Here is a 49,586-nt window from a genome sequence, read left to right on the forward strand (position 1 = left end):
GGTCTCGGCCAACCTTACCGTCGCGACATTGGTCGCGCGGCGCACGGGCGCGCTCGATACGGCGGTGTTCCGCGGGGCGACATCGGGCTAGGATGGCGCGCTTATGAACCTGCGCCATATCGAAATCTTCCACGCCGTCTACGTCAACGGCTCGGTCAGCGCGGCGGCCCGCGCGCTCAACGTCTCGCAGCCCTCGGTGTCGAAGACGCTGCGCCACGCCGAATCGCTGCTCGGCTTCGAACTGTTCCAGCGCAACGCCGGCCGGATGGTGCCGACCGAGGACGCGCACGCAATGTTCGGCGACGTCGCCGAGATCCAGGAGCGCGTCCGCGCGCTGCGCGAAGCGGGCCGCAACCTGCGCACGGGCGGCGGCGCGACGCTGCGCATCTCCGCTCTGCCGAGCCTCGCGCTGAGCGCGCTGCCGACCGCCGTCGCGCGCTTCCTCAAGACGCACCCCGACGTGCGCTTCGACCTGCAGACGACGCATCACGACGACGTGCTGCGCAAGCTGTACGAGCGCGAGACCGAGATCGCGATCGGTTATCAGGCGCCGCGTGGCGCGCCGCTCGGGCAGATCTGGCTTGGCGAGGGCGAACTCGTCATGCTCTACCGCGAAGCCGAGATGCCAGACGCGCCCGCGCGGCTCGAACTGAGCCAGCTCGCCGGACAGCCCTTCATCTCGCTCGCCGCGAGCGGGCCGATCGGCAATCTGTTCACGACCGAGATCGAACGGCTCGGGCTCGAGCTGAGCGAGATCGTTTCGGCGCGGACCTTCTACATCGCCGCGGCGCTCGTGCGCGCGGGGGTCGGGCAGACGGTGGTCGACAATCTCACCGCCGAGGCGTGTCTCGCGCCTGGCCTGTCGATGCGCCCGCTCAAACCCTCGCTGACCTTCGACATCCATGCGATGCATCTGCTCGATCGGCCGCCGAGCGCGCTGGCGAGCGATTTCCTGGCGGTGCTCGGCACCGTGATCGAGGCGCCATGACCATAATGCTGCTCGGACTGCTGCTCGCCGCCCCCGCGTCCGCGGAGTCCCCGCCCGACCCGGTCGCCGCTGCGCTCGCGCAAGCGGGACCGGGGACGCGGATCGGCCTGGTGGTGGTCGACGAGCAAGGGCATGAGATCGTCGCGATCCGCCCCGATGAGCGTTTCATGCCCGCCTCCAACACCAAGATCTTCACCACCGCCGCCGCCTTCGCGACGCTCGACATGACCGCGGCGGACGGCGGCGGTGGGGCGGAGGTGCGGCTCGAAGGGCGCGACGTCGTGCTCGTCGGGCATGGCGATGCACGGCTGTCGAGCGCTCCGGATTGTCGCGTCGATTGCCTTGCCGCGCTCGCCGACGCGGTCGCCGCGCGGACCCACGTCGTCCACGACGTGATTGGCGACGACAGCGCCTTTCCCGACGAACGCTGGCCGCAGGGAATGAGCTGGAACAACCAGGCGGGCCGCTACGGCACCGCCGTCTCGGCGCTGACGATCGACGACAATGTCGCGGAACTGGCGGTTACCTCCGGCGCGATCGGCACACCGCCGGGAATCGGCAGCGATGGCTATTACCGGATCGAGAACCGCGCGATCACCGTCCCCGGCGCGCGTTCGTCGCTAGAGGTCACGCGGCTGCCGGGCAGCGACATCCTGCAGATCACCGGCAGCCTCGGCAGCAGCGCGACGCCACGGCCGTTGTTCGTCGGGATCGACGATCCGGCGCACCGCGCCGCCTGGCGTCTCATCCGCCTGCTGCGCGCAGATGGCGTGCGCGTGACGGGGACGGTGACGGTCCGCCACCGGCCGCTATCCCCATCGGACGATCCCGCGCAGCGCAGCGGCGCGCCCGCGCCCCGTCCCCCCGCCCCGCCTGCCGCGCTCGCCCGGCTTGCGCCGCCACCGCTAGCCGAGGACGCCCGCCTGACCAACAAGGTCAGCCAGAACCTCCACGCCGAGCTGTTCCTGCGCCGGGTGGCCGCTGCGACTGGCAGCGGATCGGTCGCCGATGGCCGCGCGGTGGTCAGCCACATGCTCGGCGACATCGGCATTGCGCGCTGGCAATATGACTTTGCCGATGGCTCGGGCATGTCGAGCTACAATCGGGTGACGCCGCGTGCCACCGTCGCCTTGCTGCGCTGGATCACCGCGCAGCCGTGGGGCGCGGCGTGGCGGACGACCTTGCCGGTCGGCGGAGTAGACGGCACGCTCGCCGCGCGCTTCCACGGCACGCCGCTCGACGGACGGCTCTTCGCCAAGACCGGCTCGCTCAATGCGACCAGCGCGGTCTCGGGCTATCTCACCGGCGCGAGCGGGCATGTGCTGACCTTCGCCGCCTTCGCCAACGATGTTCCGGGCGATGCGTCCGCGATCGGGGCGATCGACCAGGCGCTGCTCGCCGTGGCGGCAAGCCACTGAGTCGCACGCGCGGCCTCGGTCCTTCCGCACCACACCCCCGGCCAAACCCGTCACCCCAGCGAAAGCTGGGGTCTCCAGGGGGCGGGCGCTTTGCTTCACAACGAGGAGACCCCAGCTTTCGCTGGGGTGACGGGGAATGTCGATCTCGCGTGCGCGCCGATCGCGATTATGGAGGGCGACGTGCCTAAATATCGGCCAGCGGCGTCACGATCTCGTAGCGATCGCCGCGATACACCGAGCGGGTGAATTCGACGAACCGACCATCGGGGATGCGCGTCAACCGTTCGATTCGCAACACTTCCGAATTCTGCCGCACGCTGAGGATACCCGCCTCGGTCGGCGTCGCGAGCGAAGCGCGGACGCGCTGCGTCCCCGAGGTCGGGCGGAAACCGTGCGCGTCGAGCGCCTGATAGAGCGAATCGCCAAGGCTCTCGAGATCGGGCAGGAAATCGGCGGGGATGATCGCATGTTCGATCGCCAGCGGCTCGCCGCCCGCGAGCCGCACCCGGCCGAGCCGGGCGACGCGCGCGGTCGGACTGATCTGCAGCGCAGCCGCCTCCTCCTCGGTCGGCTGGGCATAGGTCTTGTTGATCCACACTACGCCCGGCGCCTCGCCGCGCGCGCGGGTCTCGTCGCTGAAGCTGCTGAGCTTGGCGCCCGCGGTCTCGATCCGCGGCGCGACGAACGTGCCCGATCCCTGCTTGCGCAACAGCACGCCCTCGGCGACGAGCTGCTCGATCGCTTTGCGCACGGTGACCCGCGACAGGCCCGCCATGTCGCTGAGGTCGCGTTCGGAGGGAAGCGCGCTGCCGGGACCGATCCCGCCGCTGCTGATATGCTCGCGCAGGCTGCGCGCGAGCTGCAGATAGAGCGGTGTCCCCTCTTCGGTCGACGTCCAGGCAATGTCCCGCATCGTCAGTCCCGCGCTTTCATGCCCGCGAGCGCCCGGCGCAAATCGCCGCCGCTCGTATCGAGCCGCACCCTAGCATCGGCGAGAGACCTGCCAAGCGCGACGAGCACCCCCAACCGGATGTCGTTCTGCGCGACATCGAGCGCGCGCGCCGCCGTCTCGGCATCGACCCCGGAGATCTCCGCGACCATCGTCCGGCCGCGCTGCAGCAGCTTCGCGTTCGAGATGCGCATTGCCACCATGCGGCCGTCATAGACCAGCCCGCGCCGCAGCATGATCGCGGTCGACAGCATGTTGAGGATCGCCTTCTGCGCGGTGCCGGCCTTCATCCGGGTAGAGCCCGCGAGCACTTCGCTGCCGGTGACGGCGCAGATCGGGTGTTCGGCCGCATCGAGCAGCGCCGAACCGGCATTGTTGGCGATCGCGATCGTCAGCGCGCCCGCGGCGCGCGCGCCCTCGAGCGCGGCGAGCGTATACGGGGTGCGGCCACTCGCCGCGACGCCGATCACCACGTCGCTCGGCCCGACCCGCGCGGCGCCGATCTCATCGCGCGCCGCGGCGGCATCGTCCTCGGCGCCTTCATAGGCTTCGGTCAGCGCGCCGCTGCCGCCGGCCATCAGGAACACCAGCCGATCCATCGGCCAGCCGAAGGTCGGATGCAGCTCGGCGCCGTCCTGCACCGCGAGCCGGCCCGAGGTCCCCGCGCCAACGAACACCAAGCGCCCCGCGTCGTCGAGCCGCGCCGCCGCCGCCTCGGCGGCGTGCGCGATCGCGCGCGTTTGCGACTGGATCGCTGCGATCGCGGCCATCTGACCTTCGAGCATCGCTTCGACCGCGAGCTCGGTCGGCCAGCGGTCGAGGTCACGATAACGGGGGTCGAGCGCTTCGGTCTTCATGCGATTTCCTGGACTGGTGAGAGGGGGCCGCCGATCCTTCGTCCCGAACCGGCAGGCGCGGCGCAAACGATGAAGGCGACCAGCGTGGCGATGCACAACTGGAACGGAAACGACAGCGTGCGCAGCACGCCTGGCAGGCCGATCGCGCTGGCGATGCCCGGCTGAAGCAACAGCACCGTGACAAAGCCGATCAGCAAAGCGGCGATCACCGACCCCGTCGTCCCGCGCCCGGTGAACAGAGCGGTGAAATATACGCCGAGGAGCCCGGCATAGGTGAACACCATCACCTGCAGTGCGAATTCGAGCAGCCCCATGCTGCTGTAGCGCTGCCAATAATAGGACACGACCGCCATCGCGAACATCGCCACTCCGATCACGCCCATCCCGACACGCCCCGCCTGGACATAATGCTGCTCGGCGGCGTCGCCGCGCCGTTCGCGCCACGGCCGGTAGAAATCCTGCACCAGCACCGAGGACATCGCGTTGAGCGCCGAGTTGGTCGTCGCCACCGCCGCCGCACAGATGCCCACGGTGACGAGCCCGCGCAAGCCGCCGGGAAGCTGGGTGAGGATGTAGTGCATAAAGATGCTGATCTTCTCGCCGCCGAAGCGGTTGTCCGCCGCCGCGGTCGTGCCGCCCATCAGATCGGGGCGGTCATAGAAGACATAGAGCAGCAGTCCGATCACGATGAACATCCCGACCACCGGGACCGTCGCCAGCACCGACAGATAGAGGCTGCGCGCGCCGGTCTTGGCGTCCTTGCACGATAGCAGCCGCTGCGTCGTATCCTGGTCCATCCCGGCATTGGCGATGTAGAGCAAGGCGAGCCCGGTGACGACCGCGAGCAGCGAGAAGGGCTTCGACAGATCGAGCGACAGATCGAACACGCGGAGCTTGTCGATCCCCTCAGGCGTATGCCGCAGCCCCGCGATGATATCGGCGGTCGAGGCGGGGATCGACAGCCGCAGGAACACCAGCACCGCGATCGCCGAGCCGAGATACACGACGAACTGGATGAGGTCGTTCCACAACACCGATTTCAACCCGCCGACGAAAGTGAACAGCACGCTCGCCACCACCAGCACCGCCGCCGCGATCATGATGCCCTGCGCATCGACACTGCCGGTGATGACCATCGCCAGCGCGATCGCCGCGAGATAGACGCGCGCGCCGCCGGCGAACACGCGCCCGACGAGGAACATGCCCCCCGCCCAACGCGTCGCCGTTGCACTGAAGCGCAGCGTGAGCAGTTCGTACGCCGTGGTCGCCTTGATCGCATAGAAGCGCGGGATCATCACGTGCGCGACGAAGATCGCGCCGATCAGGCCGCCGATATTGCCGCTGAGATAGGTCAGGTCGCCGTGATAGCCATAATCCGGCCCACCGAGGAAGGTCGCGGCGGATTGCGTCGCCGACAGGACCGAGATCGCCGCGAGCCATGACGGCACATTGCCGCCCGCCAGAAAGTAATCCCGCGCCGAGCTGGTCTTGCGCGGCGTGAAGATCCAGCCGCCTGCCACGAGCAGCAGCAGATAGGCCGCGATCACCAGCCAGTCCGCGGTCGAGAAGGGCAGCATCATCGAAACCGGTCTCCGGGTCGGCACCAAGGCGGTCCGGACCTCGCGAACATGAAACGCGCCCGGCCGCCGCTTCCGGCGACCGGGTAGGCAGGCCTTAGATCTTCGCGCTCAGCGTGAAGCCGATCGTGCGGCCCAGGATATCATACGTATCGGGGAAGGTGTTGAACACGCCGCCGGTCGAAACCCGCGGCGGATCCCGGTCGAGCAGATTGTAGATCCCCGCGCTCATCGTCACCATATCGGTGAACTGATACGAGGCCGACAGATCGAAGGTGTTCTGCGCGGCGATCGTCTCGGTCGATCCGACCGTGCTCGAGCGGACCTTGCCGATCCGCTGCCAGTCGAACTGGATCACGCCCTTGTCGAACAGCATGCCGATGCCGGCGGTGTGGCGGTAATCGGGCTGGACCAGCGTGGTGCCGTCGCTCGAACAGGTCGCGCCGAACGTGCCCTTGCACTGGATCGCCGAGACGGTCGAGTTGGCCTGGATCTCGTACGAGGTGACGATATTGCCCTGATAGCTCAGCCGGATCCCGGCGCCCGGCAGCCAGTCGCGGCGCAGCGTATAGCTCGCCGAGATATCGAAGCCGCGCTGCAGCAGGCGGCCGAGATTCTGGTTGTTGACGAAGGCGTCGGCGAACGTCCCATTGGCGTTGCGCGTGACGAGCCCGCACAGCGGGTTGCCCGCGGTCGGATTGGTGACGTAGCAGCTGGTGATCGCCGCGATCGGCTGGATCACGCCGACCGCGCCCTTCAGATCGAGCTGATACCAGTCGACCGTCAGGTTGAAGCCCGGCAGGAAGGTCGGCGTGAACACCGCGCCCGCAGTGGTGGTGAAGCCGGTCTCGGGCTGGATGTCGGGGTTGCCGCCGTAATAGTAATTCCCGGTGAGATAGCCCGGCGCGGTCGAGTTGGTCGACCCCACCGCCGGCGCGCCGAAGCGCGCGCATTGCGCGGCGTTGCCGGTGCCGATCACGCACGGATCACCGCCGTAGCGTGGCTTGAGGCGATCGACCGTGACGAGATTGCTGAACGGCAGCGAGGAAACGCCGCCGGCGAACTCGCCGAAATTGGGAGTGCGCAGCACGCGCTGATAGGTGCCGCGCAGCCGCAGATTGCGATCGATCGCCCAATTGCCCTCGACCTTCCACGTGCCGTGCGTGCCGAACAGATTGTAGTCGGACAGGCGATACGCGCCGCCGATGTCGAGCTTGCGGATCAGCGGCAGATTCTTGAGCAGCGGGATCAGGACCTCGCCGTACAGCTCCTTCACGTCGAACTGGCCGCTATACGCCGCCTGAACGCCCTCGCGGTACGTATTGCCGCTGAGCAGCGCGGCGTCCTGACCGATGTCGGCGGTCTCGCGGCGATATTCGGCGCCGACCGCGAAGCCGATCGGCCCGGCCGGCAGCGAGAACAGCTCTTCCAGCGATCCGCTCAGCGTGGCGGCGGTGACGAACTGGTCACGCTTGCGGTTGAAGCCGTTGATGTCGCTGCCCAGCGCCGACGCCAAACCGGCCTGGTTCGGCCCGAAGATGTTCACCGTATTGACGATCGACGCGAAAGTGTTCGCGCCGCTGGCATTGGCGACGAGGCCGTCGCCGGTGATCAGCGTATGCTCGGTCGAGCGGCCGTATTGCGCGTAGACGTTCCACTTGATCTTGTCGGTCAGCGGACCGCGCAAGCCCGTCTGGACCTGCAGCGTGTTGCGCTCGGTCGCATAGGTGATCAGCCCGAGCTCGGCGAGCGAGCGCGACACGTTGACCTGCGCCGCGCCATTGACGAAGGTCAGCTGGTTGCGGATGTCATTGGTCAGGAACGGGTTGTTCTGCGCGATCGACACCGTTCCGCTGACCGAGGCGGGCGTCGCGCCGGGCGTGCCGGTTTCCTCGGTGCGCGTGTTGGTAAACATCGCGCGGCCATAGATCTCGACCTGCGGGGTGATCTCGTATTTGTAGAGCGCGGCGACGTTGATCCGCTTGAGCGGCGAGATCAAAGGATAGCTGTCCGAGATGTTCGACGTTGCCGATGGGGTGGTAGTGAACGCGCCCGCATCGGTGAAACCGAACTTGCGGCCGCTCGCCACGTCGGTGAAGACGCCGCCGACGCTCGGGATCGTCTGGTTCGGGGTCGCCGCCCATCGGCGCTGGCCCGCCTGGATGGCGTCACGCTGCGTATAGTCCGCCGCAACGACAAGGTTGCCGCGGTCGCCGAGCCCGGTGCCGAACATGATCGACCCGCCATATTGCGCACCGCCATTGACCGACAGGCGCGCGCTGGTGCTGCCGCGCAGTCCCTTGAAGTCGTCGTTGAGGATGAAGTTGACCACGCCCGCGACCGCGTCCGCCCCGTAGACCGCGGCGGCGCCGCCGGTCAGCACGTCGACGCGCTTGATCAGCGACGCCGGGATGGCGTTGACGTCGACCGAGTTGCGGAAGCTGAACGGCGCGCCGCGTGTGCCGTCGATCAGCACGAGCGAACGGCTCTGGCCGAAGTTGCGCAGTTCGAGCACTTGCGCGCCGAACGCGTCGCTCCCCTGCGACCCCTGCCGCACGCCGCCGGAAAGCTGCGGGATCTTGGTCGAGAAATCCTCGATCGTCAGCGCGGACTGGAGCCGGATCTGTTGCTCGTTGGTGGAGGCGACCGGGCTGCTCGACGTGAGGCCCGGCAGCGCGATGCGCGTGCCGGTGACGACGATATCGCTGCCTTCAGCGGGCGCGTTGGGGGTTTGCGTTGCAGGCTGGCCAGCCGATGGATCGGCGGTCTGGGCGAATGCGGGAGCATGGAGCAGTGCCGCGGTGAGGCCGGCGAGCGCCACGCCGCTCTTGTGAAACTTGCCCATCGTTTTCCCTTCGTTTTCCATGTCCCTCGGCCGTATCGGCGCCCGTCCTTGGTGCGGAGCGTGTCGATATCGGCGTCATGCGTGGCGTCAGATGACCACATAGTCTCGAAATTGTAAAGTACCGGTATTTGATTGGTCCCCATCTTCGGCACTTGAAATCCTCGGTCGCCAAAGCGTGCCGCCGCTCAGCGGCGCGGCAACGCCGGTCGTGCCGGGATAGGTCAGCGGGAGGCCACGCTGGCTGCGCACGGCCAGGAACGCCATTGCCTCGGCCTCGATGAAATCGCTCCGCAAACCTAGCGCGTCGGCGGTCTCACACACGCCGAGGCGATCGCGCAGCGCCTGCAACAGCACCGGATTGTGACAGCCCCACAGCTTCGGCACGGCCGGCAAGCTGCTAGCGGCGAGCGCAACCGAATCGGCAGTGAACGCGGTCAGCGTCGCCGCCGCATCCTCGAGCGAACAGGCCATGGTCCAATCGAGCGGGAAGTCGTAGCGGTCGAGCGACTTCGCGCCTTGCGCACGAAAATAGTCGTGCGAGATCAGCTCGGCGAGCACCGTTACCTCGACACGCCCGGCGGCGGCGAAGCGCCCACCATCATCATAGCGCCCGGCGCCATGCGCCTGCACGACCTGATCGATCAAACCGTTGGCCGGCCCGGTGTCGAAGGCGACCAAGCCGCCATCGGCGCCGATAAAGGTAAGGTTGGCGACACCGCCGAGGTTGAGAAACGCCACCGGTCCCGCAAGCCCCAACCGGTCCGCCAACGCCGCATGATAGGCCGGAACCAAGGGCGCGCCCTGCCCGCCCGCGGCCAGGTCGTCCTGCCGCATCTGACCGACGACGGGCGTGTGCAGCGCATCGGCCAGCGCCTGCACATCGCCGAGCTGCACCGACAGCTGCCGCTCAGGTCGATGCAACACGGTCTGCCCATGAAACCCGATCAGATCCGGTCTCCGCTCCGCCGCCGCGATGACGCGCTCGGCCGCGCGCAGATGCGCGTCCAGCACCGCGGCCGCCACGCCTTCGAAAGACGGGGGCGCATCGCCGAACCCGTTCCAGGCGAGCGCATCCGCGGTGCCGCGCTCGATCGTCGCACGCTCGGCATCGGTGAAGGGGGCAAGATATGCCGGCCCGAACGCATGGATACGCTCGCCATCGGTCTCGACCATCGCGGCGTCGACGCCATCAAGCGAGGTGCCGCTCATGAACCCCAGAACCAGCATGGACCGCTCCCCTTCCCACCGTGGACGACGTCTGTAATCTCTGGCACCGCGCTATCATCGCTACCGCGCGCCATGCAACCACATACAGTCCACTTGCGCCTTAACCGCCAGATTGGTATTGTCGCATCATGTCGCTATCGAAACCCGTCACCACCAAAATGGCCGAGGAAGCGCGCGAGGCGCCGGCCAGGGCCGCCGAGCAACTTCGGCGCAATGCCGCGCTCGTCCGCGAGGCGGGGCAGCGTCTGCGCGCTCTCGCACCGCCCTTCGCCGCCACGCTCGCCCGCGGCAGTTCGGACCAGGCGGCGGCGTTCGCCAAGTTCGTGTTCGAAACGCATGTCGCGATGCCGACGCTCAGCCAGGCCCCATCGATCGGCTCGCTCTATCACGCGACCTCGCCGCGGTTCGACGGCGTGCCGCTGATCGCGATCTCGCAGTCGGGCCGCAGTCCCGACCTGCTCGCCGCCGCCGAGGACGCACGCCGCCAAGGCGCGATCGTGATCGCGGTGGTGAACGATACCGCGTCGCCGCTCGCCGACCTCGCCGAGATCGTCATCCCGGTCCATGCCGGCCCCGAGACCAGCGTCGCCGCGACCAAGAGCTTCGTCTGCACGCTCGTCGCGCTCGCGCATCTCGCGGCGGAATGGAGCGGCGACGCGGGCCTGCTCGCCGCGCTCGAAACCACCGGCGCGGTGCTCGAAGAGGCGGCGAACGCCGATTGGACGTCGGCCGTCCCACTGCTGCGCGCGGCGCAGACGATGCTCGTGCTCGGGCGCGGGCCGACGCTGCCGATCGCGGGCGAGGCGGCGCTCAAACTGAAGGAAACTTCGGGGCTGCACGCCGAGGCGTTCAGCAGCGCCGAAGTCGCGCATGGCCCGATGCGGCTCGTCGGCGCAGGCGATCCGGTGCTCGTGCTCGCGCCGCTCGACGTCGCACGCGAAGGGCTGGTCGAACGCCTCGCCGATTTCGCCGAGCGCGGCGCGAAGCTGATCGTCGCCGGCATGTCCGACGGGACCGCGCCGGGCGCGATCGTCCTGCCGTTCCGCGAAGATCTGCATCCCGTGCTCGGCGCGATCGCGCAAATCCAGAGCTTCTACGGCCTGGCCGAAGCGCTCGCGCTCGCGCGCGGGCTCGATCCGGATCGACCGCCGCACCTCAACAAGGTAACGCGTACGCTATGACCCGGATCGCTCTCACCGGCGCGCGCATCGTGCTGGCCGATCGCATCGTCGAGCGACAGGCGCTCATTCTCGACGACGCGCGGATCGTGGGGCTTTCCGCGGACGTTCCCGACGAGTGCGAGCAGCACGACCTTGGCGGCGGCTGGCTGCTCCCCGGCTTCATCGACACGCAAGTCAATGGCGGCGGCGACGTGCTGTTCAACGATGCGCCGACGCTCGCCGGGATTCGCACGATCGCCGAAGCGCATCGGCGCTATGGCACCACCGGTCTGTTGCCGACGCTGATCAGCGACCGCGCCCCGGTCGTCGAGGCCGCGATCGCGGCGGGCGAGGACGCGCTCGCGGCGGGCGTGCCCGGCGTTCTCGGCGTCCATATCGAAGGGCCGCACCTCAATCCCGGCAAGAAGGGCATCCACGATGCCGCGCGCTTCAGCACGATCGACCCGGACGCGCTCGCACGGCTGACCGCGCCGTCGCGCGGGCGCCGGATCGTCACGCTCGCGCCCGAACTGGCGCCGGCCGGCGCGGTGCGCGCATTGGCCGAGGCGGGCATCCTGGTCTGCGCCGGCCATTCGCTGGCCGATTACGGCCAGACGCGCGCGGCGCTGGCGGAAGGCCTGGCGGGCTTCACGCATCTGTTCAACGCGATGACGCAATTCCTCAGCCGCGATCCCGGCATGGTCGGCGCGGCGCTCGAGGATCGCGCCAGCCATTTCGGTCTGATCGTCGACGGGTTGCACGTCCATCCCGCGGCGCTGCGAGTCGCCATGCTCGCGCGTGGTGTCGAGGGGATCATGCTGGTCACCGACGCGATGCCGCCGGTGGGGGGCGAACGCGATCATTTCACGCTGATGGGGCAGGACATCGCCGTCGTCGGCGGCACGTGCCGCGGTCCCGACGGGACGCTGGCAGGCTCGGCGCTGACGATGGCACAGGCGTTTCGCAATGCGATCGACATGATGGGGTGCGATATCGTCACCGCCTCGCGAATGGCGAGCGGAAACCCCGCCGCCTTCCTGCGGCTCGACCGGGAAACCGGCGCGATCGCCCCCGGGCTGCGCGCCGATCTCGTCCATCTCGACGACACGCGCCGGGTGACCGCGACCTGGATCGCCGGCGCCCGCGCGTCCCACGCCGAATGACGCCCGAGCTCGGCCTGATCGAAGGCCGCTTCGGCCGCATCTGGGACGCGGCAGAGCGCAGCCACGTCGTACGGACGCTCGCCACCGCGGGCTACGGCTTCTACCATTACGGTCCCAAGGCCGACCGGTCGCTGCGACGCGACTGGCGGCGATCGCACGATCGCGTTGCCACCGCCACGCTGGGGCGGCTTTCGGCCGAGGTGCGCGGCGCGGGCATGCGCTTCGGCATCGCGCTGACCCCGGTCGGATCAACCCACCCGTTCGATGCTGCCACGCGCGCGGATCTCACGCGCCGCGTCGCCGAACTCGATGCGATCGGGATTGACGACCTCGCGATCCTCTTCGACGATCTGCGCGGCGACATGCCCGATCTCGCCGCGCGCCAGGCCGAGGTGGTGGACTTCTGCGCCGGCCTGACTCGCGCCACGCGGGTCTATACCTGCCCGACCTATTATTCGGACGATCCCGTGCTCGACCTCGTGTTCGGCGCGCGCCCCGCGGACTATCTCCACACGCTTGGTCGCGCGCTCGATCCTGCGATCCAGGTCTATTGGACCGGCGAGGAGGTCTGCGCGCGGGCGATCGAACCGGCGCATCTCAGGCGCGTCACGGACGAACTCGGCCGCCCGGTGTGCCTGTGGGACAATTGGCCGGTCAACGACGGTTCGCGCATGTCGCGCTTTCTGCATCTGCGCGCCTTCACCGGGCGCAGCGCCGATGCCGCGCCCTATCTGAGCGGCCATGCGATCAACCCGGCGCTCCAGGCGCAACTCGGCTGCATCCCCGCGCTGACCTTGCCGATGGTGTACGCGCAAGGCCGGGACTATGCCTATCGCAAGGCTTTCGACGACGCGGCCCAGCAGCTGCTCGGCCGCGCCTTCGCGAGCGCGCTTCGCGAGGATCTGCCCGCGCTGCAGGATGTCGGGCTCGAGCGGCTCGGCGCACGCGCGGAGCGCTTGCGCGCGCGCTACCACGCGATCGATCACTCCGCCGCGCGCGAGATCGTCCGCTGGCTCGATGGCAACGATCTGATGACCGACGACGAGGTCCAGACCCAGTGATATGCGACGCGGCACACGGCCGAGCAGGCAAAGGAGACGTCGCATGACCTATTATCTCGGCATCGACGCCGGCGGCAGCAATTGCCGCGCCCGACTGATCGACCCGACCGGCGCGGTGATCGGCGAGGGGCGCGCCGGCGCCGCCAACGCGCGCGTCGGCATCGACACGCTCTACGCGACCCTCGCCGAGACCGCCGACCAGGCGATCGTCGCCGCCGGCCTGACTTCGCCACAACGCGCCAGGATCGAGGCGGGCATGGGAATCGCCGGGATCAGCCGCCCCGGCGTGCTCGACGCGCTCGCCGGGCTCGATTTCGGGTTCGCGCACGTCGCCTATGCCACCGACGCCCAGATCGCCAATCTCGGCGCGCACGACGGACAGGACGGCTCGATCCTGATCATTGGCACCGGCAGCGTGGCGCAGCTGCGCGTCGACGGGCGCGACTTCACGATCGGCGGCTATGGCTTTCCGATCTCTGACGAAGGCAGCGGCGCCGCGCTCGGCCTGTCGGCGATGCGCCACGCACTGCGCGCGCTCGACGGCCGCACGCGCAAGACGCCGCTCAGCGCCGCGGTGACCGAGCGCTTCGACCATGACACCGCCCGGGCGATCGCCTGGATGGATGAGGCAACGCCGCGCGACTATGGCCTGCTCGCGCCGTTGGTGATGGACTATGCCGAGGCCGACGACACGATCGCGCGCTCGATCGTCGAACACGCCGCGAGCCATATCGAGCGCTTCATCGAGACGATCTTCGAGCGCGGCGCGACGCGCTGCACGCTCGTCGGCGGACTCGCCCCGCGGATGCGCCCGTGGCTGCGCGCGCGGACCGTCGGACGGTTGAGCGAGGCGCTCGGCGATTCGCTCGACGGTGCGTTGCGGCTCGCCGGGTACCGACCCGATCCGGGCGGTGCCGCCCGGCACTGACACCGCCTTATCGCCAGCGCGCCCGCTTGGAGGTCTGCCCGACACCGGGGTTGAAGCTGTTCATCGGGTCGAGCGCGCGATAATGGTCGGTCAGCGCGGGCTTGGCCGTGTAGAGATGGCCGACATTGTGCTCGGCTGGATATTCCGCGCCGCGCGCATCGAGCAGCGCCCACATCGCATGCTCGATCGCGAGCGGGTCGTGCCCGGCGCGGATCACGTAATCCTGATGGAAGACGTGGCAGAAGAAATGGCCGTAATAGAATTTGTGCGCGATCGCCGCGTCGACCTCGGCGGGCAGCGTCTCGAACCAATCGTCATCGTTGCGGCGCAGCGCGATATCGAGCGCAACGATATCTGCGACCTCGCGCGCGTGCACCGTTCGATAGCGCACCGCCGCCCCCGCCGCCGCGAAGCGGTGCGTGAAGGCGGCATCGCCCTCTTCCTGCGTGCACCGGAAGAACGCACCGTCGCCCGGTTCGAGCACATCCGCGAGCAGAGCCTCGGTGGCACCCGCATCGCGCGCGGCGACGCGCAGCATCAGGTGATGCTCGAAACGATCGCGATACGCGGTCAGCCGCTTGGGGAGGTGACCCGGGCCCAGCCGCGTCGCCGCCTGCAAAGTGCGGTCGGCGACACCCTGCAGGCCGAACCGGCGGAACCAGCCATCGACTCGATCCTTCCACCTGAACAGCGCGGGCAAGCGTGCGGTCCCGAGGTGACGGATCGCGAGAAAGGTATCGCGGCCGTATCGCTCGGTCAGCGTGAACGCCTCGCGATGGAGATACTCGCCCGCGATCGGCAGCGGCAGATCGCCGCCGAGCATCGCGCGGCGCAGGCGCGTCAGGTCGGCCGTGTCGTTCGAGCCGACATAGAAGACGGTGGTCCCCGCTTCCTTGACGAACGTGTCGAGCCGCACCGCGAACACGACGACATGTCCGGCCGAACCCGACGCCTCGAACAGCCGTTGCGGATCGGCGTTGAAGCGCGCGGGCGTGTCGGCATCGACCGCGCGAACATGCGTCGCATAGGCGTGGTCCGACGCGCGCGCGCCGCCGTCGTGCACCGCGGTGGCGGGGAAACCGCCGCGCTCGACCCGGGCGAGCATCTGCTCGGGCGTATCGCCCAAGTCGATGCCGAGATGGTTGACGAGTTCCAGCCGCCCTGCGCCATCGACCCGCGCGTACAGCGCCAGTTCGGTGTAGGCCGGACCCCGACGCACCAGCGCGCCGCCCGAGTTGTTGCACACCCCCCCGAGCACCGACGCGCCGATGCAAGACGAACCGATCACTGAATGTGGCTCGCGGCCGAGCGGCGCCAGCGTCTTTTCGAGCCGATCGAGCGTGGCGCCCGGCAGGCACACGACCTGCTCACCGCCCCGCAGCAGATGGACTCCGGCAATGCGCAGCATCGACACGAGCACGACCGGGCGGTCGTAACCCTCGCCGTCGGGCGTCGAGCCGCCGGTCAGGCCGGTGTTGCTCGCCTGCGGAATGAGGATCGCGCCCGCTGCGACGACCGCCTGCGTCACATGCCACAGTTCGACCAGCGATGCCGGCCGCACCACGGCCGCCACCGGCCCGGTGCCGAAGCGATAGCCGGTGCGGAAACGGTGCGTCTCGGCCGCGCCGGTCAGAACATGACGCGCGCCGACTGCGGCGCGCAATGCGCCGAGCAAGGCCGCAGTCGGCTCGGCGTCGCGCGCCGCTACGGTCTCGCCGCGCGGGGCAGCGCCATCGCTCATCTGGGGCATCGCGCCGGGGTCGGTCGGCGGGATCGTCATGGTGATGCGTCCCTGCGGAATGAAGGGGAATGGTGGGCCCGGCAGGACTTGAACCCGCAACCTAGCCGTTATGAGCGGCCAGCTCTAACCAGTTGAGCTACAGGCCCCCGCCCGCTCGTTAGCGCCATGCCGGCGAAGCTGGCAAGCCCGCAGCGACAATCAGCTGGTCGAGCGAGGCCGCTGTGACCGCGCGCCGCGCGAGCCCGTCGAGCACGCCGTCCCACCAGCGGTGAAATTGCGCAAGATCGGCCGCGTCCCGGACATATGGCGTATGGCCGGGCGCCAGCGAGGGCGAATGGAAGGCGAAATTGAGCAGCCGCAACCCCTCGCCGACCGCCACGGCAATGGCTTCGAGCGCGTCGCGCAGCGGCATGTCCTCGGGCGTCAGCGCGACGCGCGACAGCAAGCCACTGCGCGCGAAGATCCCGCGGCCGCGCGGCAATACTCCGAGCGCGCGGTACAGCCGGGTTCCGCCGCGGCGGAGCCAGCCGGTATGGATCGTCGTCAGCGGCAGTTCGAGCAGCGCGCCGGCGGGCCCGGCGCGGAAGGCGGGGTTGCCGATCTCCACAAAATCGGGGCCGCCGTCGGCCGCATAGCTGTAGCGCGCGCGCATCGAACTATCGACGCGATAGCCACGCTCGGCGAGCAGCTGAAGCGTGTTCGGCCCGATCCCGTAGCGCCCCGCGCGATAGGCGATCGGCCGGACCCCGATCGCCCGGGTGATCGCGTCGGTCAGCGCGTCGAGCTTGGCCGCCTCGAGCGTTTTGGGGAGATTGCCGGCATAACTGTTCGCCGGCGTCAGCGCCTCGTCGAACGGCGGGCTGACCCAGGGATGCAATTGCGTCCCAACCGCCGAAACGCCGTCGGCCAGCAACGCCGCGAGCAGCGCGCTCGCGCGCGCGTCGGTCGCGATCGGATAATCGATCATATAGGTCAGCGGGACACCGCGATCGGCGAAGCGGCGATGCGCGGCGGGCAGCGCGGCCATCGCCGAGACGCCATGCGCGCTCCGCGTCAGCGGGGCGTTCCAGTCGAACTCTTCCTCGGTATCGACGAGCACGGTGAAACGCGTGCCGAAGTCAGCCGGCCACGCCACCAGCGCTTCGGGCGCGGGAGCACGCGGGCGATACCCGGGGGGTGGCACGTCGGCAGCCACGGTCAGGTGCGCGATGCCTGCTCCATCTCGGCAGAAAACGCCGCCGGCAGCCGCAAAGTCAAGCGCTTGTCGCCGAGCACCAGGCTGCCGTGCAGCTCGGCGGCGAGATTGCGCGCGAGCCGCAGCGCGAAGCCGGTGCCGAGCAGCGGCGCGCCCCCAGCGTCGTCGCCGCGCTCGGCCTCGGACTCGGCGTCGATCGTCAGCACGCTCTCCTCGCCATAAGCGGCAAGCGCCGCGGGCCGATCGAACACGATCGTCACCGCCGCGTCGCCGCGGGCCGCAGTGACGCCGAGCCGTTCGCCCGCGCCGCCCGCTGCGACCAAGGTCGCCAGCAAGCGTCCGATCAGCCGCTCGACCGCACGATCGTCACCGCGAATCGCGAGCGCGGGATCGGCGTCGGGAAGCGCGAGCGTGGTACCGCGCAGCTCCGCCAGCGGCGCAAGATCCTCGGCGACTCGCGCCAGCAACGGCGTGAGCGGAACGTCGCTTGCGCGCAGGTCGAGCGCATGTGTTTCGATCCGTGCGGCCATGTCGATATCGTCGATCGCGCTGAGCAGGCCGCTGGTCTGGCTGCGGATCACCCCGGCCTGCGCACGATACGGCGCCGGCACGGGGCCGAGCACCTGCGCCTCGATCATCTCGGCGAAGCCCGCGATCGCGTTGGTCGGTGTGCGCAGTTCGTGCGCGAGTTGACGCAGCGCGTCGGCGGCGGCGCTGTGCGCGGGGCGAGTCGGAGCGGCGCTCTCCTCGGCGCGCGGCCGCCGCGCCGTGCCGCGATAGCCGGTGAAGCGGCCGGTCGTGCGATCGAACAGCGGGATCGCGCTGATCCGCCAGTGCCCCGCCGCATCCGAGATACCATCGACGACGAGCCGCGCATCGGTGAATCCGGCGCGCCGCCGGAACGCGCCCGCGGCCACGCCATCGACCGGCGAGCCGGGCGCGCCATGATCGAGCGTCAGGCCGATCAGCGCGGCGCGCGAGGCGCCCTCGACCCAGCGCAGCACGCCGCCCGCGTCGGTTTCGAAGCGGAAGGTGTCGGCCGGCCGTGCCGGGCCATCGCGCCGATCGGGCACCGGCGTATGCGCTTCGCGGTGCGGTGGCGTGGGCGTCTCGGCGCGCTGGCGCTGATAGGCGTCGATCCGCGCGACGAGCTCGGCGATCGGAAAGGTGCCGGACGGACGCGTCGAACCGTCGCTCGGCGCTTCGGCCGCAGGCGGCGCCTGTTCGATACGGCGGCGCGCTTCGGCGACGAGGGGGAGCTTTGCCGCGACCGACGCGATCGACAGGAAGGGCGACGCCGCGGCGATCGTCTCGGGATAAGCGATCGCTGCGGGCGCGACGACGGGCTCGGGGACCGGCGCTTCGCGCGCCACCGTCGGCGTCGCGACCGGCGCGATTTCCGGCGGCGGCGTCTCGGCGACCGGCGCGGGCGCGCCAAGCACGAAATCGACGCTACCGAAGCTCTCCAGCGCGCGGTGCACGTCGCGCCCCAGATCGCGGCGATGCCGCAGGATCGAGCGCGCGGCGGGCGAGAGGGCGGGCAGGATCGCGCTCCACTCTTCGACCGACAGCTGCGCGCTCCGCAGCACCGGCGCGGCGATCGCGAGTTCGTCCTGGGCAAAGAATGCGACCAGCGCCGCCGGCGCCGGAGCGGCTGCGAGCGCGCGCGCGCTCGCAGCGCGGATCGGCGGCGGAACATCGCGCCGGATCGCGGCGAGCCGTTCGATCGTGGTGTCGGTGGCAATCACGCGACCCCGCCCGATGAGATCGACGAGTTGCCGCCACGTCGCCTGCGCACCGAACGGCGTCGACATGTCTGCCGAAAGAACCGTGCCCAAGCTGTCGTCGAAGCGCACGTCGCGTCGTCCTTCCGCGGTCGCCAAGCGCGCCGTCAAGTTTTTCTTAACCGGGGTACGGACTCGGCGGAAGCCCAAGATTTCGGCACGTCGCATTGTGGGACAATTGCGTTCCGTCGCAATTATCTTATGTTGCCCGTCTGACGTGCGATGCGAAAAGTCGTATTGCGGGGGAGTTTACGTAATGAGCTTTGATTCGATCGACCGGCGCATCCTGGAACTGCTCCAGGACGACGGGCGGATGACCAACGTCGAACTGGCCGAGCGCGTCGGGCTGACCGCACCGCCGTGCCTGCGCCGCGTCCGCGCGCTCGAGGAAGCCGGGGCGATCCGCGGCTACCATGCCGAGATCGACGCGGCAACGCTCGGCTTTCCGATCACGGTGTTCGCGATGGTGTCGCTGCGCAGCCAGGCCGAGCACGACCTCGCCGCCTTCGAGGAGCATGTCGCGACGATCCCCGAGGTGCGCGAATGCCATATGCTCAATGGCGAGATCGACTTCATCCTCAAGATCGTCGCGAGCGACCTGAAGAGCTTCCAGGAAATCCTGATGACGCATCTGACCCCCGCGCCGAACGTGGCGAGCGTCAAGACCTCGCTGACGATCCGCACCGCCAAGGCCTTGCCGGGGATCCCGATCCGCACCGCCTGAGCGGCTTTCCAAAACTTCCGGAACGCGCACCGCAAAGTGTTGGCATCCCGGCTTTTTGTGCGTAGCGTCAGGGCCTTGCAAACAAAGGCAGGTGTTCGTTATGGAAATGCCACCGCCGCCGGTCGAGCTCATCGGCGCGGCACCGCAGCACGTCGTCTCGGTCGCCAGCTTTCGTCCGGGTCCGGTCCTGTGCGGCGGCAGCCCGGTCGCAGCGGTTGCGCTCGCCCAGCCCTTTCCGATCACGCACGAACGCTGGAACGCCGCGCCGGCCCCGCCCCCCGGGGCGCTGGACTATCGCTTCAGCTTCACGCTCGATGCCGACGGGCGCCCGGGGACGATCCGGCGGATCAATCCCGCGTCGCCGCTGGGCTTCTATCTGGATAGCAACGATCTCGCGCCGGCGCTTGCTGCGTCGCGCTTCGCGCCCGGATCGCCCGGACGCCGGTGTACGATCGCCTTCACCTTGCAGCTGGACCCGGTCGAGACGGCACCGCTGGCGCGCCTGTACGAAATCGAGAGCTTGACGGTGCAACCGCTGCCGCCCGAGATCGCCGGGCGAACACACCCGGCGGGGTCGACCTGCCCGCGTGGGCCGGGCGGATATCGGCGGCTCAACAATCCCGCGTTCGAGACGATCGGGAACGCGTCGCGCAGCTTTGCCTGGAGCTATCTGTCGTACGATACCGATCCGCGCGGCACGGTACGCGGCGTCAGGCTGCTCGGGTCGTCGGGCAATGCCGCGCTCGACAAAGCGAGCATCCGCGCGGTTTCCGCCGATCGGTTCGCGCCCGGCCCGGGCTATCGCGGCTGCATCTACCATTTCTACAAGACCGGCGGCGACATTCTTCCGGCCCCGATGCCCGCCGATACGCCCGCCGAGACGGGCGACATGCCAGCGTGCCGGGTCGATGACGCCACGCTCAAACGCCTGCTCGGAAGCTCCGCCTATCCCGCGGCCTTCGCGCGGCGGCGGATCGAAGGATTCGCGGCGGTGCGCTACGACACCGCGCCATGGGGCGCGATCGGCAACGTCGCGGTGCTGGTGTCCGAACCCGACGAAGCGTTCGGCGCGGCGGCGCGCGCGGGTTTGTCGCAAGCGCACGTCGCGCCTTCCCCGGTCGGCCATAGCGGCTGCGTCCAGCGAATCCGCTTCAGGCTCCCGCCCAGCGGCTGAACGCAAAAAGGGCGGCCCGCGGGCCGCCCTTCTCGTTCACGTCCAGAGTGGCGCGATCAGGCTGCCGTCGGCGGGGCGTCGACGAACACCGTCCACAGCCGCGCGATCGCCTTGTTGGGCTCGGCCGCAACCTCGGCGAGCGCAGTCTTGGCGCCGGCGCGATCGCCCGACAGCGCGAGCGCCATGCCGAGGTGGAGATTGTTGCGATCGGCGTCGGGCGCGCCCTTGGTCTCGCACAGGCGATACATCTCGATCGCCTTGGCATAGTTACGCGTGCCGAAATAGGCGTCGCCAGCCTGCTGCGCGAGGTCACCCTTGGGTGCACCAAGCGCATTCTTCTCCTTGATCGCGAGCGACGAACTGCCCGCGATCCCGGTCTTGGCGCGCGTCAGCAGCTCGGTCGCGGTGATGTTGCCCTTGGGGATCGCGCTCGAGGCGAACCCTTCGTCGAGCACCGTCTTGGCTTCGTTGGGCAGGCCGATCGTCAGCGCGGCATCGGCATAGTCCATATATTCGCGCTGGCCGGCCTGGCTCTTGGTCGCCCACAGCAAGCGGAACAGATCGATCCGGTTCTTGCTGTACTTGACCGCCGCCGGCCCCTGGAAGCCGAAGGTGTAGATCGCGCCGCGCCAGTTCGGCGCGGTGCCATAGTCGCTCAGCCACGCCGCGGTCCAGGCATCGGCCTGCTCGGTCAGACCGGCCTTGGTCAGGCGCGTGAAGGCATATTTGTACCAGGCTTCGGGCGGCTTGCGTCCGGCGGCCTTCTCGGCCTTGACCGCTGCCTCGAGATCGTTGGCGCCGCCTGCCACGTCGCCCGCTTCGACCTTCGAGCGCGCGATGTTGAGCTGCAGATCGTCGTTGGTGAACCCGAGGTCGCGCGCCTTGGTGTAATCCTGCACCGCGAGCTTATAGTCCTTGGTCGCAAACGCGAAGCCGGCGCGCTCTTCGTAGCGGATGCCGAGCTCGGCCTTGGGCGTCGCGGGATTGGCGATGAGCGCGTCGAGCGGCGGGGTCAGCGCGGCGACGCGCTGCGTCTCGGGCTGGCCGGCGGTCTGCGCGTTGACGAGCGAGAGACGCAGGCCCGAGGCGAGGTACTTTTCGTAATCGCTCTTGGCGGCGGCATCGAGCGCGTCGACCGCGGCGGCGGCCTTGGTCAGATCCTTGGGCGTCGCGCCGAGTGCGGTCTGCGCATCGACCGCCGCGGCGCGCGCTTCCTTCGAGATCGTCGGCGTCGCGGGCCCATCGGCCTTTTCCTTCTTGGCGATCGCGGGGGCGACGAGCGCGGCCCCGTTCATGCCGACGACGAGCGCGGCGGCCAAAGCGATTTTCGAGACCATCTTCATTGTCGAACTCTCCTTTTGCCACGCAAGCGCCGCGCGGCGGAATCCTGTCGCCGCTCTAACGCCGTCGGTCATACGGTCAAGCGAGCGCAATCGAGTAACCTCTTCGCTCAACCCTGGTCCGACCCGTTATATCCCTGTCGCGAGACTCTTTGACGCGTTCGCGACGCGGGCCTAACGGCAGGGACGATGATCGCCTTGCTCTCCCCCGCCAAGACGCTCGATTACGAGAGTCCGCTCCCCGCCCTCACCCCGACCACGCCGCGCTTCGCCGCCGAGGCCGAATCGCTCGCCAAATCGGCGGCGAACCTGTCGCAGAAGCGGCTCGCCGAGCTGATGCACATCTCGCCCAAATTGGCGAAGCTCAACGCCGACCGCTTCGCGGGGTTCGCCGACGCGCCCGAGCGGCCCGCGCTCTTCGCCTTTGCCGGTGACGTCTATACCGGGTTCGAGGCGCAGACGCTCGACGAAAGCGCGATCGCCTTCGCGCAGGATCATGTGCGGATGCTGTCGGGGCTGTACGGCCTGCTCCGCCCGCTCGACGCGATGAAGCCGTATCGCCTCGAGATGGGCACGCGTTGGGCGCCGCGCCGCCACAGCCTCTACGAATGGTGGGGTGACCGGATTGCCGCCGCAGTACGCGAAGCGGTCGCAGACGAAGGATCGGGCGTCGTGCTCAACCTCGCGAGTCAGGAATATTTCGGCGCGGTGCTCGGCAAGCTCGACGGCGTGCGCGTGATCGATGTCGATTTCCGTGAGCCCGGGCCCGACGGGCCACGCTTCGTCAGCTTCCATGCCAAGAAGGCGCGCGGGCTCGTCGCGCGCTGGCTGTGCGAGCATCGCATTACCGAGATCGACGCCATGAAGGGCTTCGACACCGACGGCTATCGCTTCGCCAAGGCCGAGAGCGAACCCGATCGCTGGCGGTTCACGCGGTCATGAGCGGCGCGGCAGTGATCATCGGCGCGTCGGGCGGAATCGGCGCGGCGCTCGAGGCGGCGCTGATCGACGAGGCCGCGTTCGATGTCGTACACGGCTTCGCGCGGTCGCGTTCGGGTGCGCAGCATCTCGATCTCACCGACGAGTCGAGCATTGCCGCGGCGGCAGCGCACGTCGCCAAAGGCCCCGCCCCGACGCTGGTGATCGTCGCGACCGGAATCCTCCACGACGGCGAGCATGGGCCGGAAAAGGCGTTGCGCGAGCTCGATCCCGCCTGGCTGTCCCGCGTCCACGCCATCAACGCGATCGGCCCGGCGCTGATCGCCAAGCATTTTCTACCGCTCACGCCCAAGACCGGTCGCAACGTCTTCGCTGCGCTCTCGGCGCGCGTCGGCAGTATCTCCGACAACAAGATGGGCGGCTGGCACGGCTATCGCGCTTCGAAAGCCGCACTCAACATGCTGGTGCGCACGATCGCGATCGAGGAGAAGCGCCGCAACGATCGTGCGATCGTCGTGACGCTGCATCCGGGCACGGTCGACACCGCGCTGTCGAAACCGTTCCAGGGCAATGTCCAGCCCGGACGCCTGTTCGACACCGAACGCGCGGCGCTGCAACTGCTCGACGTGATCGAAGCGTTGAAGGCGCCCGACACCGGCAAGCTGTTCGATTTCGAAGGCAAGGAAGTGCCCTTCTGAGCGCGGCTCCATGACGAACTTGTCACCTCGGAGGGATTGATACGGTTGCAAAACGGTCCCATCCTTGGCCGTATCGAGCAGCAAGCTCGAAGCTACTTCGAGGGGACCGTCATGATCAGTCACGCATTCGCCGCCATCGTCCTGATGTCGGGCACCGCCGCACTCGCGCAGACCCCGGTCGCGACCAAGACGACCACCAAAACCGTCACCAAGCCCGCCGCTGCGCCGACAAGCAAGACGACGGTGACGACGACGAAGACCACCCCGCCCGCGACGACCGTCAAGGCCACCACGGTCGCGCATTCGCGCACGACGACGACGACCGGCGGCCGCATGGTCCAGGCCAAGCTCGCCAACGGCAAGACCGTCACCTACAATTGCTCGCTGCCGGGCAACAAGACCAAGACCGCCTGCAAGTAGCGCGCGTTCCCGCCCCTGCGCGCGCCATCGGGACATGCGCAGGGGTGGCATTTGCCGTCGCGCCGGGCTAGGGTTGTCACGACCCCGTAACACAGCCGAAGGCACCGCACATTGACCGACGAGACCGTCCTCGCCGACCCTTCCGATATTGCGCCGATCTCGATCGTCGACGAAATGAAGTCGAGCTATCTCGACTATGCGATGAGCGTGATCGTCGCGCGCGCGCTGCCCGATGTCCGTGACGGCCTGAAGCCCGTCCACCGCCGCATCCTGTGGTCGGCGAGCGAAAGCGGCTTCGTCTACAACCGCCCGTATCGCAAATGCGCGCGCATCGTCGGTGATGCGATGGGTAAATATCACCCGCACGGCGACAGCTCGATCTACGACGCCTTGGTCCGCATGGCGCAGGACTGGTCGATGCGCGTCACGCTGATCGACGGCCAGGGCAATTTCGGATCGATGGATCCGGATAAAGCCGCGGCGATGCGCTACACCGAGGCGCGTCTCGCCAAGGTGACGAATTCGCTGCTCGAGGACATCGACAAGGACACCGTCGATTTCACGCCGAACTATGACGGCTCGGAGCGCGAGCCTTCGGTCCTTCCGGCGCGCTTCCCCAATCTGCTCGTCAACGGTGCCGGCGGCATTGCGGTCGGCATGGCGACCAACATTCCGCCGCACAATCTCGGCGAAGTGATCGACGCGACGCTCGCGATGCTCGACGCCAAGACCGGCGCGCGCGAGGCGCTCACCACCGAGGAACTGCTCGAGATCGTCCCCGGTCCCGATTTCCCGACCGGCGCGATCATCCTCGGCCGCTCGGGCGCGCGCTCGGCCTATGAGACCGGCCGCGGCTCGGTCATCATCCGCTCGCGCTACGTCGTCGAGGAAGGCCGCGGCGATCGCCGCTCGATCGTGCTGACCGAGATCCCCTACCAGACCGGGAAGAACGGCCTGGTCGAGAAGATCGCCGAAGCCGCCAAGGACAAGCGCATCGAAGGCGTCAGCGACATTCGCGACGAATCGAGCCGCATGGGCGTGCGCATCGTGATCGACCTCAAGCGCGATGCGACCCCCGACGTCGTGCTCAACCAGCTGTGGCGCCACACCCCGGCGCAGTCGAGCTTCCCGGCGAACATGCTCGCGATCCGCGGCGGCCGCCCCGAACTGCTCAACCTGCGCGACATCCTCGAAGCGTTCGTCGGCTTCCGCGAGGAAGTGATCACGCGGCGCTCGAAGTTCGAGCTCGCCAAGGCGCGCGAGCGCGCGCATCTCTTGCTCGGCCTCGTCATCGCGGTCAGCAACCTCGACGAGGTCGTCAAGATCATCCGCGGCTCGTCGAGCCCGGCCGCGGCGCGCGAGGCGCTGCTCTCGCGCGACTGGCCGATCGCCGACATCGCGCCCTATATCCGCCTGGTCGAGGCGGTCGACACCGAGGTCACCGGCGCGACCTATCGCCTGTCCGAACTGCAGGTCCGCGCGATCCTCGATTTGCGCCTGCATCGCCTGACCGCGCTCGGGCGCGACGAGATCGGCAACGAGCTCCAGGGCCTCGCCGATTCGATCGCCGAGCTGCTCGAAATCCTCGCCAACCGCGCCAAGCTCTACGCCGTGATGCGTGAAGAACTGGTCGCCGTCCGCGCCGAGTTCGCGACGCCGCGCAAGACCGAGATCGCCGCTGCCGCCGACGGCATCGACGACGAGGATCTGATCGAGCGCGAGGACATGGTCGTCACCGTGACGATGCAGGGCTATATCAAGCGTACCACGCTCGACACCTTCCGTGCCCAGGCGCGTGGCGGCAAGGGCCGCGCGGGGATGGCGACCAAGGACGAGGACGCGATCACCAACCTGTTCGTGACGAGCACGCACACCCCGGTGCTGTTCTTCTCGACGCTCGGCAAGGTCTACCGGATGAAGGTCTGGAAGCTGCCCGAGGGCGGTGCTGCGACACGCGGCCGGCCGATGATCAACCTGCTCCCGCTGGCCGAGGGCGAGGTCATCTCGACCGTGCTCGCGCTGCCCGAGGACGAGGCCGAATGGGCCAAGCTCCACGTCATGTTCGCCACCGCGAACGGCAGCGTGCGCCGTAACTCGATGGACGCCTTCGCCAACATTCCGACCGCGGGCAAGATCGCGATGAAGTTCGAGGGGATCGACGAGGACGATCGCCTGATCGGCGTCGCTCTGCTGAGCGAAGAGGACGACGTCCTGCTCGCCACCCGCGCCGGGAAGGCGATCCGCTTTGCAGCGCATGAAGTCCGCGAATTCCAGAGCCGCAACTCGACCGGCGTGCGCGGCATGGCGCTCAAGGGCGACGACAAGGTGATCTCGCTGTCGATCCTCCACCGCGTCGGCGCGACGCCCGACGAGCGCGAGGATTACCTCCGCTTCGCCCCCTGGAAGGGCGAGAAGGACGGCGAGCCGACGATGGAGGCCGCGCGCTATCAGGAACTGATGGAGCGCGAGCAGTTCGTGCTGACCGTCTGCGAGAACGGCTATGGCAAGCTGTCCTCGGCCTATGACTATCGCCGCACCGGCCGCGGTGGCCAGGGCATCACCAATATCGACAACATCCCGCGCAACGGTCCCGTCGTCGCGAGCTTCGCCGCGACCAAGGGCCACCAGCTGATGCTCGTCACCGATCAGGCCAAGGTGATCCGCACCACATTGGGCTCGATGCGCGTGATCGGCCGCAACTCGGCGGGCGTGAAGCTGTTCGACGTCGGCAAGAACGAGCATGTCGTCTCGGCCGCGCGGATCGAAGAGTCCGAGGGCGATGCCGAGGCCGACGTCCGCGACCTGACGTCGGTCGAGCTCGCGCCCGACGACACCGCCGACATCAGTGACGATCTTGCTGCCGGCCCGGAGAATGGCGAATGAGCGACCTGCCGCTGACTGCGTACAAGGTTCTGACCGCCGAGCAGATGGCGACGCTGGAGAAGAACGAATCCTTCGCCGGCGCGCCAATCGACCTTGCCGACGGTTACATCCATTTCTCCACCGCTGACCAACTCACCGAAACGGTCGACAAGCACTTCGCTGGCCAGACCGACCTGCACATTGCCGCGGTCGATCTCGGGTCCTTCGGCGCCGCGCTAAAATGGGAAGAGTCGCGCGGCGGCCAGCTTTTCCCGCATCTCTATGGTGGCCCGTTGCTGCTCGAGACGGTGATCGCCTACGGTCCGCTCGAGCGCGATGCCGACGGCAAGGTCAAGCTGCCGGTCGCAGGCTGAGCGCGGCGCTCAGCCGCGCATCGCCACGGCCTTGGTCAAGGTGTTGAAGTTCGGCAGATAGGGATTGCTGCCGATCACGGCGAGCGGTGCAATCGGCTTGTGGAAATTGATGCCGCAGGCCGTGTCGTCGCTCCATACCACGGTCCCGACGACCTCAAGGTTTTCGGCGAGCAGGACGATCTCTTCGCCACGCTTTGGCAGGTCGGCGCCACGCACGCACGCGCCGACGCACGAAATGTCGGCGATCTCGACTGCGAGCGGTTTACGGTCGATGATCACCGTGCCCGAGAAGCGAGCCAGATACCGCTGCTCAGACCGAACGTCTTTCAGGTCCTCGATCCGATCCGTGTCCACAATCCTGGCTGTCTGGTCGTTGGTCACAGAGCGATAACATAACCAGGTTGGTTTCGTTCCGACATTGCTCCCTGGCAAAGGCTTACAGGGGATCACGCATATAGGTCGATGACCTCGGCATCCGCGGCTTCGGCATCGAGCAACAGCGTGCGATGGCAATGCTTCGGATCGCGCTCGAAGCACAGCAAGGCGCTCGGCTTCTCCGCCGCAAGCGCGAGCATCTGCGCCGACTGCGCCTGCGCCTCGGGCAGGACGAGCTGCTCGGCATAGACCGCCTCGAGCGTCGCGACGTCGCCTTTCTTCGCCGCATCGCGTCCCCGCTTGGGCGTGCCGAGGGCTTTCAGATGAAAATAGTCGATCCCCGCCTCGGCCAGCGAAGCGGCAAGCGCGGTCTTCGAAAACCCCGGTCGGCGCGACAGAGGCAGCGCCCGTACGTCGATCACCCGCTCGACGCCAGCTTGGGTCAGCGCCGCGATGAAGGCTGCCATCGTCGTGGCCTCATACCCGATCGTGAAAATTTTCATCGCGTCCTCCTGCAACGGAACCACGGCAAACCGTCATCGTCCAACGCATCAGCGACGAAAGAGCATGCAGCAAATCGATGGTCGCCGCGATGCTGCGGAAAGAGGTCATCCGCAAAGAAGAAAATAGGGATCGGCCCTTACCGCGGGCGCAGCGCAACCCCGCTCCCTCAACATTAAAATAGAATATTGATAATTCGACAATTGCTGAACAGAGTTACGGATAGATAGACGCTTACATCCAATACGATGGCCTAAATGGCGCGTATCTCTTCAAACACGAATAAACACAATAATTCTCAGGATCAATCCGGACACTCTTTCGCAGGAGACTGAAATGGCAACCGACATCAGAAAAGCCACACTCGTTGCCGCCCGGGACTTGCCGAAGATCGTCGAAGCCGCGGTGCATGCCGCCGGCGATCGCGTCGGGGTTTCAGGGCAACTCGTTCTGCGCTGGGATCTGGCGGGGAAGGTTGTCCGCGACTTGCTCGAGGGCCAGAAATTTGCCGACAATGTCGCACTCCACATGAAGGCCGCAGGGGTGGACGCAGCGCCCGCCGTATTGGCGATCGACAACCATATCATCGCCGGATTCTTCGAGCGCCAGGCGGTGCCGCAAATCCGCACGCTTTGAATCGGGAGGCGGGAATGCATACGCCCAAGTTGCCGCTGCATCCCTCGAGCGACCTGGCGATGACATGCCCAAGCGCCCAGCCCGACATGGCCGAGGCGCACGTCTTCGGCGTGGTCGCGGGCACCTTGGCCGAACCGCGGATCGCCTATCTCAAGCACGATGCGAAGGTGGGCGCCGAGGTGATCGATCGGCTCGGCACGCTCGATCCGACGCTGATCTTTCGCTACTCCGGCGTTTGCGAAAACAGCGCGTGCGGCCAGTTCGATAACGGCCGCTGCGGGCTTGGCCACCGCATCCTCGAACAGTTGATGCCCGTCGTCGACACCCTCCCCTCATGCCAGATTCGCGCGACATGCCGGTGGCATCAAGAGCAAGGCGATGCGATCTGCCTGCGCTGTCCGCAAGTGATGACGCGCGTCCCGCCGGACCAGACGCAATTGCGCGCTGCGGCCCGACGGCCCGACGCCGATCGCCTGCCCCCGGCCGCCATGGTCGGCTGACCCGACCGCCGCAAAAACGGCTGTCCCCTTTGCCTCGCCGACTTGCGCCCGCTATCAGCCGGTGCATGACACATGACGTACACATTATTGGCGGGGGCCTCGCGGGCTCCGAAGCCGCCTGGCAACTCGCCGAGGCCGGGTTCAAGGTCAAACTTTCGGAGATGCGTGGTTCGGGCGAGATGACCCCGGCGCACCAGACCGACGGCCTTGCCGAACTGGTCTGTTCGAACAGCTTCCGTTCGGACGATGCGACGAGCAACGCGGTCGGGTTGATCCACCAGGAGATGCGCACGCTCGGCTCGCTCATTCTGCGCGAGGCCGACGTCCACAAGGTGCCCGCCGGATCGGCGCTCGCAGTCGATCGCGATCGCTTCTCCGATGGCGTCACTGCGGCGCTAAGCGCACACCCGAATATCACGATCGTCCGTGAGCGTGTGGACGTCCTGCCCGAGACCGGGCTGACGATCGTCGCGACCGGCCCGCTCACCGCCCCGGCGCTTGCCTCGAGCATCGGTGGCGCGACCGGTAGCGACGCACTCGCCTTCTTCGATGCGATCGCGCCGATCGTCCATTTCGACAGCATCGACATGGACACCGCCTGGTTCCAGTCGCGCTGGAACAAGGGGGAAGGCAAGGATTACATCAACTGCGCGCTCAACAAGGAGGAGTATCTCGCCTTCCACACCGGGCTGATCGAGGGCGAGAAGACCGAGTTCAAGGAATGGGAGGACGTCCCCTATTTCGAGGGCTGCATGCCGATCGAGGTGGCGGCATCGCGCGGGGTCGACACGCTGCGCTACGGGCCGATGAAGCCCGTCGGGCTCGACGATCCGCGCACCGGACGCTGGCCCTATGCGGTCGTCCAGCTCCGGCAGGACAATGCGTCGGCCACGCTGTGGAACATCGTCGGCTTCCAGACCAAGCTGAAGCATAGCGAGCAGGTCCGGCTGTTCCGCACCATCCCCGGGCTGCAGAATGCCGAATTCGCGCGGTTGGGCGGATTGCATCGCAACACCTTCATCCGCTCGCCCGAATTGCTCGACGCGACGTTGCGGTTGAAGGCGCGTCCCAACATCCGCTTCGCCGGCCAGATCACCGGCTGCGAGGGCTATGTCGAAAGCGCGGCGATCGGGCTGCTCGCCGGGCGCTTCGCCGCGGCCGAACTCGGCGGCGCGGCGATGAGCCCGCCGCCGGTCGCGACAGCGCTGGGCGCTTTGCTGCATCACATCACCGGCGCCGCGGTGGCCGAGACGTATCAGCCGATGAACGTCAATTTCGGCCTGTTCCCGCCGATCGAGGGCCGTACCAAGAAGGCCGATCGCAAGAAGATGTATACCGACCGCGCGCGCGACGCGCTCGGGGCGTGGCTCGCGGCTTAGGCACCGATCAGCTCTCCTCGCCGTTCGCTGGTGCCTCATCCTTGGCGGCCGGCGGACAGTCGCGCCGGATGCGCGGCGGCTTGCGCTTGACCGCGGTCCTGGCGAATTCGACCGGCGTCATCGCACCGGATTTGTCGGCGTCGGCCAGCGCGAACTTGCCCTCGGCCTTCACTGCCCATTCGTCGAACGACAGCATGCCGTCATGGTTGACGTCGAGTTTGGCGAATGCCTTGCGCCGAGCGGCGAGATATTCCTCGCGCGTGACCTTGCCGTCGCGATCCTTGTCGTAGCGATCGAAGCGTTTCTGCTCGCGCGTCTTGTCGCTCGCCTCGGGAACGGTCGCGGGAAGCGGGGCGGTCGCCCCGGCCGCTGGCGGCGCCGGGGAGGAGAGCGGCAACGCCGCGACCGAGCGCGCATTGCGATTCAAAATCAGCATCCCCGCCGCCGCTAGCGCTAATGCCGCCAGCCCGCCCACCAGATAGCGCCACATATCGTCCCCCCACGACTGTTGCGCCATCGTAACGCTTTCTCGTCGATCGCGAAAGGCTATCGTCCGGTGAGTCGGTGCAGCGCCAGCCGCGCGACCCGGCGCGGCGTGGCGCGGAGTATCGGCGTGTCGAGTGGAACGGCAAGGTCCATCCGCGCAAGATGGGCAAGCGCGCCCAACGGCCGCCCCGCCCGGCTCCACCGTATCGCCGTCGCCGCCGCGATCGCGGGTGACGCGGCCGCCGCGGCGCGTCGCGCCGCCTCGGGATCGCGCATGTGACGAGCCAGGTCGGCCAAAGCCCATCCTTCGCCGGCCGCTTCGACCGGGTCACTCGAGGCACCGCCAAGGAGCGACCGGGCCGCGACGAACATCGTACGCCCGCGCGCGGCGGCATGAGCCGCCAGAGCCGCCGGGCCGATCGCCTCTGCCTCGAGCAGCGCTTCCCATCCGTCGATCATCGCCGCAAGCTGCGCGCCAGAGACGCCGCGCGGCAGAACGCTTTCGGCCAGCGCCTGCAAGACCGGTTGCGCCGGCGGCGGTGCGGCGTCGAGCGCGGTCAGCGCGTCGTGCCACCATGTCAGCCGCATCTGCCCGACCAATGGTTCGCGCGTCGTGCGAAGGATCTGTCCGAGCGTGTCGTCGAGCGCAAGCAGCGCGGCAAGGCCGGTTCGCGTTGCCGCGGGGGCGTAGGACAGCACAAGCGCACGCTCGGGCACCGTAGCGCGATCGTTCATCGTGCTCTCCCGCTGATGGCACTCGTCGGATCGGAGGGAATCATCCGCCGACGCTAGTCGCGAAGGCTTGGCTGCAGCAAGCGCGCATCCCGCCAGCCGCGGCTGACGGGACGGCGACTGGGCGCTCAGCCCCGGTAAGTCACCTGCTTGACCGCCGCGACGATCTTGTCGGCGTTGACCAGCATCAGCTTCTCGAGGTTCGCTGCATAGGGCATCGGCACGTCCTCGTTGGTGACGCGCAGCACCGGTGCGTCGAGATCGTCGAAGCCCTGCTCCATGCACAAAGCCTGGATTTCCGACGCGATCGAGCAGGTCGGCCAGCCTTCCTCGGCAACGACGAGGCGGTTGGTCTTCTTGAGGCTCTTGAGCACCGATTGGGTGTCGAGCGGGCGCAGCGTGCGCAGGTCGAGCACTTCGGCGTCGATGCCCTCGTCCGCCAGCTTCGCGGCGGCTTCGAGCGCGAGCCCGACGCCGATCGAATAGCTGACGATCGTGACGTCCTTGCCCTCGCGCATGATCCGCGCCTTGCCGATCGGCAGGACGTAGTCATCAAGCTTGGGCACGTCGAAGGTGCGGCCGTAGAGCAGCTCGTTCTCGAGGAACACGACGGGATCCTCGGTACGGATCGCCGCCTTGAGCAGGCCCTTGGCATCGGCGGCGTCATACGGCGCGATCACGATCAGGCCGGGGACGCTCGCATACCACGGCGCATAGTTCTGCGAATGCTGCGCACCGACGCGGCTCGCCGCAGCGTTCGGCCCGCGGAACACGATCGGGCAGCGCATCTGGCCACCCGACATGTAGTTGGTCTTGGCGGCCGAGTTTACGATGTGATCGATCGCCTGCATCGCGAAGTTGAAGGTCATGAACTCGACGATCGGACGAAGCCCGCCCATCGCCGCGCCCGTGCCGATACCGGCAAAGCCGTATTCGGTGATCGGCGTGTCGATCACGCGCTTGTCGCCGAACTCCTCGAGCAGACCCTGCGTCACCTTGTACGCGCCCTGATATTGCGCAACTTCCTCGCCCATCACGAAGATGCGCTTATCGGCGCGCATTTCCTCGGCCATTGCGTCGCGCAAAGCCTCGCGCAGCGTCAGCTTGACCATCTCGGTCCCCTCGGGGATCGCGGGATCGCTGACTTCGGCCTTGTGCTCGGCAGCCTTCTCGAGCTGGTGCGTACCGGTGTCGACCTTCTTGGCCTGGGGCTCCGGCGTCGCCTCGGCCTTCTGTTCGGCGGGCTGATCGGGCGCGGGCGCTGCGGCTTCGGACTTGCCTTCGCCGGTCGCGGCGGGCTCTTCGCCCTCGGCGGTCAGCGTCGCGATGACGGTGCCGACCTTCACATTGTCGGTGCCCTCGGCGACGAGGATCTGGCCGATCGTCCCTTCGTCGACGGCTTCGAATTCCATCGTCGCCTTGTCGGTCTCGATCTCGGCCATGATGTCGCCCGACTTGACGACGTCACCTTCCTTGACGAGCCATTTGGCGAGCGTGCCCTCCTCCATCGTCGGGGAGAGCGCGGGCATCTTGATTTCGACGGGCATCAGTATGTTTCCACCAGAATGTCGGTGTAGAGTTCGGCTGCGTCAGGCTCGGGCGCCTGCTCGGCGAAGTCGGCGGCTTCGTTGACGATCTTGCGGATCTCCTGGTCGACCGTCTTGAGCTCAGCCTCGGTCACGCCCTGCGCGTCGAGCAGCTTTTTGACATGGTCGATCGGATCCGACTTGTCGCGCACCGCCTGGACTTCGTCGCGCGAGCGATACTTGGCCGGATCGGACATCGAGTGGCCGCGATAGCGATAGGTCTTCATCTCGAGGATGATCGGCCCCTTGCCCGCGCGGACCCAGGCGAGCGCTTCCTCGGCGGCGCCGCGGCACGCCAGCACGTCCATGCCGTCGACCTGGATGCCCGGGATGCGGAACGATTCGCCGCGGCGGAAGAGCTGGTCCTCGGCCGACGAGCGGTTGACGCTCGTGCCCATCGCGTACTCATTATTCTCGATCACATAGATGATCGGCAGCTTCCACAGCTCGGCCATGTTGAAGCTCTCGTACACCTGCCCCTGGTTCGACGCACCGTCGCCGAAATAGGCCATGGCGACGCCGCCATCCTCGTTATATTTGTGGGCGAAGGCGAGGCCCGTGCCGAGCGACACCTGCGCGCCGACGATGCCGTGGCCGCCGTAGAACTTCTTCTCGGTCGAGAACATGTGCATCGAGCCGCCCTTGCCGCGGCTGATGCCCGCGCCACGCCCGGTCAGCTCGGCCATGATCACCTTGGGGTCGATGCCGTAGGCGAGCATGTGGCCGTGATCGCGATACCCGGTGATGACCGAGTCCTTGTCGCCGTCGAGACCCGACTGCAGGCCGACCGCGACGGCTTCCTGGCCGATATAGAGGTGGCAGAAGCCGCCGATCAGGCCGAGGCCATAGAGCTGGCCGGCCTTTTCCTCGAAGCGGCGAATGAGGAGCATCTGCTTGTAGAAAGCGAGCAGCTCTTCCTTCGAGGCCTCGTACAGTTTGGGCTCGTCGGGGCGCTCGCGGTTCGGCACCGGGGGTTGTGCCTTTACGGCGGCGGGGGCTTTTGCCACGTCTTGAAGACCTCATAACCTGGGGAGAGGGACGCCGAGCCTATAGGCGCGATGTTGCGCCGATATCAATCGCCCCCGTCAAAACGATGCACGCGCCGCATGTTTCCCGCGGTGCCGCTCGGGATGACGGGGAACGAGGGACGGCGGAACAGCGCAAGTTTCTGCGCGCCAAGCATATCGTCGATTGCCCCCCCGCCCGCGCAGAGCTTAAGGCAGCATAAAATGACAGCCGCCCCGCACCCGCTCCGCATCGCCCAGTTCCGCTCCTATTGGGCGGCACGCTTCGCGATGACGATCGCGCAGAATGCGATGATCATCGTCATCGGCTGGCAGACCTACACGATCGCGCGCACGACGATGTCGCCCGCTGGCGCCGCCGCGCAGCTCGGGCTGATCGGGCTGCTGCAGTTCATACCGCTGTTCGTCACGACGCCGATCACCGGCTGGGTCGCCGATCGATTCGACCGGCGGCTGATCACGCGCTGCACGCTCGCGCTGCAGGTGCTGTGCGCGCTGATCCTCGCGCTCGTCACCTATACCGAGGGGATGACGCTTCCCGTGCTGTTCTCGGTCGCGGTCCTGCTCGGGCTCGGCCGCGCCTTTGCCGGGCCGGCGTTCGGCGCGCTCGCGCCCAATCTCGTGCCGCGCGAAGTCCTGCCGACCGCGATCGCGCTGAGTTCGATCTCGTGGCAGGTCGGCACGATCATCGGGCCGGCGCTCGGCGGCTTCGCCTATGCCGCCGCGCCATGGGGCGCATACGCACTGGCGACGGTGTTGTTCGTGGTCGCACTCGCAGCGATGCTCACGATCCCGCCGGTGCCGCGGTCGATCGCCGCGCATAAGGGCAATCCGCTGCGCCAGATCGTCGATGGCCTCGCCTATGTCGGTCAGAACAAGCTGGTGCTCGGCGCGATCACGCTCGATCTGTTCGCCGTGTTCCTGGCAGGAACCAGCGCGTTGCTGCCGATCTACGCGCACGACATTCTGAAGGTCGGCCCGCAAGGGCTGAGCCTGCTTGCCGCCGCACCCGCCGTCGGGGCTGCGGTGGTCGCGCTGTTCTTCTCGTTCCGCCCGATCAAGACCAATGTCGGGCCCAAGATGCTCGGCGCGGTGCTGGTCTATGGCGTCGCCACGGTGGTGTTCGGCCTGTCACAGATCATGACGCTGAGCCTCGGCGCGCTCGTCGTCGCGGGGGCGGCGGACATGTTCTCGGTCTATATCCGCCAGTCGCTCGTCACGCTGCACACGCCCGACGACAAGCGCGGGCGCGTCGGCGCGGTGTCGCAGCTCACCATTTCGGCCTCGAACGAGCTCGGCGAGGCTGAGTCGGGCTTCCTCGCGGCGGCGCTCGGGCCGGTCGGCGCGGTGCTGGTCGGCGGCGGGGGGGCGATTGTCGTGACGATCCTCTGGACCTATCTCTTCCCAAGCATTCGCAATGCGAAAACCTTCGATCCGCCCAAAAGCGCGCAAGACTCGCACGATCTCGAACTGGAGGCCACGCCATGAAAGCCAACACGATCCTCGACACGATCGGCAACACGCCGCACGTCCGCGTCCAGAAGCTGTTCCCCGGCGCCGAAGTGTGGATCAAGTCGGAACGCTCGAACCCCGGCGGCTCGATCAAGGACCGCATCGCGCTGGCGATGATCGAGGCGGCCGAGCGTGACGGCCATCTCCAGCACGGCGGGACGATCATCGAGCCCACTTCGGGCAACACCGGCGTCGGCCTCGCGATGGTCGCCGCAGTCAAGGGCTACAAGCTCGTGCTCGTGATGCCCGAGAGCATGTCGCTTGAACGCCGCCGCCTGATGCTGGCGTACGGCGCGACCTTCGACCTCACCCCGCGCGAGAAGGGCATGAAGGGCGCGATCGAGCGGGCGCTCGAACTCGTCGAACAGACGCCGAACGCGTGGATGCCGCAGCAGTTCGAGAACCCCGCCAACATCGACGTCCATGTCCGCACGACTGCGCTCGAGATTCTCAACGACTTCCGCGATTCGCCGATCGACGTGATCATCACCGGCGTCGGCACCGGCGGGCACATCACCGGTGTCGCCGAGCGGCTCAAGCAGGAGTGGCCGAACCTCAAGGTCTATGCGGTCGAGCCCGCCGCATCGCCGGTAATCTCGGGCGGGACGCCAGGACCGCATCCGATCCAGGGGATCGGCGCGGGCTTCGTCCCCGCCAACCTCCACACCCAGGCGATCGACGGCGCGATCAAGGTCGACGCAACCGTCGCCAAGGACATGGCACGCCGCTCGGCGGCCGAGGAAGGGATGCTCGTCGGAATCAGCTCGGGCGCGACGCTCGCCGCGATCCTGCAGAAGCTGCCCGATCTGCCCGAGGGTGTGCGTGTGCTCGGCTTCAACTACGACACGGGCGAGCGCTATCTGTCGGTCCCGGACTTCCTGCCGGAGAGTTGAGCGGGGTCGCAATACGCTGACCGGACACGCCACACACACTGGTTCGTCACCCCGGGCTTGTCCCGGGGTGCACCGGGATGGACGCGCGCCGCCGTTGCTCATGCGGCACGGTGGACCCCGGCACGAGGCCGGGGTGACGGTTGGGGGATTGATGTATCTTCCGAACGGTGCCTGACCGCGGATCGCGCTGACATCGCGCCCATTTCGTATCCGCGCGGGAATGCGCTAAAGGCGCTGGCCCAATTCGGTCAGGAGCCGTTCGTGCCCTCGTTGCTTCTTCTCAATTCCCGGTCGTGACGGCATGACTCCCGTCCGCCCTCCTAGCGCCACCTTGCGCGCGATCGTCGTGGCGATCGCGGCGCTGGCGATCCTTGTCCCTGTCCTGCTGATCCGCTTCGCGCGGCCGCTCGTGCGCCATCATGTCGCGCGCACCGCCGCGCAGCGGGTCGTTCCCGCCGCCGAGCTGCCGCCGGTCGAGCCGGTCGCCTTCCAGGATCTCGACCCCGACGATGCGCGCGCGTTCAACGCGAGCGTACCCTTCGTCGACGGTCCCAACCCGGCCGCGCGCCCGTTCAAGCTCGGCGGCGATCCGATCCAGCGCACGCGTGCGATCGACTGCATGGCCGCTGCCGTGCTCTACGAAGCAGGCGACGATCCGGTCGGCCAACGCGCGGTCGCGCAGGTGGTGATCAACCGCGTCCGCCATCCCGCCTTCCCCAAGACGATCTGCGGCGTGGTGTTCCAGGGCGCCGAGCGCACGACCGGCTGCCAGTTCACCTTCACCTGCGACGGCGCGCTCGTCCACCACAAATGGCTCGACGCGCAATGGACGCGCGCGCGCGAAACCGCGACCGCGGCGCTGACCGGCGCGGTGTTCAAGCCGGTCGGCTATGCCACGCATTACCATACCGACTGGGTCGTGCCCTATTGGCAGTCGAGCCTCGACAAGATCGCCGCGGTGAACACGCATCTGTTCTTCCGCTGGACCGGCTGGTGGGGCACCCCGCCCGCCTTCAACCGCCACGTGTCGAACGACGAGCCGATCATCGCGCAACTCGCCGCCTATTCGGATGCGCACCGCGATGAGCCTTCGATCGTCGCGACCGAAGCGCTGTATGTCGACCCCGTCGCCGCGGCTACTCCGCTCCCGACCGAGCTGGCGAGCGACGACGGCAGCTTCCTGCTGACGCTCGACGCCAAGAAGATCACGCCCGACGGCTTCGCGCAGCTCGCCACGCGAACCTGCGGCGATCGCGCCTATTGCAAGGTGATGGGGTGGAGCGACAAGGCGAAGACGCCCGCTGCACTGCCATTGCAGCCGACGCAGATCGCCGCGCTCTCGTTCAGCTATCTGCGCGACCGGGCGCGGGGCTATGACAAGGCGCTATGGAACTGCACCGAGTTCAAGCGCGCGGACGTGTCGCAATGCATGAAGCAGCAGGTCTATCTGCCGGCACAGCGCGGCGCCGATGGGTTCAAGCTTGAGACTGTGCCCGGCGCGGTGCGTGCGCCGTTCCCGTCCGCCACGCCACCGGAGGGGCTGATCGGGGTGCGGCGCAAGGCCGAGGTCGCCCCGGTCGCAAAGCCGACGCCAGAGGGGCAGTAACCTGGGTCCTCCCCGTGCCGGGGAGGAGCGACGTTCAAGCGGCGGCGAACATCTCCGGCGGGATCGCCATCACCGACTCGGCGCCAGCCTCGATCTTGCGGCGCAAGGCGCCCGCTTCGGGCATGATCCGCTCGGCGAAGTAGCGCGCGGTCATCAGCTTGGCGTCGAGGAACGCCTGGTCCCCCTCGCCCGCTGCCTTGAGCTTGGTCGCCGCGGTCGCCATCCGCAGCCACATCACGCCGAGGCCAACGATGCCCATGATGTGCATGTAGCTGTGCGCGCCGGCGCCGACATTGTCGGGGTTCTGCATGCCGTTCTGCATGAACCACATCGTCGCCGCCTGCAGTTCGCCATTCGCCTTCTCGAGGCGGCTGGCGAAATCGGCGGTCGCCGGATCGGCCTTGCCCGCCGCGACGTCGTCGGCGACGACCTTGAAGAACGCCTGCACCGCGCGGCCACCGTTCTGTGCGAGCTTGCGCCCGACCAGATCCATCGCCTGCACGCCGTTGGTGCCCTCGTAGATCATCGCGATGCGCGCATCGCGGACATATTGCTCCATGCCCCATTCGGCGATGTAGCCGTGGCCGCCGTAGACCTGCTGCGCGTTGGTCGCGACGTCATAGCCCTTGTCGGTGCCATAGCCCTTGATGACGGGCGTGAGCAGGCCGATCAGGTCCGAGGCAAGCTGGCGCTCTTCCTCGGTCGCACCGGCATGCTCGAGATCGACCTGGAGCGCGCCCCACAGGCACAATGCACGAAGGCCTTCGGTCAGCGCCTTGGCTTCCATCAGCATGCGGCGGACGTCGGGATGGACGAACAGCGTGTCGGCCTTCTCGTTCGGCTCCTTCGGGCCGGTCAGCGCGCGCCCCTGGCGACGGTCGTGCGCGTACTGGACGGCGTTCTGATAGGCAACCTCGGCGACGCCCAAGCCCTGCAGGCCGACGCCCAAGCGGGCGGCGTTCATCATGATGAACATCGCGGCGAGGCCCTTCATCTCCTCGCCGACGAGCCAGCCGATCGCGCCGTCATAGTTCATCACGCAGGTCGAATTGGCGTGGATCCCCATCTTGTGCTCGATCGAGCCGCAGGTGACGGGGTTGCGCGCGCCGAGCGAGCCATCGTCGTTAACGAGGAATTTGGGCACGACGAACAGCGAAATGCCCTTCGAGCTTTCGGGCGCGCCCGGCGTCTTCGCCAGCACGAGGTGGATGATGTTCTCGGTCAGATCGTGCTCGCCCGACGAGATGAAGATCTTGGTGCCGGTGATCGCGTAGGAACCGTCGCCCTGCGGCTCGGCGCGGGTGCGGATCAGGCCGAGATCGGTGCCGCACTGCGGCTCGGTCAGGTTCATCGTGCCGCCCCATTTGCCGCTGACCATGTTGGGGACGTACTTGGCCTTCTGCTCGTCCGAGCCCTTGACCAGCAGCGCGGCGATCGCACCGTGCGACAGGCCGGGATACATGGCGAACGCCATGTTCGCCGAGATCATGAATTCCTGAAACGCGGTCGATACGACGTGTGGCATCGCCTGGCCGCCGAATTCTTCCGGCGCGCTGAGCGTGCCCCAGCCCGACTCGACGAACGCATCATAGGCTTCCTTGAATCCCTTGGGCGTAGTGACCGAGCCATCGTCGTGCCGCGTGCAGCCTTCCTGATCGCCCGAATAGTTGAGCGGAAAGAGCACCTCGGCGACGAACTTGCCGCCCTCGTCGAGCACGGCATCGACGACGTCGGGCGTCACGTTCTGGAAGCCGGCGTGGTTCGCGTAGTTTTCCAGCCCGACGACATGCTCGAGCACGAAGCGGACGTCGCGGACGGGGGGCGTATATTGGGGCATCAGGCTTCCTTCGGATGGGTGTGTTCGACGAGGTCGATGAACTCGGTCAATTCGGCGATCGCGGCGTCGATGTCGTGCTTCTGCGCCTCGAGCAACGCGACCCGGCTCCGGCAGCGCTCGATCGTGACGGCCCGCTGCGCACGCCGACCGTCGCCGATATCGTAGAGGTCGATCATCTCGCGAATTTCCGAAAGCGAGAAGCCGACGCGCTTGCCACGCAGGATCCAGGCGAGCCGCGCACGGTCGCGCTGCGAATAGATGCGCGCGGTGCCACGGCGCTCGGGGGCGATCAGCCCCTCATCCTCGTAAAATCGCAAAGCGCGCGCGGTGACTCCGAACTCGGCCGAAAGGTCGGAAATCGCGAAATGATCGCGATCGGGGTGACGCTCGATCAAGGCATAGGCGGGACCGGTAGACATGCCGTCCAGATAGTTGCCGCTTACGTGAACGTCAACATGCCCGACGCGCATTTCGCGACGAGTTGCCGCGCTGCTCGACAGGGCGATGTCGGCGCGCGATCTGTCTTAGCCGCCGTCTCCGCACAACAACCGACCCCGCGTGTCGCGCAGCGTCGCCGCCTCGGCTGCCGATTCGCTCAGCCGGGTGACGTCGAGCGCCGCGATCGAGGCGCGGCCGCGACAGGCTTGCTGGCAGCGATCCGGCACGCGCGGCGGGAAGACGATGCGATCCCCCTCGAAGCGCGCGTCGAGGCTGCAGCCAGCGCCCGCCCCCGTGCCGAGCGTGACGTGGAGCGTGTCGCCATCGCGCGTTACAACGCCCGAGACCCCGCAATTTTGTGTCTCGTCATAATCGACGAACACCCCGATCCGATAGGCTTTCGCACTCGGCACGATACAGATGCGGTCGTTCTCGGTCGCATAGACGCCGGTCAGATCGGTGCTCGCCGGATCGGCGATGACGCCTGCCTGGATCGCGGCGGCCTCGAGTCCCTGCGGTGTCGGCGATGCCGCCGGATCCGGAGCGCCGCGATGGCATCCCGCGAGCAGGACCAGCGCAGCAAGCGCAGGCCAGGCGCCCTCACATCCACGCGTGCCCAAAAGCGGCGTCATTCCGCCGCTGCCAGCCGATCGCCCTCGATCCGGCGGTAGAAGCAGCTACGCGCGCCGGTATGGCAGGCGGGGCCGGCGGGATCGACGATCAGCCACACCGCGTCCTGATCGCAATCGATGCGAATGTCGGCGACGTGGAGCACGTGGCCCGACGTCTCGCCCTTCTTCCACAGCCGGTTACGGCTGCGCGACCAAAAATGCGCTTCGCCTGTCTCGATCGTCAACCGTAGTGCCTCGGCGTTCATATGCGCGAGCATGAGCACGTCGCCATTTGCGCGGTCGGTCGCGACCGCGGTGATCAGGCCGGCGGCGTCGTATTTAGGGTCCAGCGCCAGGCCGGTTTCGCGGGGATCAGGCATATTCGCTGCTTAGCGGCCCCGCTGGCGCGCGTCACCCCGCCCCCCGCTATCAACACGACCCGCGATCACCGTCACCTCGTTCACCATCATCGTCACCCCAGCGAAATCTGGGGTCTCGTGAAGGCGGGCTCGCGCCTGATCAGGAGACCCCAGCTTTCGCTGGGGTGACGGTATGGTCGGGGGGGGACTAGTCCTTGCGAATCGCCCTAACCAGTTCGGCCTTGGTCATCTTCGAACGCCCGGTGATCCCGATCTCGCGCGCCTCCTTCAGCAGATCATCCTTCGTCCGGTCCTCGAGCTCGGACGCACGGTGCTCGATCGTCCCCGCCGCCTTGGCATTGGCGATTCGCGCCGCCTTTTCCTTCGATGCGCCGTCGCGGCGCAGATCTTCGTAGAGCGTGTCGTCCTTGACGCTCGGGCCATGGTCCTTCGCCACCGCAACCTCCTGCTATTGCCGGGCAAAAAACCCGCGATGCGACCAAACGCTCCGCATGTTGTGACAAAAGCGCGACAAACCCGGGCGCCGTCCCTATATGCCCACGCGAGCGCTACCCCCGAAGGGCGATATGCTGACCACGAATCCACATGAAGACGACACGCTGCACGAAGAGTGCGGCATTTTCGGCATTTCCGGCGCGACCGACGCGGCCCGGCTGGTCGCGCTCGGGCTGCACGCGCTGCAGCACCGCGGCCAGGAGGCGGCCGGCATCACCAGCTTCGACGGGGTGGAATTCCATACGCACCGCGCGATGGGGCATGTCGCGGGCAATTTCGACCGCGAGGAGATCATGGTCCCGTTGCGTGGCTCGGTCGCGTGCGGGCATGTCCGCTACTCGACCACCGGCGAGACGGCGCTGCGCAACGTCCAGCCGCTCTACGCCGACCTCGCCTCGGGCGGGTTCGCGATCGCGCACAACGGCAACATCTCCAACGCGATGCGGCTGCGGCGCGATCTGGTGCGGCGCGGGTCGATCTTCCAGTCGACCAGCGACACAGAAACCATCATCCATCTCGTCGCGACCTCGAACTATCGCACGACGGTCGACAAATTCATCGATGCGCTGAAGCGCGTCGAGGGCGCCTATTCGCTGATCGTGATGACGCCCGAGGGCATGATCGCCTGCCGCGATCCACTCGGCATACGTCCGCTGGTGATGGGCAAGATCGACGGCCCCGATGGCCCCAATGGAGATGGCGGGGCGATCATCTTCGCGTCGGAGACCGTCGCGCTCGACGTGGTCGGCGCGACCTTCGTCCGCTCGATCGAGCCGGGCGAGCTGGTGATGGTCAAGGGCAGCGAAATAACCTCGCACCACCCGTTCGCGCCGGTCGCGCCGCGGCCGTGCATCTTCGAATATGTCTATTTCTCGCGCCCCGATTCGATTTCGGAGGACCGCAGCGTCTACACCGTGCGCAAGGCGATCGGCGCGCAGCTGGCGATCGAGAGCCCGGTGGATGCCGATCTGGTCATCCCGGTCCCCGATTCGGGCACGCCCGCGGCGCTTGGCTATGCGCAGGAGTCGGGCATTCCGTTCGAGCTCGGCATCATCCGCTCGCATTATGTCGGGCGCACCTTCATCCAGCCGAGCGACAAGGTCCGCCACCTCGGCGTCAAGCTGAAGCACAACGCCAATCGCGCGCTGATCGCGGGCAAGAAGATCGTGCTGATCGACGATTCGATCGTGCGCGGCACCACCTCGCTCAAGATCGTCGAGATGATGCGCGAGGCGGGCGCCGCCGAGGTCCACATGCGCATCGCCAGCCCGCCGACGCGGCATTCGTGCTTCTACGGCGTCGACACGCCCGAGCGCGCGAAGCTGCTCGCCGCGACCAAGAATCTCGAAGAGATGGCCGCCTATATCAAGGCTGACAGCCTCGCCTTCATCTCGATCGACGGGCTCTACAAGGCGCTCGGCGAGCCGCAGCGCAACGCGATCCGGCCGAGCCATTGCGACGCCTGCTTCACCGGTGATTATCCGACCAGCCTGACCGATCAGGACGATGTATCGTCGGTCGATCAGTTCGCGCTGTTGGCGGAACGCGTGATCTAAGAACTAAGCCCCTCCCCTTGAGGAGCAACAGGTAAACCGCCCCCCGGGCGGTTTAGGTCAGGCCGGGAGCCTGACCGACCTGTTGCTGGGTTGGGGTAGGGCTGTAACGGGCGCTGACTCTCTGCGAGGCACGTCCCCACCCCCAACCTCTCCCCTGAAGGGGAGGGGCTTTCAGGAGACGGAGCCCGCATGACCGACAAGCCGCTCGCCAATCAAGTTGCCCTCGTCACCGGCGCAAGCCGTGGGATCGGCGCCGCGACAGCGCTCGCGCTTGGCGCCGCGGGCGCACATGTCGTCATCACTGCGCGCACCGCGGCGGGGCTCGAGACGGTCGAGAATGCGATCTTCGACGCGGGCGGTTCCGCGACGATCGCACCGCTCAACCTGACCGAGACCGACAGCATCGCCCGCCTCGGCGCCGCGATCGGCGAGCGCTGGCCCGCGCTGGACATTCTCGTGCTCAACGCCGCGATGCTCGGGCAATTGTCGGCGGTGCCCGCGATCGACCCAAAGGAAATGGCGCAAATCCTCACGCTCAACGTCAGCGCGCAGGCCGCGCTGATCGCGGCGTTCGACCCGATGCTGCGCAAGTCGCAGCGCGCGCGCGTGATCGGCCTGACCTCCAGCGTCGGGCGCAAGCCGCGCGCGTACTGGGGGATGTACGGCGCGTCGAAGGCGGCGTTCGAGACGCTGCTCGCCGCCTATGGCGACGAAATGGAACTGATCAGCTCGGTCCGCACCGCGATCATCGACCCGGGCGCGACGCGCACCGCGATGCGCCACAAGGCCTATCCGGGCGAGGATCCCAAGTCGGTCAAGGATCCCTCGGTGGTGGCCGACCGGATCGTTGCGCTGCTGACCGAGGATTTCGCGACCGGGCATTTCGAGCGAGTGGACTAAACTCCCCTCCCGCTTGCGGGAGGGGAACGCTTGACCAGCGTGACCTGCGCGACATCGATGCCGCCGCCGCGGAAGCCACCTTCGCAATACATCAGATAATAGCGCCACAGTTCGACGAACGCCTGATCGAACTTTGCCGGCAGGCGCCCCTCGACGACCGCGGCATCGAACGCGACGCGCCAGCGCCGCAGCGTTTCGGCGTAGTGCAGCCCGAAGGTTCGGTTGTCGCGCCAATCGAGCCCCTGCGCTTCGGCGATCGCGCGAAAACGACTTTCCGAAAGCAGCATCCCGCCGGGAAAGACGAAGCGCTGGATGAAATCGACGTTCTCGGCATAGGCCGGGAAGATCGCATCGTCGATCGTGATATATTGCAACGCCGCGCGACCGCCCGGCTTGAGCGCGCATGCGATCGCCTCGAGATACGCCGGCCAATATTCCTGCCCGACCGCCTCGACCATTTCGATGCTCGCGACCGCGTCGTAAACCCCGGTCACGTCGCGATAGTCGATCCGCGCCACCGTCACGTCGCGCAACCCGGCCGAAGCGATGCGCGCGTTGACCGCGGCCTCCTGCTCGGTCGACAGCGTAATCGCATCGACCTTGAGCCCGCGCCGCGCCGCGGCTTCGGCGAAGGCGCCCCAGCCGCAGCCGATCTCGAGCACGTGCTCGCCCGGCGCCACCGCGAGGCGGTCGAGGATCGCGTCGATCTTGGTCGCCTGCGCCGCTTCGAGGCCTTCGCCCTCCGACACCGGCTCGGCGAACAGCGCGCTCGAATACATCAGGCTCCGGTCGAGCCACAGCCGGTAGAAATCGTTGCCGAGGTCGTAATGGAACTCGATGTTGCGCCGCGCGCCGACGCGCGAATTGCGCCGCCGGCTGTTCGCGATCCGCCGCACCGCCCGCATCACCCCACCCGAGCGCGCCGTCCCGCCCAGCGTCACGCGGTTGCGCATGAACAGCTCGAACAGGACGGTCGGATCGGGGCTTGCCCATTCCCCCTTCGCCCAGGCGACATACCAGCCCGCAGAGCCCCCCGTCGCGAGCCGCAGCAGCGCGCGCCAACTGCGCAGGTCGACCACCGCCGCCGGCCCCGGCGCGCGACCGCCGAGCAGCCGGTCGCCCCCGTCGGGCAGGCGCGCGGCAAGCGATCCCGCGACCAGACCCGCGTCGATCCGGTCCAGCAGGCGGTGGAAGAGTTTCGAGAAGGCCCCAAGCATCGCGCGCCCCTCGCATCCATGTCGGCGCGCCGCAACGGGATTTTCAGCGTGCGCGGCGGGCCGCCTCCAGCGCACGCTCGCGACCCTCACGGTGGCCGATGATCTTTTCCGGGTAATCGCGCGGCCGGCAGCCGGCCTCCTCGGGGTCATGGATCGCATCGCCTTTGACGCCGGCAAGCTCGGGGACCCATTCCCGGATATAGTCGCCCGCGTCGAATTTGGGCGATTGCACCAGCGGCGCCATAACCCGGCTGAACATGTTCGAATCGATCCCCGTGCCCGCGGTCCATTGCCAATTGACCGAGTTCGACCCGTAATCGCCATCGACCAGGCAATCCCAGAACCAGCGCTCGCCCGCGCGCCAGTCGATCAGCAGATGCTTGATCAGGAAGCTCGCGGTGATCATCCGCACGCGATTGTGCATCCACCCGGTGGTCCACAGCTGGCGCATCCCGGCATCGACGATCGGATAGCCGGTGCGCCCCTGCTGCCACGCCTTCAGATCGGCGTTCGCTTCCTTGCCCGTCCGCCATTCGAGACCGCCGAGCGCGTCCCGGCCGTTCCTGGTGCCATAATCGGGATATTGCAGGATGACGTTCTGCGCATAATCGCGCCAGCCGATCTCGCTGAGGAACACGTCGACCGAGCCACCGGCGTCGGTCACCGCATGCCATACCTGCGCTGCCGAAAGCTCGCCGAAATGGAGATGCGGCGACAGACGCGAGCTGCCGTCGATCGAGGGCAGGTTGCGCGTTTCGTCATAGCGGGCGGCCTGATCGCGAAACGCGTTGAGCCGCTTGTGCGCTGCGTCTTCACCCGGCGTCCATGCCTTGCCGAACCCGGTCGACCAGTCGGGCTTGGTCGGGAGCAGGTCCCAGTCGGCGAGCGAATCGCTCTCGGGCCATGTCTTCGGCGCGGCGATGTGCGCCGGTACGCGCGTCGGTTCGGGCGGCGGCAGCGTCGCCTTGAGCGCGCGCCAGAACGGCGTGTAGATCTTGTACTGGCCACCCGACCCGGTCGTGATCGTCCCCGGCCGCGCGAGATAATTGCCGTCATGGCAGACGAGGTCGAGCGCCTTACCCACCGCCCGCTCGGCGTTGCGCCACCACGGCTCGAAATGGCGGATCGCATGGACGCGTTTCGCGCCGGCATCCTCGGCGACCTTCGCCAATTCCTCGGCCGCGTCGCCGCGCCGCAGGATCAGCCGCGACCCCTTTCCGCGGAGCGCCGCATCGAGACTCGTCAGGCTGTGATGCAGCCACCAGCGCGACGCACCGCCCATCGCATACTGCTTCGCTGCGGCATTATCGAGCACATAGACCGGAATCACCGCGCCCTCGGCCGCCGCCGCGACCAAGGCGGGCTGATCGGCCAGCCGCAGGTCACGCCGCAGCCACAAAAGAACGGGATCGGTCACTTGCAAACACTCGCACGCTGGCGGCAGTAGCATCGACGCTCCGCCTTAACCTCGATCATACTGAACCGGTTTGGTGTCGCATCGTTCCCGGCCAGTGTTCGGCTTGCGACCTGCCCTGTCGCGATCGCCGTTCCGCGCGATAGATTTCGCCAAGCGTCACGATCGCGCGGACATGCGCCCTGGCAAGTGCCATGACGTCGTCGCCATAGCCGCCCCCGACGGTGCTCGCGAGCGCGATGCCGCGGCGCGCGGCGGACTGCGCAATGAACGTCTCGCGCGCGATCAGCCCTTCGTCGCTCAGTGCAAGCCGGCCGAGCCGATCGCCGGCGAGCGGATCGATCCCCGCCTGATAGAGAATCAGCTCGGGCCGATATTCGTCGATCAGCGGCAATAGAGTTGCAGCCAGCGTCGCGAGATAGGCGGCATCGCCGGTCCCGTCCGCGAGGGGAACGTCGAGCGTCGAGCGCGCCTTCCGCGCGGGGAAGTTCTTCTCGGCATGGATCGAATAGGTCGCGATCCCGGGATGGCCGGCGGTGAGCGCCGCGGTGCCGTCGCCTTGATGGACGTCGCAATCGACGATCAGCACGCGCGCGACATCGCCTTCCTCGACCAGCCGAACCGCCGCGATCGCCAGATCGTTGAATACACAATAGCCTGCCCCGGTGTCGGCGAGCGCATGATGACTGCCGCCCGCGCTGTTGGCCGCGAAACCGTGGTCGAGCGCGAGCCGTGCCGCGAGCCACGTCCCCGCGGGCACGACTTGTGCGCGCGCCGCCACGCCCGGCGTGACCGCAAAGCCGATTCGCCGCTCCTTCTCGCGCGGCACGCGCGCCTCGAGCACCTCGGCGACATAGGCCGGATCGTGCGTCGCCTCGAGCCAGCGCAGCGGCATCGGCTCGCACTCGTGCCACGCGATCGCGTCGCCGTGGCTGCGCAACAGGTCGCGGATCGCGGCGTTCTTGCTCAGCTGGCTCGGATTGGCCGACTGGCCGTTCGCGACATAGGCGGGATGATGGACGACCGCGATCATCCCCCCTAGGTAGGGTCGCGAATGGCCAAGACCAGATGGAGAGTTGCGTGACCGATCCGTATGTGCGCCCCGACGTTGCGGGCTTCCTCGGCTTTCTCAACGCGCTCCCCGGCCCGAAGATGCACCAGCTCGAGCCGCCCGCCGCGCGTGCGACCTATGCCGCGATGAAGGACATCGCCGATCCGCCGATCGGCGAACTGGCGATAATCACCGACCTGGCGATCCCCGGCCCCGCTGGCGACATTCCCGCGCGGCTGTTCGACACGGCGGCGACGCGCGCGGCGGGGCCGTTGGTGGTGTTTTTCCACGGCGGCGGCTTCGTGATCGGCGATCTCGACACGCATGCGAGCTTCTGCGCCGAAGTGTCGCGCAGCCTCGACCTGCCGGTCCTGGCGATCGACTATCGCCTCGCGCCCGAAAATCCCTGGCCCGCCGCGCCCGACGATTGCGAGGCGGCGGCGCGCTGGGCGGCGGGGAGCCCCGAAGCGCTTGGGCGCACGGTCACCGGCCTCGTGGTTTGCGGCGACAGCGCCGGCGGCAATCTCGCGATCGTCACCGCGATGGCGCTGCGCGATGCCCCCGCCGCAGTGCCGGTGATCGCGCAACTGCCCTTCTACCCAGCGACCGATACGACGCAGGAATACCCGTCCTACACGCGGTTCGCCGACGGGTATCTCCTGACGCGCGACAGCATGGAATGGTTCAACGCCGCCTATCGGGCCGAGGCCGAGCATATCCGTACTTCGCCGCTGAAGGGCGATCTTGCCGGCATGCCGCCCGCGGTAGTGGTGACTGCGAGCCTCGACCCGATCCGTGATCAGGGGCGCGCTTATGCGGGGGCGCTGGCGGAAGCCGGGGTGCCGGTGGTGTTTCGCGAGGCGGTGGGGAACATTCATGGCTTCATAACGCTGCGCAAGGCGATCGCGTCTTCGGCGGAGGATGTGGCGGGTGCTCTAGCCGCTGCAAAAACCCTGATCGCCGAAGCCCCTTAATCCTCCCCCGGGAACCGGGGGAGGGGGACCGCCCGGCTCCTTCAGCCGGGTGGTGGAG

46 protein-coding genes and 1 tRNA gene (1 of these 47 running past the window's edge) are annotated in these 49,586 nt (G+C 67.7%); 23 read left to right on the forward strand and 24 right to left on the reverse strand.

The genetic code is table 11. The features are described from left to right. The 3 genes in view from RH90_RS15660 to dacB are tightly spaced (at most 12 nt apart) and all read left to right on the forward strand, a layout consistent with a single transcriptional unit that may run on beyond the window. Nucleotides 1-91: the final stretch of a dicarboxylate/amino acid:cation symporter gene (locus tag RH90_RS15660; protein ID WP_010186909.1), read on the forward strand. Its footprint begins 1,157 nt before the window's first position; 91 of the gene's 1,248 nt are visible here — the last part of the coding sequence; the start codon falls outside the window, past its left edge; the stop codon is at nt 89-91. Nucleotides 92-103: 12 nt separating this feature from the next. Continuing rightward, nucleotides 104-988, forward strand: coding sequence for a LysR family transcriptional regulator (locus tag RH90_RS15665; RefSeq protein WP_010186910.1), 885 nt, complete (start codon nt 104-106; stop codon nt 986-988). Nucleotides 989-993: 5 nt separating this feature from the next. Further along, complete coding sequence (gene dacB, locus RH90_RS15670) at nt 994-2,406, forward strand: D-alanyl-D-alanine carboxypeptidase/D-alanyl-D-alanine endopeptidase (RefSeq protein WP_010186913.1); 1,413 nt, start codon at nt 994-996, stop codon at nt 2,404-2,406. A 184-nt stretch (nt 2,407-2,590) separates the two neighbouring features. Here dacB and RH90_RS15675 read toward each other — a convergent pair whose 3' ends face one another. The 5 genes from RH90_RS15675 to RH90_RS15695 all read right to left on the reverse strand — a co-directional run bounded on the left by RH90_RS15675 (nt 2,591) and on the right by RH90_RS15695 (nt 9,861). Next, nucleotides 2,591-3,319 (reverse strand): GntR family transcriptional regulator, encoded by a 729-nt coding sequence (locus RH90_RS15675; protein WP_010186915.1) that lies wholly within the window; start codon nt 3,317-3,319, stop codon nt 2,591-2,593. Nucleotides 3,320-3,321: 2 nt separating this feature from the next. After that, nucleotides 3,322-4,212: an N-acetylmuramic acid 6-phosphate etherase gene (locus tag RH90_RS15680; protein WP_010186917.1), complete on the reverse strand. Its 891-nt coding sequence runs from the start codon at nt 4,210-4,212 to the stop codon at nt 3,322-3,324. Beyond that, nucleotides 4,209-5,792: a sodium:solute symporter gene (locus RH90_RS15685; RefSeq protein ID WP_010186918.1), complete on the reverse strand. Its 1,584-nt coding sequence runs from the start codon at nt 5,790-5,792 to the stop codon at nt 4,209-4,211. The genes RH90_RS15680 and RH90_RS15685 overlap by 4 nt, the downstream gene beginning before the upstream one ends. 94 nt (nt 5,793-5,886) lie before the next feature. Continuing rightward, the gene (locus RH90_RS15690; RefSeq protein ID WP_010186919.1) at nt 5,887-8,634 is read right to left on the reverse strand and encodes a TonB-dependent receptor plug domain-containing protein; all 2,748 of its coding nucleotides are present in this window, start codon (nt 8,632-8,634) and stop codon (nt 5,887-5,889) included. Nucleotides 8,635-8,721: 87 nt separating this feature from the next. Beyond that, nucleotides 8,722-9,861, reverse strand: coding sequence for an anhydro-N-acetylmuramic acid kinase (locus RH90_RS15695; protein ID WP_010186921.1), 1,140 nt, complete (start codon nt 9,859-9,861; stop codon nt 8,722-8,724). A 128-nt stretch (nt 9,862-9,989) separates the two neighbouring features. Between RH90_RS15695 and RH90_RS15700 the strand changes: the two genes are divergently transcribed. From RH90_RS15700 to RH90_RS15715, 4 genes are read left to right on the forward strand one after another with little or no spacing between them, the layout of a single operon-like run. Then, entirely contained in the window at nt 9,990-11,042 is a 1,053-nt protein-coding gene (locus RH90_RS15700) for an SIS domain-containing protein (RefSeq protein WP_029625362.1), read from the forward strand. Beyond that, nucleotides 11,039-12,184 carry an N-acetylglucosamine-6-phosphate deacetylase gene (gene nagA / locus RH90_RS15705; RefSeq protein ID WP_010186924.1) on the forward strand — a complete coding sequence of 382 codons (1,146 nt, stop codon included), beginning with the start codon at nt 11,039-11,041 and terminating at the stop codon, nt 12,182-12,184. Before RH90_RS15700 ends, nagA begins: the two co-directional genes overlap by 4 nt. Continuing rightward, nucleotides 12,181-13,245, forward strand: coding sequence for a beta-N-acetylglucosaminidase domain-containing protein (locus tag RH90_RS15710; RefSeq protein WP_010186925.1), 1,065 nt, complete (start codon nt 12,181-12,183; stop codon nt 13,243-13,245). The genes nagA and RH90_RS15710 overlap by 4 nt, the downstream gene beginning before the upstream one ends. A 43-nt stretch (nt 13,246-13,288) precedes the next feature. After that, nucleotides 13,289-14,173, forward strand: coding sequence for a BadF/BadG/BcrA/BcrD ATPase family protein (locus tag RH90_RS15715; protein WP_010186926.1), 885 nt, complete (start codon nt 13,289-13,291; stop codon nt 14,171-14,173). Nucleotides 14,174-14,180: 7 nt separating this feature from the next. On the opposite strand, the gene dld is transcribed toward RH90_RS15715, so the two are convergent. From dld to RH90_RS15735, 4 genes are all read right to left on the reverse strand, one after another. Continuing rightward, nucleotides 14,181-15,953: a D-lactate dehydrogenase gene (gene dld, locus RH90_RS15720; RefSeq protein WP_010186927.1), complete on the reverse strand. Its 1,773-nt coding sequence runs from the start codon at nt 15,951-15,953 to the stop codon at nt 14,181-14,183. Between the two features lie 30 nt (nt 15,954-15,983). Beyond that, nucleotides 15,984-16,060 (reverse strand) — tRNA-Ile (locus tag RH90_RS15725). An 11-nt stretch (nt 16,061-16,071) separates the two neighbouring features. After that, nucleotides 16,072-17,097 carry a polysaccharide deacetylase family protein gene (locus tag RH90_RS15730; protein ID WP_029625364.1) on the reverse strand — a complete coding sequence of 342 codons (1,026 nt, stop codon included), beginning with the start codon at nt 17,095-17,097 and terminating at the stop codon, nt 16,072-16,074. A 14-nt stretch (nt 17,098-17,111) separates the two neighbouring features. After that, nucleotides 17,112-18,965: a sensor histidine kinase gene (locus RH90_RS15735; RefSeq protein WP_029625365.1), complete on the reverse strand. Its 1,854-nt coding sequence runs from the start codon at nt 18,963-18,965 to the stop codon at nt 17,112-17,114. Nucleotides 18,966-19,149: 184 nt separating this feature from the next. Here RH90_RS15735 and RH90_RS15740 point away from each other — a divergent pair, with 184 nt between their 5' ends. Then, entirely contained in the window at nt 19,150-19,617 is a 468-nt protein-coding gene (locus RH90_RS15740) for an Lrp/AsnC family transcriptional regulator (protein WP_010186930.1), read from the forward strand. Nucleotides 19,618-19,717: 100 nt separating this feature from the next. Then, on the forward strand, nt 19,718-20,791 hold the full coding sequence (locus RH90_RS15745) for a TonB family protein (RefSeq protein ID WP_010186931.1): 1,074 nt from the start codon (nt 19,718-19,720) through the stop codon (nt 20,789-20,791). A gap of 56 nt (nt 20,792-20,847) precedes the next feature. Here the strand turns inward: RH90_RS15745 and RH90_RS15750 are convergent, their stop codons facing one another. Then, on the reverse strand, nt 20,848-22,134 hold the full coding sequence (locus tag RH90_RS15750) for a tetratricopeptide repeat protein (protein WP_010186932.1): 1,287 nt from the start codon (nt 22,132-22,134) through the stop codon (nt 20,848-20,850). Between the two features lie 186 nt (nt 22,135-22,320). Between RH90_RS15750 and yaaA the strand changes: the two genes are divergently transcribed. From yaaA to RH90_RS15775, 5 genes are all read left to right on the forward strand, one after another. Then, a complete protein-coding gene (gene yaaA, locus RH90_RS15755) occupies nt 22,321-23,073 on the forward strand; it encodes a peroxide stress protein YaaA (protein WP_010186933.1) in 753 nt (250 codons plus the stop codon). Then, the gene (locus tag RH90_RS15760; protein WP_010186934.1) at nt 23,070-23,768 is read left to right on the forward strand and encodes an SDR family oxidoreductase; all 699 of its coding nucleotides are present in this window, start codon (nt 23,070-23,072) and stop codon (nt 23,766-23,768) included. Before yaaA ends, RH90_RS15760 begins: the two co-directional genes overlap by 4 nt. Before the next feature lie 111 nt (nt 23,769-23,879). After that, nucleotides 23,880-24,188 (forward strand): hypothetical protein, encoded by a 309-nt coding sequence (locus RH90_RS15765; RefSeq protein WP_010186936.1) that lies wholly within the window; start codon nt 23,880-23,882, stop codon nt 24,186-24,188. A 111-nt stretch (nt 24,189-24,299) separates the two neighbouring features. Next, nucleotides 24,300-27,071 (forward strand): DNA gyrase subunit A, encoded by a 2,772-nt coding sequence (gyrA, locus tag RH90_RS15770; RefSeq protein ID WP_010186937.1) that lies wholly within the window; start codon nt 24,300-24,302, stop codon nt 27,069-27,071. Next, nucleotides 27,068-27,424, forward strand: coding sequence for a DUF952 domain-containing protein (locus tag RH90_RS15775; RefSeq protein ID WP_010186938.1), 357 nt, complete (start codon nt 27,068-27,070; stop codon nt 27,422-27,424). The genes gyrA and RH90_RS15775 overlap by 4 nt, the downstream gene beginning before the upstream one ends. A 9-nt stretch (nt 27,425-27,433) precedes the next feature. On the opposite strand, the gene RH90_RS22150 is transcribed toward RH90_RS15775, so the two are convergent. Then, nucleotides 27,434-27,805 (reverse strand): PilZ domain-containing protein, encoded by a 372-nt coding sequence (locus RH90_RS22150; RefSeq protein ID WP_157134607.1) that lies wholly within the window; start codon nt 27,803-27,805, stop codon nt 27,434-27,436. A 65-nt stretch (nt 27,806-27,870) separates the two neighbouring features. Beyond that, nucleotides 27,871-28,302 (reverse strand): DUF488 domain-containing protein, encoded by a 432-nt coding sequence (locus tag RH90_RS15785; protein ID WP_010186940.1) that lies wholly within the window; start codon nt 28,300-28,302, stop codon nt 27,871-27,873. 334 nt (nt 28,303-28,636) lie between these two features. On the opposite strand from RH90_RS15785, the gene RH90_RS15790 reads away from it, so the two are divergent. From RH90_RS15790 to trmFO, 3 genes are all read left to right on the forward strand, one after another. After that, on the forward strand, nt 28,637-28,936 hold the full coding sequence (locus tag RH90_RS15790) for a hypothetical protein (protein WP_010186942.1): 300 nt from the start codon (nt 28,637-28,639) through the stop codon (nt 28,934-28,936). Nucleotides 28,937-29,022: 86 nt separating this feature from the next. Next, a complete protein-coding gene (locus RH90_RS15795) occupies nt 29,023-29,436 on the forward strand; it encodes a hypothetical protein (protein ID WP_157134608.1) in 414 nt (137 codons plus the stop codon). A gap of 65 nt (nt 29,437-29,501) precedes the next feature. Further along, nucleotides 29,502-30,815: a methylenetetrahydrofolate--tRNA-(uracil(54)-C(5))-methyltransferase (FADH(2)-oxidizing) TrmFO gene (trmFO, locus tag RH90_RS15800; RefSeq protein ID WP_010186944.1), complete on the forward strand. Its 1,314-nt coding sequence runs from the start codon at nt 29,502-29,504 to the stop codon at nt 30,813-30,815. Nucleotides 30,816-30,822: 7 nt separating this feature from the next. Here the strand turns inward: trmFO and RH90_RS15805 are convergent, their stop codons facing one another. From RH90_RS15805 to pdhA, 4 genes are all read right to left on the reverse strand, one after another. Then, nucleotides 30,823-31,305 carry an EF-hand domain-containing protein gene (locus tag RH90_RS15805; protein ID WP_029625366.1) on the reverse strand — a complete coding sequence of 161 codons (483 nt, stop codon included), beginning with the start codon at nt 31,303-31,305 and terminating at the stop codon, nt 30,823-30,825. Between the two features lie 56 nt (nt 31,306-31,361). Beyond that, nucleotides 31,362-32,036, reverse strand: a complete 675-nt coding sequence (locus tag RH90_RS15810; protein WP_010186946.1) for a squalene/phytoene synthase family protein — start codon at nt 32,034-32,036, stop codon at nt 31,362-31,364. A 125-nt stretch (nt 32,037-32,161) separates the two neighbouring features. Continuing rightward, nucleotides 32,162-33,580: a pyruvate dehydrogenase complex E1 component subunit beta gene (locus tag RH90_RS15815; RefSeq protein WP_010186947.1), complete on the reverse strand. Its 1,419-nt coding sequence runs from the start codon at nt 33,578-33,580 to the stop codon at nt 32,162-32,164. Further along, complete coding sequence (gene pdhA / locus RH90_RS15820) at nt 33,580-34,626, reverse strand: pyruvate dehydrogenase (acetyl-transferring) E1 component subunit alpha (protein WP_029625367.1); 1,047 nt, start codon at nt 34,624-34,626, stop codon at nt 33,580-33,582. The genes RH90_RS15815 and pdhA overlap by 1 nt, the downstream gene beginning before the upstream one ends. A 222-nt stretch (nt 34,627-34,848) precedes the next feature. Here pdhA and RH90_RS15830 point away from each other — a divergent pair, with 222 nt between their 5' ends. From RH90_RS15830 to RH90_RS15840, 3 genes are all read left to right on the forward strand, one after another. Next, on the forward strand, nt 34,849-36,132 hold the full coding sequence (locus tag RH90_RS15830; protein WP_010186951.1) for an MFS transporter: 1,284 nt from the start codon (nt 34,849-34,851) through the stop codon (nt 36,130-36,132). After that, complete coding sequence (cysK, locus tag RH90_RS15835) at nt 36,129-37,049, forward strand: cysteine synthase A (protein WP_010186952.1); 921 nt, start codon at nt 36,129-36,131, stop codon at nt 37,047-37,049. The genes RH90_RS15830 and cysK overlap by 4 nt, the downstream gene beginning before the upstream one ends. A 340-nt stretch (nt 37,050-37,389) precedes the next feature. After that, a complete protein-coding gene (locus RH90_RS15840; RefSeq protein WP_081477014.1) occupies nt 37,390-38,655 on the forward strand; it encodes a cell wall hydrolase in 1,266 nt (421 codons plus the stop codon). 34 nt (nt 38,656-38,689) lie between these two features. Here RH90_RS15840 and RH90_RS15845 read toward each other — a convergent pair whose 3' ends face one another. The 5 genes from RH90_RS15845 to RH90_RS15865 form a co-directional block, all read right to left on the reverse strand. After that, nucleotides 38,690-40,492 carry an acyl-CoA dehydrogenase C-terminal domain-containing protein gene (locus tag RH90_RS15845; protein WP_010186954.1) on the reverse strand — a complete coding sequence of 601 codons (1,803 nt, stop codon included), beginning with the start codon at nt 40,490-40,492 and terminating at the stop codon, nt 38,690-38,692. Then, a complete protein-coding gene (locus RH90_RS15850; RefSeq protein WP_029625369.1) occupies nt 40,492-40,911 on the reverse strand; it encodes a MerR family transcriptional regulator in 420 nt (139 codons plus the stop codon). Before RH90_RS15850 ends, RH90_RS15845 begins: the two co-directional genes overlap by 1 nt. 105 nt (nt 40,912-41,016) lie before the next feature. Further along, entirely contained in the window at nt 41,017-41,562 is a 546-nt protein-coding gene (locus RH90_RS15855) for a hypothetical protein (RefSeq protein ID WP_010186956.1), read from the reverse strand. After that, nucleotides 41,559-41,921: a phosphoribosyl-AMP cyclohydrolase gene (gene hisI / locus RH90_RS15860; RefSeq protein ID WP_010186957.1), complete on the reverse strand. Its 363-nt coding sequence runs from the start codon at nt 41,919-41,921 to the stop codon at nt 41,559-41,561. Before hisI ends, RH90_RS15855 begins: the two co-directional genes overlap by 4 nt. Before the next feature lie 187 nt (nt 41,922-42,108). Further along, nucleotides 42,109-42,357 (reverse strand): Rho termination factor N-terminal domain-containing protein, encoded by a 249-nt coding sequence (locus RH90_RS15865; protein ID WP_010186958.1) that lies wholly within the window; start codon nt 42,355-42,357, stop codon nt 42,109-42,111. A gap of 130 nt (nt 42,358-42,487) precedes the next feature. Here RH90_RS15865 and purF point away from each other — a divergent pair, with 130 nt between their 5' ends. Both purF and RH90_RS15875 read left to right on the forward strand, forming a co-directional pair. Then, the gene (purF, locus tag RH90_RS15870; protein WP_010186959.1) at nt 42,488-43,972 is read left to right on the forward strand and encodes an amidophosphoribosyltransferase; all 1,485 of its coding nucleotides are present in this window, start codon (nt 42,488-42,490) and stop codon (nt 43,970-43,972) included. A 189-nt stretch (nt 43,973-44,161) separates the two neighbouring features. Further along, nucleotides 44,162-44,872 carry an SDR family NAD(P)-dependent oxidoreductase gene (locus RH90_RS15875; protein ID WP_010186960.1) on the forward strand — a complete coding sequence of 237 codons (711 nt, stop codon included), beginning with the start codon at nt 44,162-44,164 and terminating at the stop codon, nt 44,870-44,872. Here the strand turns inward: RH90_RS15875 and RH90_RS15880 are convergent. Genes RH90_RS15880 through RH90_RS15890 form a run of 3 tightly spaced genes read right to left on the reverse strand, consistent with a single transcriptional unit; the run spans nt 44,869 to nt 48,536 of the window. Then, nucleotides 44,869-46,089, reverse strand: coding sequence for an SAM-dependent methyltransferase (locus RH90_RS15880; RefSeq protein WP_029625371.1), 1,221 nt, complete (start codon nt 46,087-46,089; stop codon nt 44,869-44,871). The genes RH90_RS15875 and RH90_RS15880 overlap by 4 nt on opposite strands. Nucleotides 46,090-46,132: 43 nt before the next feature. Continuing rightward, entirely contained in the window at nt 46,133-47,506 is a 1,374-nt protein-coding gene (locus RH90_RS15885) for a cryptochrome/photolyase family protein (RefSeq protein ID WP_010186964.1), read from the reverse strand. Between the two features lie 55 nt (nt 47,507-47,561). Then, a complete protein-coding gene (locus RH90_RS15890; RefSeq protein ID WP_010186966.1) occupies nt 47,562-48,536 on the reverse strand; it encodes a histone deacetylase family protein in 975 nt (324 codons plus the stop codon). Between the two features lie 35 nt (nt 48,537-48,571). Between RH90_RS15890 and RH90_RS15895 the strand changes: the two genes are divergently transcribed. After that, nucleotides 48,572-49,528: an alpha/beta hydrolase gene (locus RH90_RS15895; protein ID WP_037492848.1), complete on the forward strand. Its 957-nt coding sequence runs from the start codon at nt 48,572-48,574 to the stop codon at nt 49,526-49,528. The last annotated feature ends 58 nt before the right edge of the window (nt 49,529-49,586 follow it).

It is taken from the genome of Sphingomonas sp. PAMC 26605 (assembly GCF_000241485.1).
GTDB lineage: Bacteria > Pseudomonadota > Alphaproteobacteria > Sphingomonadales > Sphingomonadaceae > Sphingomonas.

Excerpts from the sequence above, each read along its gene's own strand:
- RH90_RS15745 (WP_010186931.1), top strand. The coding sequence starts at position 19,718 with ATGGAAATGCCACCGCCGCCGGTCGAGCTCATCGGCGCGGCACCGCAG.
- purF (WP_010186959.1), top strand. The coding sequence starts at position 42,488 with ATGCTGACCACGAATCCACATGAAGACGACACGCTGCACGAAGAGTGC.
- RH90_RS15765 (WP_010186936.1), top strand. The coding sequence starts at position 23,880 with ATGATCAGTCACGCATTCGCCGCCATCGTCCTGATGTCGGGCACCGCC.
- RH90_RS15760 (WP_010186934.1), top strand. The coding sequence starts at position 23,070 with ATGAGCGGCGCGGCAGTGATCATCGGCGCGTCGGGCGGAATCGGCGCG.
- RH90_RS15895 (WP_037492848.1), top strand. The coding sequence starts at position 48,572 with ATGGAGAGTTGCGTGACCGATCCGTATGTGCGCCCCGACGTTGCGGGC.
- yaaA (WP_010186933.1), top strand. The coding sequence starts at position 22,321 with ATGATCGCCTTGCTCTCCCCCGCCAAGACGCTCGATTACGAGAGTCCG.
- nagA (WP_010186924.1), top strand. The coding sequence starts at position 11,039 with ATGACCCGGATCGCTCTCACCGGCGCGCGCATCGTGCTGGCCGATCGC.
- RH90_RS15890 (WP_010186966.1), bottom strand. The coding sequence starts at position 48,536 with ATGATCGCGGTCGTCCATCATCCCGCCTATGTCGCGAACGGCCAGTCG.
- RH90_RS15740 (WP_010186930.1), top strand. The coding sequence starts at position 19,150 with ATGAGCTTTGATTCGATCGACCGGCGCATCCTGGAACTGCTCCAGGAC.
- RH90_RS15700 (WP_029625362.1), top strand. The coding sequence starts at position 9,990 with ATGTCGCTATCGAAACCCGTCACCACCAAAATGGCCGAGGAAGCGCGC.
- RH90_RS15685 (WP_010186918.1), bottom strand. The coding sequence starts at position 5,792 with ATGATGCTGCCCTTCTCGACCGCGGACTGGCTGGTGATCGCGGCCTAT.
- RH90_RS15805 (WP_029625366.1), bottom strand. The coding sequence starts at position 31,305 with ATGTGGCGCTATCTGGTGGGCGGGCTGGCGGCATTAGCGCTAGCGGCG.
- hisI (WP_010186957.1), bottom strand. The coding sequence starts at position 41,921 with ATGCCTGATCCCCGCGAAACCGGCCTGGCGCTGGACCCTAAATACGAC.
- RH90_RS15880 (WP_029625371.1), bottom strand. The coding sequence starts at position 46,089 with ATGCTTGGGGCCTTCTCGAAACTCTTCCACCGCCTGCTGGACCGGATC.
- dld (WP_010186927.1), bottom strand. The coding sequence starts at position 15,953 with ATGACGATCCCGCCGACCGACCCCGGCGCGATGCCCCAGATGAGCGAT.
- RH90_RS15750 (WP_010186932.1), bottom strand. The coding sequence starts at position 22,134 with ATGAAGATGGTCTCGAAAATCGCTTTGGCCGCCGCGCTCGTCGTCGGC.
- RH90_RS15795 (WP_157134608.1), top strand. The coding sequence starts at position 29,023 with ATGGCCGAGGCGCACGTCTTCGGCGTGGTCGCGGGCACCTTGGCCGAA.
- RH90_RS15815 (WP_010186947.1), bottom strand. The coding sequence starts at position 33,580 with ATGCCCGTCGAAATCAAGATGCCCGCGCTCTCCCCGACGATGGAGGAG.
- RH90_RS15875 (WP_010186960.1), top strand. The coding sequence starts at position 44,162 with ATGACCGACAAGCCGCTCGCCAATCAAGTTGCCCTCGTCACCGGCGCA.
- RH90_RS15785 (WP_010186940.1), bottom strand. The coding sequence starts at position 28,302 with ATGAAAATTTTCACGATCGGGTATGAGGCCACGACGATGGCAGCCTTC.
- RH90_RS15850 (WP_029625369.1), bottom strand. The coding sequence starts at position 40,911 with ATGTCTACCGGTCCCGCCTATGCCTTGATCGAGCGTCACCCCGATCGC.
- RH90_RS15665 (WP_010186910.1), top strand. The coding sequence starts at position 104 with ATGAACCTGCGCCATATCGAAATCTTCCACGCCGTCTACGTCAACGGC.
- RH90_RS15845 (WP_010186954.1), bottom strand. The coding sequence starts at position 40,492 with ATGCCCCAATATACGCCCCCCGTCCGCGACGTCCGCTTCGTGCTCGAG.
- trmFO (WP_010186944.1), top strand. The coding sequence starts at position 29,502 with ATGACACATGACGTACACATTATTGGCGGGGGCCTCGCGGGCTCCGAA.
- RH90_RS15830 (WP_010186951.1), top strand. The coding sequence starts at position 34,849 with ATGACAGCCGCCCCGCACCCGCTCCGCATCGCCCAGTTCCGCTCCTAT.
- RH90_RS15855 (WP_010186956.1), bottom strand. The coding sequence starts at position 41,562 with ATGACGCCGCTTTTGGGCACGCGTGGATGTGAGGGCGCCTGGCCTGCG.
- RH90_RS15810 (WP_010186946.1), bottom strand. The coding sequence starts at position 32,036 with ATGAACGATCGCGCTACGGTGCCCGAGCGTGCGCTTGTGCTGTCCTAC.
- RH90_RS15675 (WP_010186915.1), bottom strand. The coding sequence starts at position 3,319 with ATGCGGGACATTGCCTGGACGTCGACCGAAGAGGGGACACCGCTCTAT.
- RH90_RS15710 (WP_010186925.1), top strand. The coding sequence starts at position 12,181 with ATGACGCCCGAGCTCGGCCTGATCGAAGGCCGCTTCGGCCGCATCTGG.
- RH90_RS15790 (WP_010186942.1), top strand. The coding sequence starts at position 28,637 with ATGGCAACCGACATCAGAAAAGCCACACTCGTTGCCGCCCGGGACTTG.
- RH90_RS15680 (WP_010186917.1), bottom strand. The coding sequence starts at position 4,212 with ATGAAGACCGAAGCGCTCGACCCCCGTTATCGTGACCTCGACCGCTGG.
- RH90_RS15695 (WP_010186921.1), bottom strand. The coding sequence starts at position 9,861 with ATGCTGGTTCTGGGGTTCATGAGCGGCACCTCGCTTGATGGCGTCGAC.
- RH90_RS15775 (WP_010186938.1), top strand. The coding sequence starts at position 27,068 with ATGAGCGACCTGCCGCTGACTGCGTACAAGGTTCTGACCGCCGAGCAG.
- RH90_RS15690 (WP_010186919.1), bottom strand. The coding sequence starts at position 8,634 with ATGGGCAAGTTTCACAAGAGCGGCGTGGCGCTCGCCGGCCTCACCGCG.
- cysK (WP_010186952.1), top strand. The coding sequence starts at position 36,129 with ATGAAAGCCAACACGATCCTCGACACGATCGGCAACACGCCGCACGTC.
- dacB (WP_010186913.1), top strand. The coding sequence starts at position 994 with ATGCTGCTCGGACTGCTGCTCGCCGCCCCCGCGTCCGCGGAGTCCCCG.
- RH90_RS15715 (WP_010186926.1), top strand. The coding sequence starts at position 13,289 with ATGACCTATTATCTCGGCATCGACGCCGGCGGCAGCAATTGCCGCGCC.